Origin of the sequence: Luteibacter sahnii (genome assembly GCF_034063545.1) — a bacterium.
Lineage (GTDB): Bacteria > Pseudomonadota > Gammaproteobacteria > Xanthomonadales > Rhodanobacteraceae > Luteibacter > Luteibacter sahnii.
This window is the reverse complement of the sequence record NZ_JAQLOK010000001.1, coordinates 798,043-855,713: the sequence shown is the minus strand read 5'-3', so window position 1 is coordinate 855,713 and position 57,671 is coordinate 798,043. Positions and strand designations below refer to the sequence as shown.

The following is a 57,671-nucleotide window of genomic DNA, read 5'->3' as shown; positions in this document are numbered from 1 at the left end:
AGGCCAAGCCGCTTGAGCCAGCCGGTGGCCGCCGATTCATCCTGTCCGAGGGCGGCGGTCTGCAGGGCTTCGAGCGAGGCCTGGCGGCCCCGGGCGGTCTGCAGTTGCTGGCGCGCGTCGTTCAGCGACGACTGTACTTGCCGCTCTTCGTCGAGCACGCGCTCGTAGGCGACCTTGTGCTGGTCGAGCACGGTGCCTAGTTGTTCCACGCGCTCGCGCTGGGTTTCGTGTTCGATGTCGAGCTGTTCGGCGGCGGCATCGAGCGCGGCGACGTCGGTGGCACGCTGTTCGGTTTCGAGGGTTTCCCGGCGACGGGCCAGGTCGACCGCCTGGCGGTCGAGGTAAGCCAGCTTGGTGCGCTCCACTTCGGCGGCGCGCGTGGACTCGGACGCGCCGCGGGTATGGGTGTCCCAGCGCTGCTGCCAGTCGGCCAGGCGCGACTCGGTGGCTCGCTGGGCCTCGCCGGTGTCGTCCTGGATCTGCTGCAGGGCCTCCAGCTTCGGCTCGCCCTCGGCGAGCGCCATGCGCAACGCCTCGACCTGCTCGCGGTCGGTGTGGATGTGGCCCTGGAGCTCGTCGTGTTCCCGCTCGGTTTCGGCGCGCGCCCGGGCCAGCCGCTCGGCGAGGTCGCGGCTGTGGCGCACCTGCTGCTCGACGCGAGCGATTTCGGAACCGACCTTGTAGACCTCGGCCTGCACCTGGTTCAGGTGCTCGCTGGCGCCCTGGTGCCGCTCGCGCACGCTCTCGAGCTGGGCCTCCACCTGGCGCTGCGCCGCGGTGTGCTTTTCGATCTCCAGTTCGGCTTCACGCAGGCCGGAGCCCTCGCCCTGCCGCTGGCGGTCGAGCGTTCGGTATTCCAGGGCGCGCAGTTCGGCTTCGCGACGGGTCTGTTCTTCCTTGAAGGCCTTCCATCGCTCGGCGGCGCGGGCCTGCCGGTTGAGGTGATCGAGCTGCTTGTCGACTTCGTCGCGGACGTCACGCACGCGGTCGAGGTTTTCCCGCGTGGCCTTGATCCGGCTCTCGGTCTCCTTGCGGCGCTCCTTGTACTTGGAGATGCCGGCGGCCTCTTCCAGGTGGGTGCGCAACTCTTCGGGCGCCGCCTCGATGATCTGGCTGATCATGCCCTGCTCAATGATCGAGTAGGAGCGCGGCCCCAGGCCGGTGCCCAGGAAAAGATCGGTGATGTCGCGGCGGCGGCAGCGCGCGCCGTTGAGAAAATAGGACGACTGGCCGTCGCGGCTCACCAGGCGCTTGACCGAAATCTCGGCGAAGCTGGCGTATTCGCCCTGGATGGTGCCGTCACCGTTGTCGAAGATCAGCTCGACGGCGGCCTGGCCCACCGGCTTGCGGGCACTGGAGCCCGAAAAGATGACGTCGGTGAGCGAATCGCCGCGCAGGCGGCTGGCCGCCGACTCGCCCATCACCCAGCGGATGGCGTCGATGATGTTCGACTTGCCGCACCCGTTGGGCCCCACGACGCCGGTCATGTTGGTGGGCAGGTGCAGCGTGGTCGGGTCCACGAAGGACTTGAATCCCGCCAGCTTGATGGTGGTCAGACGCATGTTGGATTCCGTTGGGACGCGGCCGTGGGCTCGATCGGGAGCCTCCCCCTGGCAGACCGGTCACTTTGCCAAAGGGGTGTTCGAGGTGCAATACGCGAAACAACGCGAACAGGGTAATGCAACTCCTTGATTATAGGAGCCCACCTTGCGGGCACCCCTCGTCTGGCGCCTCCGCGGCGCGGATCGCGCGCACGGCGCGTCGCTGCGTGACGTTATTCGCCGGGCGCCCTGGCCTCGATGGAAAGGGCATGAATGCCGTCGGGCATCATGTCGCCCAGCGCCTCGTAGACCATCCGATGACGCTGGATGGGGTTCTTGCCGGCAAACGCCGGACTGACGATACGGGCGAAGAAATGGCCCCTGCCCTCACCCGCGTGGCCCGCGTGCTTGTGGCCCTCGTCGATCACGTCGAGCTCGACCGGCGCCAGCGCACCGGTCAGCAGGCGGCGGATGCGCTCGACCTTTTCCTCGGTCACGGCAGCGTCACCCGGAACGGGCGAACGGTGACGTCCCTATAGACGCCTGCCTCGACGTAGGGATCGGCCTCGGCCCAGGCTTTGGCCGTGGCCAGGTCGCTGAACTCGGCCACGATCATGCTGCCGTCGAAGCCGGCGTCGCCCGGATCGTCCGAGTCGATGGCCGGGAACGGGCCGGCCAGCTTCAGGCGCCCCTCGTCGAGCAGGGCTTTGAGCCGGGCCAAGTGGGCCGGGCGCGCGGCCAGGCGCTTTTCCAGCGAATGCGGATGGTCGAGGGCGACGATGGCGTAGTACATGGCGGAACTCCGAAAAGGGCGAGGCCGTTCAGGCTTCGGGGCGCATGGTCGGGAACAGCAGCACGTCGCGGATGGACGACGCGCCGGTCAGCAGCATCACCAGGCGATCGATGCCCACCCCAAGGCCTCCGGTCGGGGGCAGGCCCACCTCGAGCGCCCGGATGTAGTCGGCGTCGAAATGCATGGCTTCGTCGTCGCCGGCGTCCTTGGCATCCACCTGGGCCTGAAAACGGGCGGCCTGGTCTTCGGAATCATTGAGCTCGGAGAAGCCGTTGGCGATCTCCTTGCCGTTGATGAACAGCTCGAAGCGGTCGGTGATGCCCTTGTCGGTGTCACTCTCGCGGGCCAGCGGCGAGACTTCCACGGGATGGTCGGTGATGAAGGTCGGCTGCACCAGGGTGTGCTCGACCGTGGCTTCGAAGATTTCGAGCAACAGCTTGCCCCAGCCATACCCCGTTTTGACCGGGATGCCCAGGCGGCTCGCGTGCGCGGCCATGGCCTGGCGGTCGCGCAGTTCGCCCGGCTTGATCTCGGGATTGAGTTCGAGCACGGCGTCTTCCATGCGCCACCGGCGGAACGCCGGGCCCACGTCGATGCTCGCGCCATCCCAGTCGATGACCGTGCTGCCGACCACGTCGGCCGCCGCCGAGCGGATGAGGCCTTCCGTGAGGTCCATGATGTCGTGGTAGGTGGCGTAGGCCTGGTAGAGCTCCAGCATCGTGAACTCAGGGTTGTGCCGGGTGGACACGCCTTCGTTACGGAAGTTGCGGTTGATCTCGTAGACGCGGTCGAAGCCCCCGACCACGAGGCGCTTGAGATACAGCTCGGGCGCCACGCGCAGGAACAGCGGTATGTCGAGCGCGTTATGGTGGGTGGTGAACGGACGCGCCGTCGCGCCGCCCGGGATCACGTGCATCATGGGGGTTTCCACCTCCATGAAGCGACGCGGTTCGGCCTCGAGCCAGCGGCGCACGTGGCTGACGATCTTCGAGCGCAACGCGAACGTGCGGCGAGCCTCCTCGGTGACGATGAGATCGACGTAGCGCTGGCGATAGCGCTGCTCCACGTCGGCGATGCCGTGGTGCTTGTCGGGCAGGCCGCGCAGCGACTTGGTCAGCAGGCGGATGGACTCGACCTTGATCGACAGTTCGCCCGTCTTGGTGCGCATCAGCGTACCGGTGGCACCGACGATGTCGCCGAGGTCCCAACGCTTGAACGCGTTGTAGGCGTCCTCGCCCACCGTGCCCTGGTGCACGAAAAGCTGGATGCGGCCCGTGCCGTCCTGCATCTGCACGAAGCTCACCTTGCCCTGCCCGCGCATGAGCAGGATGCGACCGGCCACGGCCACCTGGCGCGGCGCGGCTTCGATGGCCTCGGCCGTCCAGCGATCCTTGTCGGCGAACTCGTCCTGAAGGTCGCCCGCGAAACTGTCGACCTTGAAATCGTTCGGGTAAGCGATGCCCTGCTCGCGCAGCGCTTTCAGTTTCTCGCGACGCTCGGCGATGAGGCGGTTTTCATCGAGACCGGCGGGGGTGACATTCGGCGAAACAGCGGAGGTGAGGGGCTCTTGGGTCATGGGGCTTACGGTCGGGAGGAGGGAGGTGGGAAGTGGGGGCGCGATAGTCACCGTACAGCGAGCTTGCGCTCCAGTGACTTGCGAAGTCCCCTCAGGATTCTTCCAAGTTTGTCACAGCGGGCCATGGCCGCAGCCACGTCGTCGTCATCTACATAACCCAGACGGCCCGCCAGGTCGACCTGGGTTTCCACTTCGGCGAGTGAGCCCCTTGCCATGCCAATGAATCGGACAAAGTCACGGGTAGCTCCTCGCGCATGTCCTTCGGCGAGATGGGATGGGATCGAGACAGCCGCCCGGCGTACCTGGGCGGTCAACCCAAAACGCTCGGACGGCGGCAGACTTTCGGACAGTTCATAAATTCGAACCGTCAGCACCATCGCCTCACGCCATGCTTCCAGGTCCCGGAAGCTGGTGAACGTCGCACCCCCCTTTCCCATCTCCCACCTCCGTGTGGTGTGCCAAACATACGGATGCCGCCGACATTACGCATCGACGCGCTTGGAGCCGGCTTCGAGGCCGGCCTTGAGGCTGGCTTCGACGAATTCGTCGAGGTCGCCGTCGAGCACCTTCTGGGTGTCGGAGCGCTCGATGCCGGTGCGCAGGTCCTTGATGCGCGACTGGTCGAGCACGTAGTTGCGGATCTGGCTGCCCCAGCCAATGTCGGACTTGGTGGCTTCCAGGGCATCCTTCTCGGCGTTGCGTTTCTGCACTTCGAGCTCGTAGAGCTTGGCCTTGAGCATCTTCATCGCGCGGTCGCGGTTGGCATGCTGGCTGCGCTCGGTCTGGCAGGCCACCACGGTATTCGTGGGCAGGTGCGTGATGCGCACGGCCGACTCGGTTTTGTTCACGTGCTGGCCGCCCGCGCCGGAAGAGCGGTAGACGTCGGTCTTCAGGTCGGCGGGGTTGATCTCGATTTCGATGTCGTCGTCGACTTCGGGCGACACGAACACCGAGGTGAAGCTCGTGTGGCGGCGATTGTCCGAATCGAACGGACTCTTGCGCACCAGGCGGTGCACGCCGATCTCGGTCTTCAGCCAGCCGTAGGCGTAGTCGCCTTCCACGCGGAACGTGGCCGACTTGATACCCGCCACTTCGCCGCCGGAGACTTCCATCAGCTCGGCCTTCCAGCCACGCGACTCGGCCCAGCGCAGGTACATGCGCAGGAGCATTTCGGCCCAGTCCTGGGCCTCGGTACCGCCGGCACCGGCCTGGATGTCGACGAAGGCCGCGGCGCTGTCGAGCTTGCCGGAGAACATCCGCTGGAATTCCATCTTGCCGACCGTCGACTCGGCCTTGGCGACATCCTCGGCCACCGAACGGACGGTGTCCTCGTCGCCATCGGCGGCGGCCATCTCCAGGAGCTCTTTGGAGTCGTCGAGCGAGGCGGTCATAGCGTCGATGCCGCTGACGATGTTGTCGAGTTGGGCGCGCTCGCGGCCCAGGTCCTGCGCGCGCTTGGGGTCGTCCCACACGGTGGGGCTTTCCAGCTCGCGATTGACTTCTTCTAGGCGTTCTTTCTTGACAGGGTAGTCAAAGATACCCCCTAAGCGACTCGACGCGGCCCTTGAGGTCCGCGATCTGCGCGAGGATCGGATTGGTCTCGATCATGGTTGGATGGCCTGCTGGTGCGGCGCGGGGCGCGCCGGCTAAAGCGCCCAAGTCTAGCAAATGGCGACCATGGCTTGCAGGAGCGCGCCTGCGCGCGATCGCGGGCCTACCGCGCGCAGGGGGACGCCCCTAGGCCGGCGTGAGCGCCTCGCGGTGCACGCCTCGCACGGCGCGACCGGAGGGATCGGCCGACGCGGCGAACGCCGGGTCCCAGGCCAGCGCGGCCGGACTCGAGCAGGCGATCGACTTGCCGCCCGGCACGGTGGCCGCGCAGGCCTCGCCGGGAAAGTGCCTTTCGAAGATCGTGCGATAGAAGAAGGCTTCTTTCGTGGCGGGCGTGTTGTGGGGAAACCGGGCGGCCGCCGCGGCAAACTCGCGGTCGGAGACCACCGCCTCCGCGTGCGCCTTCAGGCCGTCGATCCAGCCGTAGCCCACGCCATCGCTGAACTGCTCCTTCTGCCGCCAGAGGATCGCGTCGGGCAGCGCCCCGTCGAAGGCCTCGCGCAGGATGCCCTTCTCGATGCCCTTGCGCGCGACCATCTTGTCCTGCGCATCGAAGCCCATGGCCACCTCGAGGAATTCGGTGTCCAGGAACGGCACCCGGGCTTCCACGCCCCAGGCGGACATCGCCTTGTTGGCGCGCAGGCAGTCGTAGTAATGCAGCGCATCGAGCTTGCGCACCGTTTCGGCGTGGAATTCCCGTGCGTCAGGCGCCTTGTGGAAGTAGAGATACCCGCCGAACACCTCGTCGGAGCCCTCGCCGGAGAGCACCATCTTCACCCCCATCGCCTTGATCCGCCGCGCCAGCAGGAACATCGGCGTGGAGGCGCGGATCGTGGTCACGTCGTAGGTCTCGATGTGACGGATCACCTCGGGCAACGCGTCGAGCCCCTCCTCGAACGTATAACGGAATCCGTGGTGCACGGTACCCAGCGCCTCGGCGGCGACCTGGGCCGCCTTCAGGTCGGGCGAGCCGTCCAGCCCGATGGCGAACGAGTGCAGGCGCGGCCACCAGGCTTCGGCGCGGTCGTCGTCCTCGACGCGATGGCGGGCGAAGCGGGCGGCCACCACGGCGACCAGCGACGAATCCAGGCCGCCGGAGAGCAGGACGCCGTAGGGCACGTCGGTCATCAGTTGGCGATGTACCGCCGCCTCGAAAGCCTCCCGCAACGCCGGCGGGGCGAGAGCGCGCCCCTGGGTAGCCGCGTAGTCCCGCCATGACGGGTTCCAGTAGCGCACCGCCTCCCCGCGTTCGCTGTCGTAGACGTGCCCCGGCGGAAACGGCGCGACGTCCGCGCAGATCCCGACGAGCGCTTTCATTTCCGAGGCCACGCACAAGCGGCCCTCGCGGTCATGTCCCCAATAGAGCGGGCACACGCCCACCGGATCGCGCGCGATGAGAAAGCGACGCCGGGCCGCGTCCCACAGCGCGAAAGCGAAGATGCCGTTGAGCCGGCCAAGGAAATCCGCGCCGGCGTCGCGATACAGCGCGTTGATCACTTCGCAGTCCGAGCCGGTGGTGAAGGCATAGGGGCTGGCGGCGCGCAGTTCGCGATGATTGTAGATCTCGCCGTTGACGGCCAGGGCGAGGTCGCCTTCCGGCGAGCGCAGCGGCTGGGCGCCGCTGGCGGGGTCGACGATGGCGAGCCGCTCGTGGACGAGGATGGCGCCCTCATCCACGTAGACGCCGCTCCAGTCCGGCCCCCGGTGCCGCTGGCGCTGCGACAGCTCCATGGCCTGCACACGCAAGGCGACCAGGTCATCGCCGGGTGCCAGACCGAACATCGCGAAAATCGAACACATGGCCTTGCTCTCCTGGGGTGGGGTCGTTCGCTGGGGAAAACGCGCAAAGAAAAAGGCCCGCCGGGTGAGGGCGGGCCTTGGGTATGTCGTTGGTTTCGCCTGAAACCGCCTACACGCCGACCCTCCCGCGATCGCGGGGATTATTGGTATTGGCGTTGACGGCGGCGATGCGGATCATGGCTCGACTAGATCATGATTCATGTTGCCGTTGCAATACCCCAAGGAGTCGTCCATGCATCCGTTTCTTGCCCTGGCCCTTCTCGCCACCGCACCGCCGGCGCCCGCCTGGCTCGCCGGCGACTGGGAGCCCTACAGCAATGCGTTCATCGGCCTGGGCATGCTGCGCATCGCGCCGGGGCGGCTGAGCTGGAAAGAATGCCGCGACGTGCCGTATGAGGTGCTGTCGGTCGCCGGCGACAGCGTGACGCTCGCGCTGGCCGACGACAGTCGCTGCCTGCTCGGTGGCGCACCGCCCGCGCGCATCGACAGCGTGCGCCTGACGTTACGCCCCAATCGCTGCGACCTGGGCGTGACCCTCTACGCGACGCCGGCGGCACGCGCGAACAACGTGCCCGATGCCGAGGGCCTCTACGGCAAGCCGGCCTGCCCGTCGGGGCCCGTCTCTCACGCCGCGGCCAATCTTTCGACCACGCCACGGTAGGCCTTCGCCACGCGGTCTTGCGCCGCGTGGGCGAAGTCGCGCACGCGCCAGCGGCCGCCAACCATCACGTCGCGCACCAGCGGCGTGTTGCCGGAAAAGAGGAAACTGTCGAGCGCATCGGCCTCGCCGCGCGCCGCCAGCAGCGGTGAGCGGTCATCGAGCACGAGCAGGTCGGCGCGCGCGCCCGCGTGAAAGCCGGCGATGTCCACGCCCGAGGCGAGCGCGCCGCCGCGCAGCGCCTGCCGCCACAAGGTCTCGCCCACGCTTTCGTCGGCACGACGAGCCACCACGTTTCGATGGCGGGTTACCAGGCGCTGGCCGTACTCCAGCCAGCGCAGCTCTTCGACCGGCGACACTGAGATATGGGAATCCGAACCGATGCCGAGGGTGCCGCCGGCATCGATGAAGTCGGCCAGGGGAAACAGGCCGTCGCCGAGGTTGGCCTCGGTGGTGGGGCACAGCCCGGCCACGGCACCGCTCGCGGCCAACCGACGGGTTTCGTGCTCGCTGAGGTGGGTGGCGTGGATGAGGGTCCAGCGCGCGTCCACGTCGGCATGGTCGAGCAGCCACTCCACCGGCCGGGCGCCGCGCATCGCGAGGCAGTCCTGCACCTCGCCGATCTGTTCGGCGATGTGGATGTGGATCGGCAAGGTCGTCGCCACGCCGGTCGCCAGCAGCGACCGCATGGCGTCTTCGGGCACCGCGCGCAACGAATGCAACGCGATGCCCACGCGCAGCATGTCGTGCTGCATCGGCACCAGGCGTTCGAGCAACGCCACGTACTGGCCGACGTCGTGGCCGAAACGTCGCTGTCGCTCGGACAGGGGGCGACCGTCGAAACCGCCGGTCATGTAGAGCACCGGCAGCAGCGTCAGGCCGATACCGGCATCTTTCGCCGCCTCGACAAGGGCCAGCGACATGGCGGCCGGATCGGCATACGGCACGCCGCGCGGGCCATGGTGCAGGTAGTGGAATTCGCAGACCTGGGTGTAGCCGGCCTTGAGCATCTCGACGTAAAGCTGGGTGGCGATGGCCTTGAGGTCGTCCGGGTCGATCGCCTCGGCGAAGGCATACATCGTTTCGCGCCACGTCCAGAAGCTGTCCTCGCCCGGCCCGCGCCGCTCGGCGAGCCCGGCCATCGCACGCTGGAACGCGTGCGAATGCAGGTTCGGCATGCCCGGCAAAACGAACCGGCCGATACGCTCGCCGCCCGCGGCATCCTCGACGAAACGGCCGTCCTCGACCGCGACGCCCCGTCGGCCCACCTGCCAGGCGGCGTCCTGCCAGAGAAAGTCGGCGGCATAGGTGGCGTGGGGCATGGCGATTCCTTGGTCGGGGCTGCGCCGATGCTACCGCACCCTTCCCGACCGGTCGTCTCCGGGTATCCCCGGCGCAAGCGGCGCATAATAGGCCGATGACCGAGACCCTTCCCGCCCAGAACCCGAAGCTGACGCTTCGTCTCGCCCGCCCGGCCGACGTGCCCGCCCTTGTGGCGCTGACCGCCCGCGTCTACACCGCCGAGTGGGGCCATTCGGCCGAAATGCTCCAGGGCCAGCAGACCCACTTTCCGGAAGGACAGTTCGTGGTCGAGTACGAGGGCATGATCGTAGGATTCTGCGCTACCTTCCGTATCAACGAATCGGTCGCGCTCTCGCCGCACACGTGGATGCAGATCACGGGCGGCGGCTTCGCCTCGCGTCACGACCCCAAGGGCGACTGGCTCTACGGCATGGAGGTCGTGGTGCATCCTGATTTCCGCGGCATGCGCATCGGCCAGCGCCTCTATCAGGCGCGCAAGCGCCTGTGCACCGACCTCAAGCTGCGCGGCATCGTCTTCGGCGGCCGCATTCCCGGGCTGGGCCGCGCCATCGGGCGCTATGGCAGCGCCGAAGCCTACGTGCAAGCGGTGGTCGACGGCAGCCGGCGCGACCCGACGCTGAGCTTCCAGCTGCGCAACGGCTTCGAGGTGATCGGCCTGCTGCGCGAATACGTGCCGTCCGATCACGAATCGCTCGGCTACGCGGCACACCTGGTATGGCGCAACCCACAGCTGCTCAACCACCCTGACACGCCCCGCGTGTCGCAGAGCCATCGCCTGCCCGATTCGGTGCGCGTGGCCTCGGTGCAATACCAGCAGCGCCGCATCGCCTCGTTCGCCGAGTTCGCCACCCACGTCGAATACTTCGTCGACATCGCCGCCGATTACGACGCCGACTTCGTGGTGTTTCCCGAACTGATCACGCTGCAGTTGCTCTCGATCGAGAATGCGGAACTCTCGCCGGTCGACTCCATCCGCCGGCTTTCCGAATACACCGACGAGGTCAAGGAGCTTTTCCACCGGCTCGCGGTGCACTACAACATCAACATCGTCGGCGGCTCGCACCCTACCCGCCAGCCCAACGGCGACATCCACAATGTCTGCTACGTGTGCCTGCGCGACGGATCGGTGCACGAGCGCGAGAAGCTGCACCCGACGCCGAGCGAACGCAACGTGTGGAACATCACCGGCGGCGATACGGCGGCCACGATCCAGACCGACTGCGGCCCGATCGGCGTGATGATCTGCTACGACTCGGAGTTTCCCGAGGTGGCGCGCCACCTCACCGACCAGGGCGCGCTGATCCTTTTCGTGCCCTTCTGCACCGACGTGCGCGAAGGCTACCTGCGCGTGCGCTATTGCTCGCAGGCCCGCGCCATCGAAAACCAGTGCTACGTGGTGCTATCGGGCAACGTCGGCAACCTGCCGGGCGTGAACAACTTCGACATCCAGTACGGGCAGAGCTGCATCCTCACGCCCAGCGATTTCCCCTTCGCCCGCGACGGCATCGCGGCCGACTCCACGCCCAACATCGAGACGGTGCTGTTCGCCGACCTTCGCCTGGAAAACCTGGCCCGTGCACGCAATTCCGGCGCGGTGCAGAACCTGAAGGACCGTCGTTACGATCTCTACCAGGTGCGCTGGGCCCGCACCCCCGAAGGCAAGTAAGCGAGCCATCCGTGCACGAACTCCCCGATAACGAACCCATCCCTTCGTCGCGCAGGGGCCGCCTCCGTGCGCTTGCCCGTCACGAGTGGCTTTCCCCCACCGAATGGCGCCGGCGCATTTTGTTCTGGAGCGGCGCGGTGATCGTCGGCCTGGCCGCGGTGCTGTTCGCGCAGGCGGCCGACTTCGCCTTCGGACTGTTCAGCCGCGTCGCCTCGCACGGCTGGTGGGTGCCGCTGCTCATCACCCCGCCGGTGTTCGCCCTGCTGAGCTGGCTCACCCAGGGCGCGATGAAGGCGACGCGCGGCTCGGGCATCCCCCAGGCCATGGCCGCCCTCAACGTCGAGGATCCTGATTTCCGCCAGCGGATCCTGTCGCTGAAGATCGCCGCCGGCAAGATGGCCCTTACGCTGGCGGCGCTGCTGGGTGGTGCGTCGGTCGGCCGAGAGGGGCCCACGGTGCACGTCGGCGCGGGCCTGCTCTATTCGCTCGGGCGACGTTTCGGTTTCAGCGACCCGACCGCCGCCGGACGGTTCATCCTCGCCGGTTCGGCGGCCGGCCTCGCCGCCGCTTTCAACACACCGCTGGCCGGCGTGGTGTTCGCCATCGAAGAGATGTCCGGTGCGTTCGAACACCGCATGAGCGGCACCCTGCTCACGGCGGTGATCGTTTCCGGCGTGGTCTCGCTCGGCATCCTGGGCAACTACGCCTACTTCGGCGACATCGCCGCGTCGCTCGCCTTCGGCAAGGCATGGATCGCCGTGCTGCTGACCGGCATCGCGGGTGGATTGCTTGGCGGCCTGTTCGCGCGGATGATCCTGCCCGCGGGCACCGGACTGCGTGGCGTCGTCGGCCGCCTGCGCGCCCGCCAACCCGTCGTGTTCGCGGCGGCCTGCGGTCTCGCGCTCGTGCTGCTCAGCCTCCTGAGCGCCAACGGCCTTTTCGGCACGGGCTACGCGCAGGCGCGCGGCATCCTCGAAGGCCACGGCGGCACGGGTCCTTTCTTCGGCGTGCTGAAATTTCTCGGCAATATCGCCTCCTCGTGGGCGGGTATCCCAGGCGGCATCTTTTCGCCCGCGCTCGCTGTCGGCGCGGGCCTGGGCGACAACATCGCCCACCTGCTGCCCGGCGCCGATCCGTCCGCGGTGGTGTTGCTGGGGATGGCCGCCTATCTGTCGGGGGTAACGCAGTCGCCTCTGACCGCCACCGTGATCTCCCTCGAACTCACCGCCAACCGCCAGATGGCGCTGCCGATCATGGCCGCCTGCCTGCTGGCCCGCGCGGTATCGGCGCTGGTCTGCCGCGTGCCGGTCTACAAGGCCCTGGCCGATAACCTCGTGGCGCAATATGAGGAGGAGCGCCGCCGTCGCGACGTACCGGCCGCCCCGGTGGACGGAACCGCGGCATGACGTCCGACAGCCGCTGGGATCACCTGCTGACCGATGTCGGCCTGGCGACGCTCGCCGACAACGGCCATCCCTACGGCGCCGTCGAACACGGCGCGATCGGCTGGCGCGACGGTCGCATCACCTTCGCCGGCCCGCTCGCCGACCTGCCCGCCGCGCCCGACGCGCTGGCCCACCACGTGCGATCGCTTCCGGGCACCTGGATCACCCCCGGCCTGGTGGATTGCCACACCCACCTGGTCTTCGGCGGCGAACGCGCGCGCGAGTTCGAGCAGCGCCTGGAAGGCGTCAGCTACGAAGCGATCGCGCGTGCCGGTGGCGGCATCGTCTCGAGCGTGCGCGCCACGCGCGTGGCGAGCGAAGACGAGCTGCTCGCGCAGTCGTTGCCCCGCGCCCGCGCGCTCCTCGCCGATGGCGTCACCACGCTGGAGATCAAGTCCGGTTACGGCCTCGAACCGGACGCGGAACGACGCATGCTGCGGGTGGCCCGGCGCATCGGCACGGTGCTCGGCGTGGACGTGCGCACCAGTTTCCTGGGCCTGCACGCGCTGCCGCCGGATTACGCCGACCGTCGCGGCGACTACGTCTCGCTGGTCTGCGATGCCATGCTTCCGTCGCTCGCCGGTGAGGGCCTGGTCGATGCCGTCGATGCGTTCTGCGAAGGCATCGGATTCAGCCCGGCCGAAACCGAGCGGCTGTTCGCGAAGGCGCGCTCGCTCGGCCTACCCGTCAAATTGCACGCCGAGCAGCTCTCCGACCTCGGGGGCGCGGCGTTGGTCGCCCGCTACGATGGGCTCTCGGCCGATCACCTGGAGTGGACCAGCGACGACGGCGTGCGTGCGATGGCCGCGGCCGGCACCGTCGCCGTGCTGCTGCCGGGCGCCTACTACGCCCTGCGCGACACGCGTCCGCCACCGATCGACGCATTTCGGGCGCACGGCGTCGCCATGGCCGTGGCCACCGACCTCAACCCGGGCACGTCGCCGCTGCTGTCGCTTCGCCTGGCCATGAACATGGCCTGCACCCTGTTCCGGCTCACGCCGGAAGAAGCCCTGCGCGGCGCCACTCAGCATGCCGCCCGGGCGCTCGACCTGCACGACCGGGGCACGCTCGCCGTCGGCCAACGTGCCGACCTGGCCGTGTGGAACATCCGGCACCTGGCGGAACTGTGCTACTGGATCGGCGGCCCGCTGCTTCGCGAAACGTGGATCGCGGGCGAGCGACGCCCCGCCTGACCGGACTCGGACATTATCCGACCTCATTTTCAGAATCCTTCCATAGATGGTCAGCGCATCGGCGCCTACCATCGCGACGACCTCACACACTCGTTCGGGGTAAGGGATGACACCGGGCTACGGATGGCCGGCATCGAGGATTCGTCGTTTGAAGGCTTTGCCCCCGTTCCCGCCCATGGCGGGACGCCCGCTGTCGCGGTACACCGTCGTTCTGCTCGCGTTGCTGTCCGTGTGCGCGGGCTGTCGCGATCGAGAGGCCGAGGCCGCGCGTTACGCCCGGCAGACGCGCCAACTGCGTGACGCCACCCGCATGCTGGATGCCCTCGAATCGGCCCAGGGCACGGTGCCGGCGGCGTTGTCCGCCGCCCTCGCCACGCCGTCGCGTGGCCTGCGGCCCGATCTCGCCTCGCCCTACCCCGACGATCCATCCGCGCAGGTCCGCGACCCGCGCTGGCTGATGCTCGCCCTGCCGCCCGCGGTCCTGCTTCTGTTTCACCGGTTTCGTCGACGGAGGCGCACCACCATGCCCGACAAGGTGTCCCTCGCCAGCCTGTTCGCCGACAGCGTGCCTCCACCCGTACCCCGGCCGGCGACACGCGCGGCCGCTGCACCCGGGAAAGCCGACGTACCCGCGGAGCCGGTCGCATCCCCGGAGGCGTCCGGGCCCCCGCCGGCCGACGCGCGGCTCTTCGAAGGCCACGCGTCGATGCATCTCGTGGGCGACGCCCGGTATCCCGAACTGCATCGCGCCGGCGATGCCCCCCTGCCCTTCGACACGTGGCGCGACCGGTTGGCGACCCGCTCGATCGACGACGGCCCCGAGGCGACGCTTGCCGCATGGCTGCTGCCCGCACTGCTCGTCGTGCAGGCCCGCTCGGTGAACCGTCGCCATGCCGAAGAACTCCTCGATGAGGCGGAGGCCCTTGCCTCGACCGGCCTCGCCCGCGCGCCCGACGACGCGCGGGCTCCCTGGATCGCGCGCCTCATCCGCATCGAACTCGCACGCATCGAACGGCAAGCCGGCGCCACCCGGCTGTTCGCGCTACGCGCCCTGCAATCCCGCCGCGACACGGATCTCGCCGGCGAGGCGCCCTGCCTGCTCGACGCCTGGATCGACGTGCAGCTGGCCTGGGCCGGGTGGCTGCTCGGTGAAGGCGCGCAGGCCCGGTACGCCGAAGCGGAAGCGCTGTGCGACCGGCTCGCCGCGCTCGGTGGCGACGCGATCGCCCTCGCCCTGAAAAAGCGCGCCGCCGTCGCCCTGCGCCAGGCCGACACGCGACGGGCACCCGACCAGCTCCCTCTGCTGGAGGCGGCGCAAGCCCTGCTGGGTGATGCCTTCGCCCTGGACGACGACGCGCATACGGCGCTACTCATCGCGCGCACCGCGCACCGCCTCGCCCTTACCCTCCCGGCCGATGCCGCCGCCGACGCCTGCTCGCACGCGCTCGTGCACGCGTTCATCGCCGAACGCCATCCGGCCTGGCGGGTCGACGCCCTGGAATGCCGGCTCGCCGTGCAATTGATCTACGAAGGGTTGCCCGGTCGTCGCGCGGAAGGCGACATGGCGGCCTCGCTCGAACGCGAGCTCGTCGCCCTATCGGCGGAATCCCACGGCGCGCGCCTGGCGATGGCCGCGGCGCGCCTGCGCGAGGGCGACTTCGCTGGCGCGTGCGCGCTCTGCGACGCCGCGTGGCGCGCCGGCGCGAACGATGCCCGGCTGTTCGTCCTATGGCGTGACGCCTGCCGGGGCTGGGGTGCCACCGCCAGCGCGTCTGGTCGCGATCGCGAGGCCCTGTCGCACGCCATCCGGCAACTCGCCGTCGCCCGTTCCACCACCTGAGGCTCCCAAGGATGTCGATGCCCGCCACCCCACGCCCTTCACTGCTCGCCACCCGATACGGCGTCGCCGCCGTCGTCGGAAGCGATCCCGCCGCCCGCTCGCTCGAAATCTATGGCGAATGGGCCGAGCACGAAACCGACCTGCTCAGCGGCTTGCTGGATGAGGGAAACACCGTGCTGGAAGTCGGCGGCGACTATGCGGCGCACGCCATGTGGATGTCGCCCGCGGTCGGAGCGACCGGGCAGATCCATGTGGTCGAACCCCATCGGTTACGGTTCCAGCGTCTGTGCGCCAACCTGGCGCTCAATGGACTGGACAACGTGTTCGCCCATCCGCTGTGGCTGGGGCGCGACGCGGACGCTACGCTCGCGGCCGCGCGCGAACCCGGGTCCGTGCGCACGGCCACCCTCGACAGCCTCGCCCTGGACCGGCTCCACCTGCTCAAGGTCAACCTCCCGCATGCCCTGGTGGATGCGATCGCCAGTGGCGAAGCGACCCTACGCCGTCACCGCCCCCTGATCTACGCCCGCCTGTCCGGCCTGAACGAATCGGCGGGAGAGATTGCCGCGATCAAGGCGCTCGGCTACCGGGTATGGTCGCACCTGCCGTTTCTCTTCAATGTCGACAACCATGCCGGCGCCGAAGACAACCTCTTTCCTGGCATCGTGCACCAGAACGTCATCGCGGCCCCGCTTGAGGGCCGCTTCGACTGCACGGGACGAACCGAACTTTAGGACCGCCGGTCAGCCCGCGCGGCCGATTCACGCCGAAAGCGCGTCGGTGTCGCCTACGACGCCCGGACGATTGTGTTCCCCCGTTCAGAGCCGAAGATGGACGAGGGCGCGGATGCCCTTCAAGGAGAACGAGGATGTCGTCGAACAAAGATGCTCTCGCGGAAGCGACTCGCCAGATGCAACAGATCGCCCGCGACCTGTCTGCGCTGGCGCTCCGCCTTCAGGTGCCGGACACGCAGGGTAACGTGGACCTGCAAGGCTCGTACGTTCCCGCCCCGGGTGCCGGCGGCGGCAGCGGCGGCGGCAGCGGCGGCGGTTCGCCTGCGCCAGGGCCGGGCCCTGCGCCATCCGGCAAGTACTGTCCCAACTGCGGCACGTTCGTCAGGTTCTGACCCACGATGCACACCTGGCCGGTGCTCGTGCGGAGCACCGACCAGGTCTCATACGCACAAGGAGCGTGCCATGGACACCCGTCTGATATCGGTGTGGAAACGCGGCTTCGCATTACTGGTCGTGATCGGTCTCGCTGCCTGCGCGCCGCAGGCCAAGCTGTCGTCGGGCGACGCCGGACACGGTGGGCGATCGATATCGCCCACCGCATCGGCCACGGCCGATGACCAACTCGTCGCGTCGCGGCTTCAGGCCCGTTACGACGACACCCGCGCCACGTGCGCATCGAACCTGCCGGCGATCCTCTGCTCGGGCCTGCTGATGAGGGCGACCGTGCGAGGCAACTACGACGTCTGGAACCCCAACCCGGCCAGCGCCCTGAGAAAAGGGGTGTCATTTTCCTGGTTGCGACGCGACGTCGGCTTTTCGGACATCGTGTTCGGCTACACCAACGGCTTCATTTTCATGCCGCCCCTTTCGTCCTCCGGCTATACCGACGTCGAAGTGCTATGCGCCTATGCCTTCGATGCCGACACGTTCAACCGCACGGGCGGCGCCAACGACGGGTGCGCGGCACACACCGCGACGCCCGGCACGAACCCCTGCCAGGCGCAAGGTATCTTCAACGCGGCGCAGTGGCTGGCGCGATTCCAGTACGTGAACAACCGCTATACCCAGCAATGCGCTTTCACGCTGCGCGAAGGGACGCCCGACGCAGGGACGGTGTTCCAGGCCATCGGCGCGATACGCGCGGCGCTGCCGGCATCGTTCGACCTGCATGACGAGATCATGCTGAGCACGTGGCCGCAGAACGACCCGAACATTCCCCTGGAGGCCTTCTTCTACCTTCGCGGGCAGGGAGGACAGGCGCAGGCGAAGGCCAACCAGGCAGACTTCCAGCGAAAAACGGGGCGCCACGTGCCCGTGGTGCGAATCACCCTGCCGAGCGCGCCGGGACGATCGGCGGTCATCGACCTCGGGCCCTGAGGCACCGTTCACGATCAGGAGACGCGCCAGTCACGCATGATTGGCACGGCCGCACGCGTCGGTTAGCTTTTCGGAGCCCCCCGCCGGGATGACCGATGGGCGGCGCCCGATATCACAGGAGTTACACGACGCATGACACCGGTAAAGACCTTCGCCATCGCCGCCGCCCTCGTTCTTCACGCCACCGGCGCCATGGCCGCCGCCAGCACCAGCGACGTCATCAAGCGCCAGGCGCCCCGCGGCATCACGCCCACGTTTTACGCCTGCGTGGACAAGGCCCGGGGCACAACGGACCAGGGCGCCTGCCTCGACGCCGAGAAGAAGGCCCAAGACGCCCGCCTGAACACCGCGTACAAGGCCCTCATGGGCAAGCTCTCCGACAAGGAAAAAGAAAGCCTGAAGTCGGCGGAGAACGCCTGGCTCGACTACCGCACGAAAAGCGGCAATCTCGAGTCTGCCGTGTACGGCGACGAGCCGGTCGCTGACCTGACCGTTACTCAGAACGATATCTTCCGCCTGTGCGACCGCGCGAACGTGCTTGAGAAATATCTCACGGTCGTTAACGACCGCTAACCGGAGACCGACATGGCAGGCATCGACACGCACGACGCCAGTTCGCTGACTGGCGCGACCTACTTCGTCGTCGGTCGCGGTACCGAAGGCGGACCCTCTTCGTATCACCTCTCCATCGCCGGTGTGACCTCCGGGCGCACCGACCCCGGCTGGGGCAACGCCGGCAAGATCGTGGCCGACAGCGGCTATTCGCTGGGAACGATCCAGGTCGATCTCGGCAAGCGCGGCGAATGGCCGCTGGGTGCGATCGCTGACCGGCCGCTCAAGGCCGGCGAAACCACCTACGTCGACGGCATCATCGAGCAGTCGCGTCAGTACGCGGCGGCCCACAAGCTGCCCTACACCCAGGACACGAGCGGCCTGCGCGACGACCTCCTGTCGCACGGCAACGGCAAGGGCAACCGCTCCACGCTGCAGTTCATCGACAAGGACACCCGCGACAGCATCAACGCCTGGGCGTCGTCTGACGACGGGCAAAAGTGGATTCACAAGAACGTCGACTACCCGCAGGTCAAGAACGCCACGAGCGCGGCGATGAACCTCGTCGACACCTACGGCAAGAATATTCCTGACGATCGCCGCCTAGAGACGGTCGCCATCCTTGCCAAGACGGAAAACCAGATTCCGTCGCAGATGAAGCATTTCGAGAAGGTGCTCAAGGACGGCGGCAACTACGACGACGTGCTGGCCAAAGCCAACCAGATCAAGGAAAAGTACCCGTACTACGACGGCCCCAAGGCCGCATCGATCGCCGAACACTACAAGCAGGCGTATGCCGATCCCACGAAGGCGGCCGCGCTGGATCGCGCGCACGTGAAGGTGGGCGATCCGAACTTCAGCCCTGCCGCCTCGGCCAACGACCCTGACATCAACGCGGCGCTCAAGGCGATCGGTACGGCGCCGCAACGTTCGCACGGCGAAAGCCATGGCACGTTGCGCGAGCATTCGCATGGCGCGGCCGTGAAAACGCTGCAGGAAGACCTGGCCCGGCTGGGCTACACCGACGCGAAGGATCGCCCCCTCAAGCCGGACAACGACTTCGGGCCTTCGACCAAGGCCGCGCTTGAGAAATTCCAGGCCGACCGCGGCCTGACACCCGACGGCATCGCGGGGTCGAAAACACTCGAAGCCCTCGCGAAGACCCGCGGCTCGCTCGCGGACGAGCACAACCCGGGCCACGCGATGTACGGACAGGCACTCGGCCAGGTCCGTGCCATCGACGCCGAACGCGGCCGTCCGTCCGACCACATGACGAACAACCTCGCCGCCTCGCTGGCCACCGCCTCACACGCGGCCGGCCTCAAGCAGGTGGACCACGTCGTGATGAGCGACGACGGCAAGCGGGCTTATGCCGTGCAGGGTGAGTTGAACTCGCCCTTCAAGCGCATCGCCGAGGTCGACGTGGCCACGGCGGTGAAGACTCCCGTGGAGCAGAGCAGCGCGCAGTTCCAGAAGGCCAGCGAGCAGCAGGCGCAGGTCCAGCGCCAGCAGGACGTGCCCACGCAACAGGCGCAACCGACGCAGCCGCCGCCGCAACACACCCAGCCTGCGATGGCGCCGCCGCACTGACGACCGCATCGGCGACCGTGTGCGCTTCCGGACGGATGGACGTCCATCCGTCCGGAAGCGACGCCTAAACGCGGCCATGGCGCGGCAATAACTTGCGAATCGCGCGCTTCGAGATGTTGATCGCTCCCCTGCCCTGTTCCCCCACCGCGACGCGATGTACGCTCAGTCGACAGGGGGATATTCTTTTGGGGAGAACGGGCGTATGGCGCTCATCGACGAAGCGGGCCGCAAGGGCCTGTGGTTGGGGTTGACCGGTTGCATCGTGGCGTGTGCGGCGCCCGTGGCGCTGGGACAGGCATCACCGGGATTGACGGTCGGATCCGCAAACGTCGCCGTTGCCGATCCGGGCGTACCGAGGCCGCCGGGCAAGACGTGCACGGTCGAGTTGTTCAACGGTTTCACCTTCCGCGATTTTTCGGACCATCCGTACACCTACGCGCCACCGGTCGGGTGCGGGAAGCGCTGGTCGAAGGTCGTGCTCGAAGCCGATTTCGCGGTCACGGCCGGCCGCCAGTTCGACCGCACGGCATCGTTGTGGCTCGGTGGCGCCAACATCTACTTCGGCACCACGCAGGAGCCCTCGTCCGCCGTGGCGCCGAGCTGGCACATCGAGCGCGACGTAAGCGACTTCGCCAGCCTGCTGGCCCAGCCGCAGACCGGCCAGGCCATCCTGGGCAACGTGGTGGACAGCACCTACACCGGCATCATCAGCGGTTCGGCGCGCCTGGTCTTCTACCCGGCGAACATCCTCGCCCCGAAGGTCGAAGCACCCGACGCCGTCTTCCCGCTGTCGGACGGCACGAACGGTGGCACCGTCGCCCTCAACACGGGCAGCGACCTGCTCTCGCGCACGCTGACCCTGCCCACCAACATCGAGCGTGCCTACCTCGACGTGTTCGCCCAGGGGCAGAGCGGCGACGAGTTCTGGTATTCGTGCGTGCCCGACGCGCTGGCGAACGAGGCCGAGAGTTGCGGCGGCGGTTCCTATCGTGAGGTGCAGGTATCGATCGACGGTCAGCAAGCCGGCGTGGCACCGGTTTATCCGTGGATATTCACCGGCGGCATCGATCCCTACATGTGGCGCCCGACCCCGGGCGTGCAGACGCTCGATTTCCTGCCGTACCGCGTCGACCTGACACCGTTTGCGTCGCTGCTCAACGACGGCAAGCCGCACACCGTTGCCGTCGGCGTCACCGGTGCGAACGGCAACTTCGCCGTCACCGGCAACCTGTTCGTGCACCTGGACCGTGGCCGGAAGATGGTCACCGGCGCCCTCACCGCGAACACGCTGCAGGGCCAGCCCGCCGTGGCCACCGTGGACAATCAGCTCACCGACACCGGTGGCGTCGTCGGCGGCTCGGTCACCACCCGGGCGTCGCGCAGCTTTCGCACGGCGGGCTATGTCGACACCTCGCGCGGCCGGATCGCCACGGAGGTGAACCAGACCGTCGCGTTCCGCAATACGCAGACGTTCACCATCGACCCCACGCGCTACGAGCAAGGCATCGACCAGACCGCCACGGTCGACAGCACCACGAAGACCCGCCAAGGCCCGCTGGGCATCACGGTGACCACCGAGACGCACTTCGACTACCCGCTGCAGGCCAACTTCGCCAACACGTTCGACGGCTCGGGCAACATCGTCAGCGCGCCGAGTTCGGTCACCCAGGGCTTCTCGCGGCAGTTCAGCAAAACGCTGGGCGGCCTGGTGATCTATCGCAGCGACGTCGACAACAGCATCGACACGGCCGACACGCTGAATTTCACCAACGGCGCGGTCTCGGGCCATACCGGCCAACGCAGCACCCAGCAGTTCCGCTTCAGGGACAACCTGGGCAGTTGCTATGGGCGTGACGTCACGACGGCGTCCGGCGTGCTGGCGTCGACCGCCGACGGCGGCGGTTGTGCCCGGGCACGCAACCAGCTCCTGTGGTTCACCCACCCGGACGGCTCGCCCGATACGTCGCGCACCGAAGATCCCGGCGTCTTCTGACCCGGGGCCACCCACGAAAAAGCCCGGCCGTTCGCACGGCCGGGCTTTTTCGTTTTGCCGGAAGAGGCGCTCAGGCCTTCTTGCGCGGAGCCGCCTTCTTCGCGGCGGTCTTGGCGGCCGGCTTGGCGACGGCGGCGCCGGTCACGATGTCCACATGCGGACGCGCGTTGCCGTAGCTGGAACGGTAGATCTTGCCGCGACGGGTGCGACGATCGCCCTTGCCCATGGGAATCTCCTTGATTCGTAAAGTGGAGGAAACGGCCGGCCATCGTATCAGCGGCCACGCAAAGCGCAAGAGCGCGCGGCTCAGTGGGCGTGGGAACGGCTCTTGCCGCAACCCTCAAGCACGTCCGGACAGGCGTCCGGATCGAACTGGATGGTGGCGTGGCCGACCTTCCAGCGCTCGCTCAGCAGGCTCTTCAGCACGCGCAGCACCCGTGCCTGGTCGGCACCGGGGCGCAACTCGGCATGCAGGGTGGCCATGCGCGAGCCGGCGGTCACCTGCCATACGTGCAGGTGGTGGACGCCCGTGACGTCGGGATCGGCCGCGGCCAGGGCACCCTGGATCTCGGCCAGGTCGACGCCGTCGGGCGTGCCTTCGAGCAAGATGTGGCCGGAACGGCGCAACAGCGACCAGGCGCTGCGCAGGATCAGCAGCGACACGAGGATCGACAGCAGCGGGTCGGCCCAGCCCCAACCCAGCCAGCGTACGGCCAACGCGGCCAGCACGGCGGCGACGGAGCCAAGGAGGTCGCCCAGGACGTGCAGGCTGGCGCCGGCCACGTTGACGTCGTCGGGATCGTGGCCATGCAGCAGGCGCAACACGAACACGTTCGCCAACAGGCCCAGCACGGCGACGATGAGCATCACCCCGGAGAGGATCGGCTGCGGCGAGAACAGGCGCTGTATCGCCTCGACGGCGATGAAGGCCACCAAGGCGAACTGCGCGAGCGCATTGACGAAGCCGGCCAGCACCTCGATGCGGCCATAGCCGTAGGTACGGCGGGCATCGGCGGGGCGCCCGGCGAAGCGCGCGCCGAGGAAAGCGAGCAGCAGCGCGGCCGCGTCGACCAGCATGTGGCCCGCGTCGGCCAGCAGCGCGAGCGAACCGGACATGAGGCCGCCGCTGGCCTCGACCACCAGCATGAGCGAGGTGAGCACGAACGCGACCAGCAGCTTTCGCTCGCTGCCGCTTCCCGCGTGGGAGTGGTCGTGATCGTGGGCGTGCGCGTGGCCGTGACCGGCGTGCGAGTGAGCGTGGTGATGGGCCATGGGCGGAAGGCTAGGCAATCGGGCCGCGGTTACACAATCACGGGTGCACGCACGAGGGACCGTGGATGTGCCCCGCATGGCCGCTGCGATCGACGCGCAGGTTCACGAAGTGCGAGGCCGCCACGAGCAGCCCGCCGCAGGTCACCAGCACGCTGTGCACCAGCAGCGAGTCGCTATGCAGGAAGGTCACCCCGAGCACCAGCAGGGTCAGGCCCGGCACGGCCAGCGCCAGCGGCAACCGGCGGCGATGCCGGCGATAGCCGGCATAGAGCGCGGCCGAGGCGAGCAGGCAGGCAAATAGCACGAAGCCAGCCTCGAACCGATGGTCGGCGAGAAACGACAGCCCCACCAGGGGCAGCAGCGCGATCACGAAGGGCAGCAGCGCGCAGTGGATGGCGCAAAGGAACGACGCGGTCGCGCCGAGGCGGTCGGCGGCGTGCCACCAGCGGCGGCGCGTGCGGGATGCGGGAAGCTGATCGGTCATGGAGGCCATAGCGTGACGAGTTGCACGGGTGGAGGCAAGTAATGATACTTTATAACATTGCGAACATGAATCGATGGAGCACCCGATGCGACGAACCCTCCTTGCCCTGCCCCTCGCCGCGACGCTCGGTACGGCCCTGCCCGCGCTTGCGGACGACGCGCCACAGGACGCCACGACGGTCGCCCAGGACGGGGACGCCGCCGGCAAGGGCCGTCGGCACGCCGACAAGCTCGACGCCATCGTCGTGAACGCCGTGCCCCTGGGCCAGCGCGCCGACCAGATCGTGGCCCCGGTAGCGGTACTGGCCGGTTCGGCGCTGGATGACGCCAAGGGCGTGTCGCTGGGCGAGACGGTGTCGTCGATTCCCGGCGTGCAGACGTCGGCCCTGGGCACGGCCGTGGGCCGCCCGGTGATCCGCGGCCTCGACGGTCCCCGCGTGGCCGTGCTCGAAAACGGCCTGTCGTCGCAGGACGTCTCCAACGTGAGCCAGGACCACGCCGTCACCCTGGAGCCGTTCCTCGCCGACCAGATCGAGGTGCTGAAAGGCCCGGCCACCTTGCTCTACGGCTCGGGCGCCATCGGCGGGGTGGTGAACGTGGTGGACGGCCGGGTGCCCGAGAAGGCGCCGGAGAACGGTTTCGCCGGCCGCGCCGAAGTGCGGCACGACTCGGTGTCCGACGGCCGCACCGGCCTGGCCCGCTTCGACGCCGGCAACGATACGTTCGCGATCCATGTCGACGGCATGCATCGCGACAACAGCGATTACGACATCCCCGGAGGCACCCTGGCGAACAGCGCCGTGAAAACCACCTCCGGTGCGGTCGGCGCCTCGCTGCTGGGTTCGTGGGGCTACCTGGGCCTCTCGGTCTCCCGTTTCATGGATCTCTACGGCAGCCCGGCCGAGCCGGGCGACGCCGCCGAAGGCGAGGATCCGGTGCACATCAAGATGGCGCAGACCAACTACACGCTCAAGGGCGGTCTGGTGCAGCCGTTCGACGGCATCGCCCGGATCGAGTTCAGCCTCGGTCACGGCGCCTACCAGCACGTGGAATACGAAGGCACCACGCCAGGCACGACGTTTTCCACCGACAGCAACCAGGGCCGCGTGGTGGTCACCCACGATGCGCTCGCCGGCTGGGAAGGCGCGTTCGGCGTGCAGACCCAGCACCGCAACTTCGCCGCCGTGGGCGAAGAAACCTTCGTGCCGGCCACGACCACCCAGGGCGTTGGCGTGTTCCTCACCGAACAGCGCGAGTTCGGCCCGGTGAAGATCGACCTGGGCCTGCGTCACGACCGGCAGAGCGTGCAGCCGGACAACGGCGCGAAACGCCGCTACACCCCCAACAGCGCCTCCGCTGGCGTGGCGTGGCGCTTCGCCGAACGTTGGCACCTCTCGCTCAACCTCGACCATGCCGAGCGTGCGCCGTCCGAAGAAGAGCTCTTCGCCAACGGCCCGCACGAAGCCTCCAACACCTTCGAGATCGGCAGCGACCTGCGCAAGGAAACGTCCAACCAAGCCGAACTGGGCCTGCATTTCCACGGCGATGTGGTCGAAGGCAAGGTCGCGGTGTATCACAACCGCTACAAGAACTTCATCTACCTCGCCGACACGGGCGAGGTGGAAGACAACCTGCCGGTTCGCGTGTGGTCGCAGAACGACGCGACGTTCCGCGGTGCCGAAGCGGAAGCCACGTTCCATCTCGCGGAGGGTCCCTCGGGTCATTGGGACCTGCGGGTATTCGGCGACACCGTGCGCGCCACGCTTACCGACGGCGGTAACCTGCCGCGCATTCCCGCGGGTCGAGTCGGTTCCACCGTGAGCTGGAAAGCCGATTCGCTGCGCGCGAGCGTGGGCGCGGTGCGCTACATGAAGCAGGACAAGGTCGCCGCCTTCGAAACCGATACGGCCGGCTATACGCTGGTGAACGCGCATGTCGCATGGACCTTCGTCAACGACGAGCGCAGCCAGTGGGAAGCCTTCGTCGACGGCAACAACCTCACCAACCGGACCGCACGTCCGGCCACGTCGTTGTTCAAGGACGTCGCGCCGTTGCCGGGTCGCAACGTGTCCGTAGGCGTGCGCGCCTACTTCTGAGTTCCCGGTCCAACGACCTCCTCCTCCCTCCCGGCGGACCGGAAACACGAAGGGGTGCCACAGTGATGCGGCACCCCTTCGCTTTTTTCCACCGAGCGCGTCAGCGGCAGTTCTTGCAGATGCCGTGCACTTCGAGCGTCTGCGCCTGCGGGCGAAACCCCATCGCCTCGGCCTGGGCTTCGATCAACTGGGCCACGCGTTCGTCGCAGACCTCCTGCGCGCCCTGGCAGATGTCGCAGATGAGAAAGGGCACCTGGTGCGACTCGGCCGGGTGATGGCAGGACACGAAGGCGTTGATCGATTCGAGCTTGTGGATGAAGCCGTTTTCGAGAAGGAAATCGAGCGCGCGATACACCGTGGGCGGTGCGGCGTTGCCGTGTTTTTCGCGCAGGCGGTCGAGCAGGTCGTAGGCTTTCACCGGCTTGCCCGCGCTGGCCACCAATTCGAGTACTTCGCGGCGCAGGGGCGTCAGGCGCAGGCCGCGCTCATTCGACGCATGCTCCACCGCGGCGACGAAATCGCCCGGCGTGTCGTGATGGTGATGGCGGTGGGCGGTGTCGGTCACGGCGGGGTCCTCGTGTGCCTGCATCCTAACATGAGGACGTTTCAGCGATTTTTCGAGCCCGGCAAAGGAGGCGGGCGCACGGCGCGGCGTGGCAGGAAAGGCACCACCCAACCGAACGGGCCGAACAACAGCGTCGCGCCCAACGTGGCCGCAAGACGGCCCCGCCATGCGCCGAGCGCGACGGCAACCACGAGAAACACCCCCTGCCAGAGGATGAGCTGGCCCCACGGCACCAGCCGCATCAGGTTCACGAAGATCGTGACGAACGCGCCGGGGTCACCCGGCTCGACGCCTTGCGTGGCTTTGGCAAGGAGTTCGTCCATCGGGCCGGCCGCGCGCCGAAGGCTTTGATCAGGCCGCGACGCGGGCGAGCGCGTCGTCGATGCGGCCCAACGCCCCCTCGCGCCCGCACAGGTAGATGGTGTGTTCGATCGACGGCGACACCTGGGTGCCGGTCATAGCCACGCGCAACGGCGCGGCCACCTTGCCCATGCCCAGGTCGAGCGTCGCGGCGACGCGCTCCACCGCGCCATGCACGGCCTCGGGCGTCCACTCGGCCAGGGCCGCAAGTTCGGTCTTGGCCGTCGCGAGTGCCGCCGGTGCGCTGTCGGTGCGCAGGTGCTTGTCGACCGCCTTGTCGTCCCAGTCGACGATCGGGCCGTACCAGATCTTCGCCCGCTCGGCCATGTCCTTGAAGTTCTGCACGCGGTCGCGCAGCGCCACCACCACGTCGGCCGGTCGTGGCCCCGTCGATGCGTCGATACCGATCTTGTGAAGGTGCCAGGCCAGTTCAGGGCCGAGCGATGCCGGATCGTCAGTCTTGAGGTAGTGCTGGTTGAGCCACGACAGCTTGGTGAGGTCGAAGCGCGAGGCCGCCTTGTTGACGTCGGCGATGTCGAACAGGCCGATCATCTCCCGCTGGGAGAAGATTTCCTGGTCGCCATGCGACCAACCCAGGCGCACGAGGTAGTTGAGCAGCGCGTGCGGCAGGAAACCGTCGTCGCGATACTGCATGACGCTGACCGCACCGTGTCGCTTGGACAGCTTCTGGCCGTCCGGACCGAGGATCATCGGCAGGTGGGCGAACTCGGGAACGGGGGCGCCCAGCGCCTTGTAGATGTTGATCTGCCGCGGCGTGTTGTTGACGTGGTCGTCGCCACGGATCACCTCGGTGATACCCATGTCGATGTCGTCGACGACCACGGCGAAGTTGTAGGTGGGAAACCCGTCGGAGCGGAAGATCACCAGGTCGTCCAGCTCGTCGTTGGACCATTCGACGCGGCCCTTGACCTTGTCGTCGAACACCACCGAACCGGTCGCGGGGTTCTTGAAGCGGATGACGCGGTTCGGATCGTCGCGATACGGCTCGTTGCGGTCGCGGTAGTAACCGTTGTAGCGCGGCTTCGTGCCTGCCGCCATCGCGGCGTTGCGCATGGCCTCGATCTCGTCCTTGCTCTCGTACGCGTAATACGCCTTGCCCTCGCGCAACAGCTGCTCGGCGACCTCGCGGTAACGATCCATGCGCTGGGTCTGGTAGTAAGGGCCCTCATCGGCCACGAGCCCCAGCCACGCCATGCCGTCCAGAATCGCCTGGACGGCCTCCTGCGTCGAACGCTCGCGATCGGTGTCTTCGATGCGCAACACAAACTCGCCACCGCGACGACGGGCCTCCAGCCAGCAGTAGAGCGCCGTGCGGGCGCCGCCGATATGCAGGTAACCGGTGGGACTGGGGGCGAAACGGGTGCGAACGGTCATGGAGGCTTCGGATGAGGGAGGCGATCCGGGATTTTAGCGTATGGGAACGCGGCGGATGGGAATCGCCCCTCGTGCGCGGCCACCTCGCACGTCAGGCCGCCGTCCGCCGCATGCGCCGGACGATCGGCATGGCCGCGAGCGCCAGCACGGCGATGGCAGCGGCGACGTAGCCCAGGCCACCCTGGCCGACGTGCGTGATCGTGACGCCACCGGCCACCGCGCCCAGGCCGATGCCCGCGTTGGCCGCGGACACGTTGAGCGTGCCGGCGAGCGCCTGCGCGTGCGGCGCCGCGCGCATCACCCTGACCTGGCAGATGGGGTACAGCGCGGTATTGGCGATGCCCCACAGCACCAGCCCGCACAGCAGGCCGGGCAGTGTCTGCGCCAGCGCCATCGTCAGGACCAGGCCCACCGCGAGGACCAGGGTGAAGACGCCCGTGATGACCAGCGGCGAACGGTCTAGCCAGCTTCCGCCCAGTCCGTTGCCGATCAGTCCGACGGCGCCGAAACCCATCAGCCACCAGCCGACATGGCCGGCGGGGACACCCGCCAGGCGTTCGAGGATGTCGGCCAGGTAGGTGTACGCGGTGAAGTTGGACGTGAAGATCAACGCCGACAAGAGCACGTTGGCGACGAAGCACCCGTCCTTGAGGATCGCCGCCTGAGTGCGGAGGCTGCTGCGCGACGGCATCTCCTGCGGTGGCATGGCGAACCGCAGGATGAGGCCGGCCAGCGCCGACAGCCCGGCCAGGAGCCAGAACGCGCCGCGCCAGCCGAGGCTGCCGGAGGCGAGCGTACCGATCGGTATGCCGAACAGCATGGCTGCCGAAATGCCGAGGTAGACCGTGGACACCGCCTTGCCCGCCCGGTCCGGCCCCGCCAGCCTGGCGGCCGTATCGCTCGCCGTGCCCCAGAACACGGGCAACGCCAGGGCGGGCACGATGCGGCCGATCGCCAGGATCCACACGTTGGGCGCAAGCGCCGCGACCGCGTTGGACACGGCAAACACGCCCAGGATGGAAACGAACAGTCCACGACGCTCGCGATGCGACAACCAGGCCGTGAGCACGGGCCCGAACACCATGACCACCAGGGCGAAGGCGGTCACCAGTTGGCCGGCGGCGGCGATCGACACCCCGAGGTCGCGCGCGATCGCGGGCAAGAGCCCGATGATCAGGAACTCGGTGGTGACGATGGTGAACGCGGCGATGGCGAGAACGACGGTAGACGCCCCTCCCGTGCGCGAGCCTGACCGGGACGACCCGGCCGACGCGGTTGAGATCCTCATGCAGTACTCCGGACAACGACTGCATGCAGTCTATTGGCGAATAGAAATCCCTTTAAGGATCAATATTCGGCAACGAGTGGACTGTATTTCCACAATAAAGGATCGGGTCAGATACGCAGGCGATCGGCCAGATGCGCCAGCAGCGCGCTCACCTTCGGCAGGTTCTGTCGACGGCGCAACCAGAGCAAGTAGAGGGGAAGGCCCTCGACGGCGAACGACGGGAGGATCGGGACGAGTTCGCCCCGCGCCAGATGATCGTCGATGAGCCATGTCGACAGTTGCGCCACGCCGAGTCCACGGCCTACGGCGTCGACCAATGCCTCGGCACTGCCCACCGCAAGCCGGGGCACAGGAAACACATGCTCGGCCGGACCGCCGTCGCGGCTGACGAACCACGGCGAGAGGGTGCCGTCGGCGCGTCGATAGACCAGCGCATCCAGGTCGTGAAGCGACTCGGGCGTATCGGGCACCGCGCCTTTTCCCGCGAGGTAGGACGGCGAGCAGCAGAAGATCTTGCGCTCGTGACCCAGGTAGCGATAGCCGATCGCTGGTGGCCAGGTGTCGCTGCCACCGATGCGGACGGTCACGTCGATGGCGTCGGCCACGGGATCCACGAAGCGGTCGGTGAACGAGACCGCCGGATGCACGGCGGGGTAGCGGTCCATGAACTCGAACAGGGCCGGCATCGCCCTGAGCTTCCCGTACGATGCCGGCAGGTCGATCCGCAGGCGGCCCACGGGCATCGTGGCCTCCGCTTTTACCGCCTGCTCGGCGTCTTCCAGGTCCATCAGGACACGCAGGCACGTGCGATGGAATGCCTCGCCGGCGTTGGTGAGCGCCAGCCGGCGCGTGGTCCGCTCGAACAGTTTGACGCCCAGCCGCTGCTCGAGGCGGGCGACCGACTTGCCGACCGCCGAATTGGTGAGGTTCAACCGTTCGGAGGCCGCGGTGAAGCTCCCGGACTCAACGACGGCGACGAAGACGTCGAGCCCTTTCAGACGCTCAGAGCCGTGCATGGCGATCACCCGCGCAGGGGCGCGCGACGCAGGAGGATACGGACGGACGATTCACTATCGCAGGGGCTGGCGTGACATCGCCTCATCGTAGTGATCGCGGTGGCCGACCTCAACGACGCGGCGTGGCCGTGTCACATCCCGGTCATCCCCGCATCACCCACCCGACACGCCCCCGCGCGAGCATGCGTCAAGCCAGGCCACGAGGGGACCGACATGCGCATCGGCATCGTCACCGAGACCTACGCGCCGGACGTCAACGGGGTGTCCCTGACCGTCCAGGCGCTTGCCCGCGGACTGGTCCGCAAGGGCCATACCGTGGATCTGGTCCGCCCGATCCATCCCGACACACCGCCGCTGGCGGACGCGGGCATGGATGTCCTCGCCGTCGAGGGCGCCGCGGTGCCACGCTATGCCAGCCTGCGCTTCGGCCTGCCCTCCCGTTTTCGCCTCGAGCGCCGCTGGCGCGGCGAACGCCCGGACGCGATCTACGTGGCCACCGAAGGCCCCCTGGGCTGGAGCGCGGTCAGCGCGGCGCGGCGCCTCGGCATCCCGGTGGCGACCGGCTTCCATACACGCTTCGATTTCTACGTGGGGCACTACGGCTTCGGCGCGCTGACGCCGTTCGTACGCCGCTACCTCGCGCGCTTCCACCGCCGTGCCCAGCTCACCCTCGTGCCGACGGGGCAACTGGCCGACGAGCTCAACGATCTGGGCGTGCATGACGTGCGCGTGCTGCGCCGGGCCGTCGACACCCTGCGCTTCCACCCCGAACACCGCGACGACGACCTGCGCGCGGCGTGGGGTGCCGACGCCGACACGCCGGTCGTGCTGAGCGTGGGTCGCGTCGCCCCGGAGAAAAACCTACACGTGGTGATCGAAGCCTATCGCGCACTCGCGCGCCGCGTGCCGAAGGCGCGCTGCGTCATCGTCGGGGACGGTCCGGAACGCGCGGCGCTGGAAGCGGCGCATCCCGACGTCATCTTCGCGGGGACGCGTCGCGGCATCGAACTGGCAGCGTTCTACGCCAGCGCGGATCTTTTCGTCTTCCCCAGCCTCACCGAAACGTTCGGCAACGTGGTGCTGGAAGCCATGGCCTCCGGCGTGCCGGTGGTGGCCTACGCCGAAGCCGCGGCACGCGAGTTCATCCGCAACGGCCAGAACGGCATCCGTGTGGCCCCCGGCAACGAAGACGGACTGGTCGAGCGCGCCGCCGCCCTGGGTGCCGATGGCCGGCTGCGGCACGCCATGGGCCGCGCCGCGCGCGCCGCGGTCGAGGGGCTCTCGCCGGATTCGGTGGTCACCGAGTTCGAATCCTTCATGCAATCCCTCGCCGAGGACACCGTCCATGAGCGCACGACCGCCGTCGCGGCATAACCTCGATTCCCGCATGTGCGTGGCCGCCAACCGCTGGGGGGCGCGCCGTGCCATCGGCCTGTTCTTCGGCGTGGTCAGCCGGCTCGGCGACGGCGTGTTCTGGTATGCGCTGATGACCGTGATCGCCCTGGTGGGCGGCTGGCATGGCGTCGCCGTGGCGCTGCAGATGGCGATCACCGGCCTCACCGCGCTGATGCTCTATCGCGTGCTCAAGCGCTGGACGCGTCGTCCGCGACCGTTCCGCACCTGCCCCGGCGTCATCGCGCACGTGCCGCCGCTGGACGAGTTCAGCTTCCCGTCCGGCCACACGCTTCAGGCGGTGGCGTTCACGGTGGTGGCGGTGGCGCACTACCCGGTGCTGGCGCCGTTCCTGATCGGCTTCGCCGCGCTGATCGGCGCGTCGCGCGTGATCCTGGGCCTGCACTATCCCAGCGACGTGCTCGCGGCCACCGCCATCGGCGGCGTGCTGGGCACGTTGTCGCTGTGGGTGGAGCGCGTGCTGCTCTGACCCGACCAGCGGCCGGACGGGATCATCACCGACGGCAGGTCGCAGCGGCGATCCATCCGGAGCAACTGGTACACCACGCCCGCGAGACCGGTCATCAGTCCCGGCGACAAGGCTTCGCCCACCCGTCCGCAACGCGGACCGTGACGCTCCAGGCTGGCGACGAGCGCGGCGTCGATCGAGGCCCGGGTCATCCGCTCAGGTGCCAGGCCATCGTCCAGCGCCCTCGCCAGCAACTCCCACGCACCGAAGTCGCCGTGGCAGAGCCCGTGGTTGGCGCCGATACCGCGCGCCCACGCGTCAGCGACGGCGGCGCGCAGGCGCTCCCGACGCGGACCATGCGTCTGTCCCAGGTCGATCCATGCCAGGCCGATGCCCACCGAGCCATGGCACCACGCCGCCGCCGAGGGCTCGCCGCCGAGATCCCGCCGATCGCGCCAATGCCCTCGCTCGCCATCGAACAGGGCGTCTTCGAAGGCCATCGCGGCCCGCGCCATCGTCTCGTAGCGGTCCTCACCGGTTGCCTCGGCCAGCTTCGCCAAGGCCCAGCCGATGCCGGTCGCGCCGTGGGCGAAACCGCCCAGGCCATCGGGCCACCGCGCGTGCGTCCAGCAGGCCCGGCCGTCGACCATGCGAGCGGCGTCGCATAGCCGGTCGCCGAGCGCGCGGGCCATGCCGACGAACAACGGATCGTCCGTCGCGCGATGCAGGCGAAGCAAGGGCACGATTCCGCCCGCCGCGCCCGTCAGCACGTCGTGGATCTCGTCCGCCGCCAGGCTTTCCGGCATCAGCGAGGCGAGCCGGGTGGCCCGCGCGATGCCTTCGCCGTGCGCGACGCCGGCCTCCTCCAGCGACAGCCAGGCGCCGATCTGCGCGCCGAGGCCGATATAGGCGCCCGGCGGCGTCGGCCGCGGTCGTGCGACGCGCAGGCGACGGACGTGCGATTCGTCGTCGGCCATGCGCATCGTGGTGACGATCGCATCGCGCAGCCCCACGATGCCGTCCACGACGTCGGCGCGGCCGGCGCGTTGCTCGGCGGCATAGCCGGTCGCCACGAGCGCCAGCCCCGCGAGTCCGCCGTAAAGGTCCTGCGCGACCGGCTGCACGCTGCGCCCGGTGGGACCGAGCACCGAGGCGATCCAGGCGACGCTGCCGTCGCCACCGCGCAAAGCGCGCGTGGCGAGCAGGCGCATGATCGACGCCGCCTGGGTGCGGCGGCGCACGTCCAGGTCGTTCGTGCGCGGCGCGTGGACGCGCAGCGACACTTCCGCGGCATCCTGGCCTTCGTCGGCGTAAGCGCTCGCGAGCGCACCGTGGATGACCATCCTCTCCAGGGCCACGTCGGCGCGCCGCCAGTGGACGAGCGCTTCGTCGACGCGCTGGCACGGCGCGAGCCAGCGCGTGCCGCGCGGTCCCCGCAGGGTGCCCTGCGAGACGCGCATCCCGAAATACGGGATGTCCCCGTCGACGAGGTCCGCGATCTCGGCGGCGATCACACCGTCGTCGTCAGGCGCCAGCGCACGGACTTCGCCGGCCTTGCGCAGCAGTTCGGCGGCATGCGACCACGCCTTGCGTGGATCGTGCAGCGATACCGGATGCCACAGCATGCGGGCGAGTTCGGCGTAGGTTTCGGTGGCGCGCACGACCACGCGCACGTCGCAGCGATCGAACGCGCGAAGGCGGCCAGCGAGTTCGCCACGGGCGTCGAGCGCGCGCAACTGCATGGTCAGCGCATCGAACCCGCCCAGTACGTCGGGCCAGTACGTCGTCAGTTCGGGACGATCGCTGGGATGATTGCGGCCGGGGGCGATGTCCACCCAACGGGTGCCCAGGTGCGCCCTGTCCGTACCGGCGTCCACGATGGCCGGCACGGCCACCTTCGGCTGCTCGCCGGGCAACGCACCGATGCCGGACGTATCCACGCCACGCCAGGCGAGCGCGCCACCGCGCCCGGGCAGCAGGCCCATGTTGAGCACGCTGCCGTCCACCATCGCGGCGGCGCGGTCGTGCGCTTCGCCGAGGCCGGACGGCGCGGCGTCCACCTTCGGCGTAAACAGCGTCTCGCAGTCGATCACGACCGGATGTCGGCCGTGGGCGATGAGGTTTTCGGCATGCAGGTCGGTGCCACCGAGCAGGCGCATCGTGGCCAGCCACTCGCCGATGCCGCGATAGAACGCACGCAGCCCGTCGGCATCGTCCGCATGCCGGTGCGCCACGAACGCCGTCCAGCCGTAGCCGTCGCGTTCGATGGCGGCCGGCACACGCATCGACGTGTCGATGCCGAGCCCTTCGATGAAGCGCTTCAGTTCGACGTCGACGCCGACCGGCCGTGGCTTGTAGACCACGCGAGCGCCAGCGCAACGCAGCACGGCCACGGTCTTGCCGCCGAGGTGGCTGTCGCCGGCACCGATCTCCAGCGCGAGCAGTTCGCCCAGCGGTGCATCGCTCCATTCGCCGAGTACGGACCGATCGCGGGCGAACCGGCGAGCCAATTCATGACCTGCCTGGAACCGGCCTTCGATCAGCGCCTGCAGGCGGTCCCACAGGCCGGGGTAATGCGCATCCAGGCCGGTCCAGAAATCGCGGGTGGACGCGAGCGCGACAAATTCGTGCCAACGCGCGTGACTGTCGGTGGCGGCCAGGCGGTTTTCCTCGACCGCCGCGTGCAGCTCGAGCAGCAGCAGTCGGCAGGTGCGCCCGTGCAAGGTGGCGAGGGCGGCGTCGCGCACGCTGTCGTGGATGACCTGGCGCTCGCCCTGGGCGAGGCCGCCGATGCGCTGGAGCTGGGTTGCCAGTCGTGCCGACGCATCGGCCACGAGGCAACCCAGCGCGTCATGAAAGTCGGCGTCCCTGCCCATACTCATGCGGTTCCTGTCAGGCGCACTGGATGCGGATGGTGCGCTCGATCGAGCCCGTACACATCGCGCAGTTGGTGACGACGATCTCGGTGCCGCCCACGATGTCGGCTTCGGCGAAACCGTTGGCGAAAAGCTCACCCGCCGGATTGTCGCGACCGGCCTGATGGCGCCATTCGGCGGCGCGGCTGGTGGACCGTGAGGCATAAACCATGTCGTTGCTCATCTGGACACTCCACTTTGCTCAGTTTCTGGATGAAAAAACTGCATGTCGTCGGTGGTGCGGATGGAGCGGTACGTCGTCGGCCGCGATGTCGAAGCCGGCGACGTGGTCCGCCGACGGATTCTTTTCACGAGGTGACCGACGCCACAAGGGGGCGCGCGCGCATCAAGAGGTGGAAAACGCGGGTGGTTGTACGAATTTTCCTGTGCCGGCCGGTGGTTACGCGACATCTTACGATCCGGTCAACCTGTGCGCCGAATCGGCACCGCCCTGCGGTGGCCGGAAAAGGGTCACGCCCCGCAGAGGATGTGACGCGTATGCGCGTCCACCGATCCCGTGCACATGATGCAATCGGTCACGACGATGTCGGTGCCGCCGACGATATCGGCTTCGGCGAACGCGCTCATGAAGATGTCGCCCGCGGGATGATCCGGGCCCGCATGGCGGCGCCAGGCGGCGACGCGGGTGGCATGGGAGGACGGAGAAAGCGTTTCGACGTGCATCGGACACTCCTGGAGACGATGGACCGGCGGCGTGCCGGCCTGGCGATTCTTCGCTACTGGAGAGGGTGTCGGTGTACGCAATCGGCAGCGTGCCGTTGCGATGGTCGAAAGCCCGGGCACTGGCCGATGGCGGCCGGTGCCCGGTGGATCACGCCGCGGCGCGCGGGGCCTTCTGCAGGATGCCCAGCATCGCGCCGAGCTTTTCGCGCATCTCGCGCCGATCGACGATGACGTCGACCGCGCCATGATCGACGAGGAATTCCGACCGCTGGAAGCCTTCGGGCAGCGTTTCGCGCACGGTCTGCTCGATGACGCGGGGACCGGCGAAGCCGATCAGCGCCTTGGGCTCGGCCACGTTGATGTCGCCGAGCATGCCGAGGCTGGCCGAGACACCGCCCGTGGTGGGATGCGTCAACACCGAGATGTAGGGCACGCCGGCGTCACGCATGCGCGCGAGCGCCGCCGACGTCTTCGCCATCTGCATCAACGAGAACAGGCCTTCCTGCATGCGCGCGCCGCCCGTGGCGGCGAAGCACACGAGCGCGCTCTTCTCGGCCAGGGCCTTCTCGGCGGCGCGGGCGAACTTCTCGCCGACGACCGAACCCATCGAGCCCCCCATGTACGCGAATTCGAAGGCCACCGCGACGAGCGGACGTTCGAGCAGCGTGCCGGACATCGCGATGAGCGCGTCTTTTTCGCCGGTGGATTTCTGCGCGGCGACGACGCGGTCCTTGTATTTTTTCTGGTCCTTGAACTTCAGCGCGTCCACCGGCTCCATGCGCGCCCACAGTTCGGTGGTGCTGCCTTCGTCGAAGAACGCTGCAAGACGGGCACGGGCCCGGATCGCGTGATGGTGGCCGCACTTGGGGCAGACCATCAGCGACTTCTCGAGCTCGGGCTTGTAGAGCACGGTGCCGCAACCGGCGCACTTCTCCCACACGCCCTCGGGCACCTTGCCCTTGCCGCCGTTCGCGCTGGGGGCGCGGGTCTTCGGCGTCATGATCTTTTGCAGCCAGTTCATCGTGTCTCTCCGAATATCGTTACGAGCGCTCAGCGCGCGTCGAGCGCCGCCCGGATGGGCGCGAGAAAACCCTTCGCGCGGCCGGCGACATCGTCGGCCGAGGTCGCGCCTTCGAGGCACTGGACCAGGGCGCTACCGATGATCACGGCGTCGGCGAATTCACCGATGGCCCGGGCCGACGCCGCGTCGCGGACGCCAAAACCGACCGCCACGGGCGCCTTCGACCGCGAACGGATGCCGGCGACCCGGCCGGCGATGTCCGTCGTGCTCAGTTGGGCGGCCCCGGTGATACCGGCGAACGACACATAATACAGGAAGCCCGACGCGGCCTCGCAGAGCCGGCCCAGGCGCACCTCGTCGGTGGTCGGCGACGCCAGAAGGATCTGGTCGAGGCCCGCCTCGCGCAACGGGGCGAGCACGTGGGATTCTTCCAGCGGGCAATCGACCAGAAGCACGCCGTCGACGCCGGATTCGACCGCTTCCTCGGCGAACTCCGCGTAACCGTGCATTTCGATGGGGTTGAGGTAGCCCATGAGCACGACCGGCGTTTCGGCGTCGGTCTCGCGGAACGCAGCGACCCAGGCAAGGACGTTGGTAAGGCTGACCCCCTGCGCGATCGCCCGTTCGGATGCCCGCTGGATCACCGGACCGTCAGCCATCGGGTCGGAGAACGGCACGCCGAGTTCGATGACGTCGGCCCCCGCCGCCACCAGGGCGTGCATGAGCGGCACCACGTGGTCGGGCGAGGGATCGCCGGCGGTCACGAACGGAACCAGGCCGGTGCGGCCGGCGGCTTTGAGGGCGGCGAAGCGGCGTTCGATGCGGCCCATTAGAGTTCGATCCCTTCACGCGCGGCGATGGTGTGCACGTCTTTGTCGCCACGACCGGACAGGTTGACCAGGACGATGCCGTCCTTGGGCAGCTCGCGCGCGAGCTTGATCGCCTGCGCGATGGCGTGGCTGGATTCGAGCGCAGGCAGGATGCCCTCGGTGCGCGCCAGGAGATGGAACGCCTCCAGCGCCTCGTCGTCGGTGATACCGACATATTCAGCGCGGCCGGCATCCTTAAGGAACGCATGCTCGGGGCCCACGCCGGGGTAGTCCAGACCGGCGGATACGGAGTGGGTTTCCATGATCTGGCCGTTCGCGTCGGACAGCACATAGGTGCGGTTGCCATGCAGCACGCCGGGCTTGCCCGCCGCGAGCGACGCGGCGTGGCGGCCGGTGTCGATGCCGTCGCCGGCGGCTTCCGCGCCCACGATGCGCACGTCGCGGTCGTTGAGGAACGCGTGGAACAGGCCGATGGCGTTGGAACCGCCGCCGACGCAGGCGGTGATGACGTCGGGAAGACGACCGAACTGTTCGAGCACCTGCGCCCTCGCCTCGCGGCCGGCGATGGCGTTGAAATCGCGCACCATCTGCGGATACGGATGCGGACCGGCAACGGTGCCGATGATGTAGAAGGTGTCGCCGACGTGGGTCACCCAGTCGCGCATCGCTTCGTTGAGCGCGTCCTTGAGGGTCTTCGACCCGGACGTGACCGGCACCACCTCGGCACCCAGCAGGCGCATGCGGTAGACGTTGATCTTCTGGCGCTCGATGTCGACCGCCCCCATGTACACCACGCACTTGAGGCCCAGGCGGGCGGCCACGGTGGCACTGGCCACGCCGTGCTGGCCCGCGCCGGTCTCCGCGATGATGCGGGTCTTGCCCATGTGCCGGGCGACCAGCGCCTGGCCCACGGTGTTGTTGATCTTGTGCGCGCCGGTGTGGTTCAGGTCTTCGCGCTTGAGCACGATGCGGGCGCCGCCCACATGCCGGGACAGGCGCTCGGCGTGATAGACGGGGCTGGGCCGGCCGACGTAATACTTGAGGTCGCGGTCGAGTTCGGCGATGAAGTCGGGATCGACACGCAGTTTCGCGTAGGCGGCGGTGAGCTCGGCCAGCGGTTCCATGAGGGTCTCGGCCACATAGATGCCGCCGAAGCTGCCGAACCGCCCGTGGGCGTCGGGATAGGCGTTGAAATCCGCGATCTCGGTCATGGGTCTACCTTGTCGATGGCCGTGTCAGGCGCTGGGGGCGGCGCGCACGGCAGATATGAAGCGTTCCATCTTATCCGCATCCTTGACTCCGGGCGACGCCTCGATGCCGCTGGAGACGTCGACGCCCCAGGGCCGGGCCACCCGGATGGCCTCGGCCACGTTGCCGGCGGTGAGACCGCCGGCCAGCACCAGCGGCTGGGCGACATCCCTCGGCATCAGCGACCAGTCGAAACGTTGCCCGCTGCCGCCGGCCTCGCCCAGGCCGTGGCCGTCGAGCAGGAGGCCGAGCGCACGCGGGTAGGCCCGCAGGCGCGCCAGGGCGCCTTCGCCCTCGCCCATGGCGATGGCCTTGAGGTAGCGCACGCCAAAGGCCGCGCAGGTCTCGTCGGCCTCGGTGCCGTGGAACTGGAGCATGTCGGGGCGAAGCACCCGGATCACCTCGGCAACGTAGTCCGGTGCGTCGTCCATCAACAGAGCGACCGTGGTGACGAACGGCGGCACGGCGTCGCGCAGCGCCGCGGCGGCGGCCGGATCGACGAAGCGCCGGCTGCGCCGCGTCATGACGAAGCCGACGGCATCGGCGCCCAGGCGCGCGGCGAGTTGCACATCATCGATGCGGGTCAGCCCGCAGCACTTGATCCGGGTCACAGGGTGACCTCCTCGGGCAGGCCCCAATGGGCTTCATAACGCGGACCGAGGAAGGTGAGCCCCTCGGCCGGTGCGGTCGCGCCGGCCACCTCGCGGTCGCGCCCGGCCAGCAGTTCGGCCATCCAGCCCACCGGCTGCTCGCCGCGGCCGATGGGGATCAGCGAACCGACGATGTTGCGCACCATGTGGTGGAGGAAGGCGTTGGCTTCGATCTCGACCACCACCTGGCGGTCGTCCTGAAACACGCGGATGAAACGCACGTTGCGGCGCGCGTGCGCCGCCTGGCAGGACACCGCGCGAAACGCGGAGAAGTCATGCTCGCCGATCAGGGCCTGCGCGGCCTCGTGCATGCGCGCGGCATCGAGCGGTTTGCGTTCCCAGGCGACGAAACGCGCGTCGAGCGCCGGGCGCACGTAACGCGGCAGCAAACGGTAGCGATAGCGCCGGGCGCGCGCGGAAAACCGCGCGTGGAAGTCGTCCGCCACCGGCTGGGCCCAGGTCACGGCCATGCTGCGCGGCAGGTTGGAGCAGGCCCCGAGAACCCAGCCACGCATGTCGCGCGTCACCTCGGTGTCGAAATGCACCACCTGACAGCGGCCGTGCACGCCCGCGTCGGTACGCCCCGCCGCGGTGACCTCGACCGGCGCCGCGGCCACGATCGCCAACGCCTCTTCGAGCGCGCCCTGCACCGTCTTCGCGTGGCTCAGCCGCTGCCAGCCGAAAAAGTCGGTGCCGTCGTATTCGACGCCTAGGGCGATGCGCATGGGGGATCGGGTTCGTGGAAACGCTCAAGGGTACCACCGGACCGCTGACCGGGTCGCCGCGACCTTCCTGGCGTCACGGCCCCAAGACCGCCCGGCTAGACCGTTTCGGACCCTTCACCGCCCGATGGCAGGCGGCGCGCCGCGGCCGCATCGCGCCCCGGCGCCACGCCGAACAGGCGGGCATATTCACCGCTGAATTGCGACGCGCTTTCGTAGCCCACGCGATAGGCGGCACCTGCCACGCCCGCGTCTTCGGCCATCATCAGCCGCCGGGCCTCCAGCAGCCGCAGGTTCTTGTGGAACTGCACCGGCGACATCGATGTCAACGCCTTGAAGTGCTGGTGGAACGACGAAGGGCTCATGCCCGACGCGGCCGCCAGTTCGTCCACGCGCACGGTACGACCCAGATCGTTGCGCAATCGTCGGATGGCCTCGGCGATGCGTGCCGTGTGGCTGTCGGGAAGGGCCAGCGTGGCCATGCGATCGCCGTTTGCTCCGGTGAGCATACGGTAGGCGATCTCGCGCATGAGCAGCGGGTGCAGCACGGCGATGTCACGCGGCGAGTCGAGCAGTTTCACGAGGCGCAGCAGGGCGTCGCCGACCGCGTCGTCGATGTCCGCGACGAACATCCCCCCGCGCTGCCCCACGCGCGGACGCGGGGGATCGTCGATCTGTGCCATCACGTCCCGCATCAGGGCCACATCCAGATCGAGGTGGATGGCCAGGTAGGGCACGTCGTCGCTCGCCCGGTTGATCTGGCCGATGCCGGGCGTGTCGACGTTCACGACCAGCGCTTGGCCCGCGTCGTAGTGCAGCACCTCGCGCCCCGCGATCACCTGCTTGGCCCCTTGCACCACCAGACACAAGGCGGGACGGTAGACGATGTGATTGGGCACGCCGGCAACGGTCGAACGCATCAACAGCAACCCGTCGATGGCCGTGGCGAACACGCCATCGCCCCCGCCAAAACGCCGAATCACTCGCTCAAGCGATTGTTTTATAGCTTCATTCATGGCGCATCACGCCAGCGTCCGGTGGTGGATGCAGTATAGGCGGACCGCCCGTCTCGCCGTGGGCCGGCTGGAGGATCAGGCATGAACTTCGGTGGTTGCGCCATGTCGACCGAGGCGACCCGCGTCTAGACTGCCCCCACATTCCCACGACCTGTCGAGGTTGCACATGGACAAAATCGCCATCGTCACCGGCGGAAGCCGGGGACTCGGTCGCAACACGGCCATCGCCATCGCCCGCCGTGGCGGCGACGTGATCCTCACTTACCATACCAACCGAACCGAGGCCGATTCGGCCGTGGGCGAGATCCAGGCGCTCGGACGCCGCGCGGTGGCCCTGCCGCTGGATACCGGCGATGCCTCGTCGTTCGAGGCGTTCGCCGCGACCGTGGCGCAGGTGCTGCGCGACACCTGGAACCAAGACCGCTTCGATGCCCTCGTCAACAACGCCGGCCACGCCGCGTACGGCAAGCTCGGCGCCATCAGCGAAAGCGACGCGGACGGACTTTACCGCGTGCACCTGAAGGGACCCGTCTTCCTTACCCAGGCCCTGTTGCCGCTGATCCGCGACGGCGGTCGTATCGTGAACCTGTCTAGCGGGCTGGCGCGTTTCGCCACACCGGGGTATGCGTTCTACGGCTCATTGAAGGCCGCCATCGACACGATGACCCGCTACATGGCGGTCGAACTTGGGCCGCGCGGCATCGCGGTGAACGCGGTGGCACCCGGAGCGATCGAAACGGACTTTGGCGGTGGCGTGGTGCGTGACAACGCCCAGGTCAACACGCACATCGCGTCGGTCACCGCGATGGGGCGCGTCGGCGTGCCGGACGACATAGGTCCGATGATCGCCACGCTGCTGTCGGAGGAAAACCGCTGGGTGACGGGGCAACGCATCGAGGTATCCGGCGGCCAGAGCCTCGCCTGACGGCGATGCGGCGGCAGCCGGCACCGGACGAGGGAAGCGAAGCCTCGCACGATGGCGGTCGCCGCCTTACCGGCACGCTCCATCACGACGGTTCGCGGAGACGCTCCGCTCCCCGCGCGCCCTCGTTGAACCGAGGGGGGCGTGCGCGGGGTGCGCTCTTACCGCCAGGCGTCGGAAGCGATCGAGGCGTCGGGGGTCAGCCCCCGGCCCCGCCACCGCCGTGGATGCCTCCCTTGGTCAACGTCGCGGGATCCAGCAGGCGTTTCAGCTCCGCCTTCGACAGCCCGGTTGTTTCCAGCGCCACGTCCATGATCGGCCGCCTCTCCTTGTAAGCCTGCTTCGCCGTCGCCGCGCCTTTTTCGTAGCCGATGACGGGGTTCAGCGCCGTCACGAGGATCGGATTCCGGTCCAGCGCCTCGCGGAGTCGCTCTTCGTTCACCCGGAAACCCGCGATGGCCTTGTCCGCGAGCAGCACGCTGACGTTGGCGAGTATCTCGATCGATTGCAGCAGGTTGTACGCGATCACCGGCAACATCACGTTGAGCTGGAAATTGCCCGACTGACCGGCGATGGCGATGGTCGCGTCGTTGCCGATGACCTGCGCCGCCACCATGGCCGCGGCCTCCGGGATCACCGGATTGACCTTGCCCGGCATGATCGACGACCCCGGTTGCAGGGCCGGCAATTCGATCTCCCCCAGTCCCGCCAGCGGACCGGAGTTCATCCAGCGCAGGTCGTTGGCGATCTTCATCACGGCGACCGCGAGCGCGCGCAACTGGCCAGAGAGCTCCACCGGCGCATCCTGGGCCGCCATACCGGAAAAATAGTTGTCGGACGACTCGAACCTCACCGCCGTGAGGCGGGTCAACGCGGCGGCGACCGCCGGTCCGAACGCCGGATCGGCGTTGATGCCCGTGCCCACCGCGCTGCCGCCCTGCGGCAACCGCCGGGTGCGCTTGAGGGTATCGCCGATACGCTCTTCGGCATCGCGGATCTGCGCGGACCAGCCCGACAGCTCTTGGCCGAAGGTGATCGGCATCGCGTCCATCAGGTGCGTTCGGCCCGTCTTGACCACCTTGTTCAGCGCTTTCGCACGGCGGTCGATGGTCTTGCGCAGGTGCTTGAGCGCCGGCAGCAGCGTTTCGCGGGCGGCGAGGCTGGCGCTGACCAGGATCGCCGTGGGGATCACGTCGTTCGAGCTCTGGCCTGCGTTGACATGGTCATTGGGATGCACCGGCGTGCCCGCGGCCGCCGCGAGATGCGCGATCACCTCGTTCGCGTTCATGTTCGAACTGGTGCCGGACCCCGTCTGGAACACGTCGATCGGAAAATGCCTGTCGACCTCGCCATTGATGACCTTGCCCGCCGCCGCGACGATCGCCTTCGCCGCGCCCTTGTCGAGGTGGCCGAGCTTGAGGTTGGCCTCAGCCGCGGCCGCCTTCACCAGCCCGAGGGCGCGGATGAACTGGCGTGGCATCGTGAGCCCCGACACCGGAAAGTTGTCGACGGCCCGCTGGGTTTGCGCGCCGTAGAGCGCCTCGGCGGGTACCTTCAACTCGCCCATGCTGTCGCGTTCGGTGCGGAACTGGCTCATGCGGGAACTCCGGGAGGGGGACGATTCCTAAAGGTAAGGCCTGGCCCCGGCGATTTGTAGGAGCGCGTCCCACGCGCGACCGCCACGGACAGCCCCGGTATAATGACGGGCTGCCCCGCTCCGTCTTCAGGAACCTCCCATGCCGCACGCCACGCTGACCGCCCTTTCGCCGCTGGACGGCCGCTACGCCGCCAAGGCGAGCCCGCTGCGCCCGATCTTCAGCGAATTCGGCCTCATGCACCGCCGCGTGCACGTGGAGATCCACTGGCTGCTCGCCCTCGCCCGGCACCCTGGCATCGTCGAACTCCCGGCCTTTCCGGCCGATGCGGTGACCCGCCTCGAAACCATCGCCACGGGCTTCTCCGAAGACGACGGCGAGCGCATCAAGGCCATCGAGGCGACCACCAACCACGACGTGAAGGCGGTGGAATATTTCATCAAGGAAAAGATCGGCAACGATCCCGCCCTCGCCCAGGCGAAAGAATTCGTGCACTTCGCCTGCACCAGCGAAGACATCAACAACCTCGCCTATTCGCTGATGTTGCGCGACGCGCGCGAATCGGTGCTGCTGCCGGCGCTCGACCAGGTCATCGCCCGCCTGCGCCAGCTCGCCCACGAGCACGCGGGCCTGTCGCTGCTCTCGCGCACCCACGGCCAGACCGCCTCGCCCAGCACCATGGGCAAGGAAATCGCCAACGTCGTTGCCCGCCTCGAGCGCCAGCGCCGACAGCTCGTGGCGATCGAGATCCCGGGCAAGATCAACGGCGCCGTGGGCAACTACAACGCCCACGTCATCGCCTACCCGGACGTCGACTGGCCGACCCTCGCGTCGGCGTTCGTCGATGGCCTGGGCCTGGTGTTCAACCCATACACCACGCAGATCGAGCCGCACGACGGCATCGCCGAATTCGCCGACGTGCTACGCCGGATCAACATCATCCTCATCGACCTTTCCCGCGACATCTGGGGCTACATTTCGCTGGGCTACTTCCGCCAGGCGCTGAAGGCCGGCGAAGTCGGCTCGTCGACCATGCCGCACAAGGTCAACCCGATCGACTTCGAAAACGCCGAGGGCAACTTCGGTCTTGCCAACGCCCTGCTCGGCCACTTCGCCGAGAAGCTCCCCATCAGCCGTTGGCAGCGCGATCTCACCGACTCCACGGTGCTGCGGGCCCTGGGCACCGCGTTCGGCCACTCGCTCGTGGCGTTCGAGTCGCTGATGAAGGGGCTGGGCAAGCTCAACGTCAATGCCGAGCGCATCGCGGCCGACCTCGACGCGAGCTGGGAAGTCCTGGCCGAGGCCGTCCAGACGGTGATGCGCCGCTTCGGGCTGCCCGAGCCCTACGAGCAGCTGAAGGCCCTGACCCGCGGCCAGGGCATCACGAAGGACTCGATGCGCGCCTTCATCGACGGTCTCGACCTCCCCGCCGAGGCCAAGCGCGCGTTGGCCGAGTTGACGCCGGGGTCGTACATCGGCCTGGCCGACGTGCTGGCCCGCGCCATCTAAGGGCCGTCACGCAGCGCCCGCCACGGGCCCGGACCGGCATGGAGGCCGCAAGGATGCAGGCCTTGCCGTCGGCTCGGACGGTGAGGCCCGAGCCTTCGGTGTCCCCCCTCGCTGCTCGGACAGTCCTCCGCGTTCGACAACGAAGGCCGCTGACGCGGCCCGTGTACCTGCTTGGCCTACGGCCGCCTCCTTGTGCGGAACTCGCCTCGAGGGTGGACACCGAAGGCTCTCCCCGTATCTGAGGCGGCGTGTTGTGAGAGCCCGTACGGCGCACCGCGGCAAACCAGTGAGCTTCACCTCGCCCCGCCCAACCGCGCCGGTTGGCTCGTCGCGACGTCGGATAGCCGTTGTCGGGTTGGCGTTTCACATATCACGCAGCGCTTGCGCAGATCAGTCATCGAGCGCCTACCGCTCTCCTATCACCCGACCTCACCGCTCGGAAGAGACCTTGGTGTCCACCCTCGAGGCGAGTTCCGCACAAGAGAGCGGCCGCAGGCCAATGAAATACATGGGCCACGTCAGCGGCCTTCCCTGTCGAACGCGGAGGACTGCCCGAGCAGCGAGGGTGGACACCAAGGTCTCCCTGCGACACCGCCCAGGTGCAACGCGCTCTGGCGCTACAAGGTCACCGCAGCGCCACGGCTCGCGGGTGGTCCGAAGGACTGCCCTAGCAGCGAGGGTGTACGCCAAGCTCTCCCACGAAACGCCCAGGCGCAACGCGCTCTGGCGCTACGAGGTCACCACAGCGCCACGACTCGCGGGACCGAACCATCCACCGGGCCATAAGGTCGATCGCTGGGAAGGTCCCCGGACTTCCGTGGCGAACCAAAAAAAACGCCAGCCCGAGGGCTGGCGTTTTTTGTTCACGCGGGTGGATCAGCCGCCGTGGTCGCCGCCGAACGGGTCGTCGAGCACGATGGTGTCGTCGCGATCGGCGCCCGTCGCCACGAGCGCCAGCTTGCAGCCGGAGAGTTCTTCCACCGCGCGCAGGTAGGCGCGGGCAGCCGGGGGCAGCTTGTTCCAGTCGCGGATGCCCGCCGTGGATTCGTCCCAACCCGGGAACTCGAGGTACACCGGCTTGCACTCCGCCCAGCCGTCGGCGTCCAGCGGCGCGAGTTCACGGCGCTTGCCGCGGTATTCGTACGCAATGCAGACCTTGATGGTGTCCAGGCCGTCGAGCACGTCGAGCTTGGTGATGGCCAGGCCGTCGATGCCGTTGATCTGCACGGCGCGCTTGAGCGCGACGAGGTCGATCCAGCCGCAGCGGCGCGGACGACCCGTGCTGGCGCCGAACTCGTTGCCCTTCTTGCGCAGGAGCTCACCCATCTCGTCGTTGAGCTCGGTGGGGAACGGACCGCCACCGACGCGCGTCGCGTAGGCCTTGCAGATGCCCAGCACGTAGTCGATGTCGCGCGCGCCCACGCCGGTGCCGGCCAAGGCGCCGCCGACCGTGGTGTTCGACGAGGTGACGTACGGGTAGGTACCGTGGTCGATGTCGAGCAGGGCGCCCTGGGCACCTTCGAACAGGATGTTGCCGCCGTCGCGGCGCACGTCGTGCAGGATCGTGGCGACGTCGTCCACCATGGGCTTGAGGTATTCGCCCCAGGTCAGGGCCTCGTCGAGCACGGTCTGGTAATCGACCGGCTCGGCCTTGAGCCACTCGGTGAGCACGAAGTTGTGGTATTCGACGGCGGCCTTCACCTTCTCCGGCAACTCGTGCGGATACATCAGGTCGGCGACGCGGATGGAACGGCGTGCGACCTTGTCTTCGTAGGCCGGGCCGATGCCGCGGCCGGTGGTGCCGATGGCCTTGGCACCGGACGCCACTTCGCGCGCCTTATCGACGGCGATGTGGTACGGCATGATCAGCGGCGTGGCCGGCGAGATCTTCAGGCGCGCGCGCACGTCGACGTTCTGCGCTTCGAGCTCGGCGATCTCGCTCATCAGCGCGGCCGGCGAAAGCACCACGCCGTTGCCAATCAGGCAGAGCGCATCGTCGCGCAGGATGCCCGAGGGGATCAGGTGCAGGACGGTCTTCTTGCCCTTGATCACCAGCGTGTGCCCGGCGTTGTGGCCGCCCTGGAAGCGTGCCACGGCGCCGACGCGTTCGGTGAGCAGATCGACGATCTTGCCCTTGCCTTCGTCGCCCCATTGCGCGCCGAGGATGACTACTGACTTGCCCATGATGCTGTTGCTCTCTCTAGACGATGTGGAGATGGTTTTAGCGCGGACGACCGGGGCCGTCGTTGAGGTAACGGAGGAATTCGGAATCCGGCTTGAGCACGAACACGCCCTTGCCGTCGCCAAACGCCTTGCGGTAGGCGGCGAGGCTCCGATAGAACGAGAAGAATTCCGGATCCTGGCTGTAGGCCTGGGCGTAGATGGCGGCCGCCTGCGCGTCGCCGTCACCCTTTACCTTGGTGGCGTCGCGATTGGCGTCGGCCAGCAACACCAGCTTCTGCCGGTCGGCATCGGCACGGATCGTCTCGGCGCTCTCCTGGCCCGTGTAGCGCAGTTCGTTCGCCAGTTGCAGGCGCTCGGCGCGCATGCGCTTGTAGACCGATCCGCTGACCTCGTCGGGCAGGTCGATGCGCTTGATCCGCACGTCGACCACCGCGATGCCGAGCGTCTTGCGGGCCACGGCGTCGGTCTGCTGGCGCACGCGCTCGGTGATGTCCTTGCGGCCGCCAGCGATCAGGTCTTCGAGCGGCCGGGCGTTGAACTCGAAGCGCAGGGCGTCCTTCACGATGGGGGTGAGGCGCTGGATGGCCTGGGTTTCTTCGCCGGACGTGGCGCGGTAATACGCGGCGTTGTCGGCGATGCGCCACTTCACGTAGAAATCGACGTTGACGCTCTTCTTCTCGAGCGTGAAATACCGCTCCGGTTGCGCGTCCAGACCAAGGATGCGGTTGTCGAAACGCATCACCTGCTGCACCACCGGCAGCTTGAAGTGCAGGCCGGGCTGGTAATCGGCGCGTACGATGCGGCCAAACTGCAGCAGCAGCGCATTCTCGCCCTCCTTCACCACGAACATGCTGTTGAAGGCGAGCAGCACGACGGCGACGACGATGAGGCCGGAAAAGATCTTCACTGGGCGTTCCCCTGCGTGGCCGGCTCGGTGGTGGCGGACTGCACGACGGTGCCCACGCCGGGCACGTTACGTACGCTCGCGTTGGGGCCGCTATCCACGGGCAGCTGGATGATGTTCTTGCCGCCGCTGCCGTCGATGATCTTCGGATTGCCGGCCATGACGTCTTCGACGGTTTCGAGCCAGAGGCGACGGCGGGTGACGTCCGGCGCCGCGCGGTATTCCTTGAGGAGCAGGTTGAAGCGCTCGGCATCGCCGTTGGCGCGCGCGATACGCTCCACGCGATAGGCGTCGGCCTCGGCGGCGATACGGGCGGCTTCGCCACGGGCCACGGGGACCACCTGGCTCTCGTAGGCGCGGGCCTTGTTCTCTTCGCTCTGCTTGTCTTCGCGCGCGGCGTTGACGTCGTCGAAGGCGTCCTTGACCTCCTTGGGCGGCGCGACGTTCTGGAAGCTCACGCCGGTCACCGTGACGCCCGCGTCGTACTTGTCGAGCGTCGCCTGGAGGATGTCGCGCGTCTGCTGTTGCAGGGTTTCCTTCGCCTGCGGGGCGACGCCGGCGACCGGTGCCTGGTCGGGCGCGGGGGTGTCGGTGCCCGGGGTGGTGAGAATGTTGTCCATCACGTTGGCGCCCACCACCGAGCGCACGGCGGCCTCGGCGGCGTTCGGTATGGTGCCGTTCTCGACGTCGGCGTTGGCGTAGAGGAACTTCCGTGCGTCGGAGACCTGGTACTGCACATTGAAGTCGATCGCGATGATGTTCTCGTCCCGGGTGAGCATCGAGACGTTGTCGGAGATTGAGCGGACCTGCGTCGTCTCGACCTTGGTCACGGTCTCGATCGGGCTTGGCGCCTTGAGGTGGAAGCCGGGCGGCAGGATGCGCGAGAACTGGCCGAAGCGCAGTACCACGCCGACCTGGCGGGCGTCGATCACCGTGTAGCTCGACACGAGCAACCACGCCACGACGAAGACGCCGACGACGGCCAGCGCGCCGCCGCTACCGGCGCCGAAGCGACCGAACCGCGCCTTGAGGTTCTTCAGCGCGCCGTCGAGGTCGGGCTTGCGCCCGCCTGGCCGGTTGCGGTTCCAGGGATCCTTCTGGCCGTTACCGGGTTCGTTCCAAGCCATGGGCGACAGTCTCCTTCGGGGACCGGAGGGGTGGGCGGCTGGCAAGCCATGAAGTGGACCCGGCACGGGGTGGCGAACGCCCGGTCAAACGACCCGGCGTCGCGCCGGATCGGCACGCAAACGCCGTGAATTCTACCAGACCGGTCCGGCGATCAGAAATCGGCCGGCGCCGGTTCGATCAGGTCGCGCAACGGACCGGCGTGGACGTCGTCACCCAGCAGCGGCGCCAGTACGGCGCGCGGGGCGTCGATGCCAAGGCGCCAGCCATGTTCGTCGATGGCCTCGCTGGCGATGGCGCCGGCCGCCTTCAGACGGGCATGCAGACGCCCCGCCGTGAGAGGAAGCTCAATGTCCGCCCGGATGCGCTCGCCGCCGAGGAGTTCACCCAGAGCATCGCGCAAGCCGTCCAGGCCCTGGCCCGCCTGGGCGGACAACCAGACCCGCACGGGCTTGCCGTCGTCGCCACGGTCGACTCTCGGCGCGAGGTCGTCGATGAGGTCGATCTTGTTCATGACCGAGAGCTGCGGAACGTCGCCCGCGCCGATCTCCTCAAGCACCTCGTCGACGACACGGCGCAGCAGCTCGCGCTCCTCGTCGGCGGCGTCACTGACATGGATGAGCAGGTCGGCGTCGCGCGCTTCGGCCAGCGTGGCGCGGAACGCGGCAACCAGGTCGTGGGGCAGCTCGCGGATGAACCCGACGGTGTCGGCGATCACGGCCGGACCGCACGACAGGCCGTCGACCTTGCGCACCGTGGGGTCGAGCGTGGCGAACAACTGGTCGGCCGCATAGACGCCGCCGGTGGTCAGGGCGTTGAACAGGGTGGACTTGCCGGCGTTGGTATAGCCGACGAGGGCTACCCGCGGCACGGTGTTGCGCAGGCGGGCCCGGCGCTGCTGGTCGCGCTGCACCTGAACCTTTTCGAGCCGGCGCGTGAGCATCTTCACGCGCTCGGCGAGCAAGCGGCGGTCGGTTTCGAGCTGGGTTTCGCCGGGGCCGCGGTTGCCGATGGCGCCGCCACGCTGGGCGTCCAGGTGCGTCCAGCCACGGACCAGGCGCGTCGCCACGTGCTTGAGCTGGGCGAGTTCCACTTCGAGCTTGCCTTCGTGGGAGCGGGCGCGCTGGGCGAAGATGTCGAGAATCAGGCCGGCGCGGTCGACCACGCGGGTCTTCAGGTGCTTTTCGAGGTTGCGCTCCTGCACCGGGCTGAGCTCGTGGTCGACGAGCACGAGGTCGGCCTCGAGGGCGCGCACGGCCTCGGCGACCTCGTCAGCCTTGCCGCTGCCGATGTAAAAACGGGGATTGGGGTTTTCCACGCGTGCGGGGATGCTCGCGAGGATCTCGGCACCCGCCGAGCTCACCAGTTCGGCGAATTCCTCGCCGCGGCGAATGGCGTCGCCTTCGCCGCGCGAATGCGGCAGCACCAGCACGGCGCGATCGCCTTTCTTTTGTCTATCGAACACTTAGGGAATTGACCTCATGAGGGGTGGGACGCGCCTGCGACATGCTCGCGCCCACCCCTTCACATGGGTGCCGGCCCGGAGCCCATCAACCCTCGGCATCGCCCGACGGCGCGTCGCCGTGGTTCTCGTGGCCCCCAACGCGGACGTTGCGGCTCGGCACCACGGTGGAGATGGCGTGCTTGTACACCATCTGGCTGACCTGGTTGCGCAGCAACACCACGAACTGGTCGAACGACTCGATGGTGCCCTGCAGCTTGATGCCGTTCACCAGGTAGATGGCGACCGGCACGCGCTCGCGACGCAACGCATTCAGAAACGGATCCTGCAACGACTGCCCTTTGGACATTCTTCTTCTCTCCCCTACGCCTATCGTGCGGGTCCCGGGTAAAAAAACGCCTTTCGGCGCCCCGGCCCAAGTGTCTTGAATCTTAACTGCATTTAAATCCGGTCTGGAAGCGCCTGACGTGACGTCGTCGGCATCCGGAGGAAGAGCTCCAGCGCCGTCGCCGCCATCGGCAGTGGATCGCCCCGGTCGGGGTCGAACGTCCGCGCGTCGTACTCGCTTCGCAACCAGGTGACCTGGCGCTTGGCGAGTTGCCGGGTGGCATAGATACCACGATCGCGGAAGTCCGCGGCGCTCCCCTCACCGTCGAGGAACGCCCAGGCCTGACGGTAGCCTACGGCGCGGATCGCGGGAAGGTCTGGGTGCAGGTCGCCGCGGGCCCGCAGGCGCCGCACCTCGTCGAGCAGGCCGTCGGTGACCATCTGCTCGAAACGCATGGCGATACGGGCGTGCAGCGTCGCCCGATCGGCGGGTAACAGTGCCAGCTTGAGCACCCGCCACGGAAACGGCTCGCGCGGCTGGCTCTGCAACTCGCTGATGGGCCGCCCGGTGAGTTCCATGACCTCGAGCGCGCGCTGGATGCGCTGCGCGTCGCCGGGCCGGATGCGCTCGCCGGCCTGCGGGTCAGCCGCGGCCATGCGCGCGTGAAGCGCCGTCCAGCCCACCCGGGCCGCCTCGGCGGCCAGACGCTCGCGCACGGCCGGATCGGCTTCGGGCAAGGCGGAAAGACCGCGCTGGAGCGCCCGGAAATACAGCCCGGTGCCACCGACCAGCAGCGGCACGCGCCCCGCCCGGGTGACTCGCTGCATCGCCTCGCGGGCATCGGTCGCGAAATCGGCGGCCGAATACGGTTGGGACGGATCGCGTATGTCGATCAGCGCATGGGGATAGCGTTCGAGCGTGGCCGCGTCGGGCTTGGCCGAGCCGATATCGAGGCCCCGGTAGACCAGGGCGGAGTCGACGCTGACCAGGCCCACGGGAAAACGGTCTGCCAGCGCGCAGGCAAGCGCCGTCTTGCCCGAGGCGGTCGGGCCCATCAAGAAGATGGCGAGGGGGCGGGAGTCTTCGGACATCGACCAACGGAATGAAAACGCGGGCGCAAGGGTAACCCAGCCAGCGGTCGTCGGTGTCGCGACCGTCCCGCGACACCGGCGCGGGACGGTGCCACGGGACGTGTGGTCAATGCTTAACCACGGCAACCCAAGTACCCGTCACCGTTGGAGGCGTCGGACTTGTCCACAGGCTTGTGCAGGGCGTATCCACATGCCGTGTGGATAACCCGGCGGCTCAACGCGGCGCCACGCCCAACTCCGTCAACAGCGAGGGCGACGGGTACACCTTGTCCATCAGCCAGCGCATGTAGCGCATGTCGACGTGGATGGCGCGCTTGTAACGGGGGTCGTACATCCAGCTGGCGCTGACGGCCTCCCAGTTGCTGTCGAAGTTGAGCCCGACGAGTTCGCCCTTGGCGTTAAGCACGGGCGACCCCGAGTTGCCGCCCGTCGTATCGAGGTTGCTCAGGAAATCGACCGGCATCTCACCCGTGGATGGATCGGCGTAGCCTGCGAAGTCACCCTTGCGGATGGCGTCGAGCAGGGGTTTGGGCGCATCGAACGGGATCGTGCCGGTGTTCTTCTCGACGATGCCCTTGACCGTGGTCACCGGCGCGTAGGCCACCGCATCGCGGGCGACCAGCGGGGTGACCTTGCCGTAGCTGACCCGCAAGGTGGAATTGGCGTCGGGGTAGACCGCCCTGCCCTGTTTTTCGCGATAGGCGATCAACGCCTGGATATACGCGGGACGCAGGCGCAGCAGGTCACCCTCGCGCACCTTGCGCTCTTCTTCCATGCGCAGCAGGGCCGGCCGCAGGGTGCGCGCGGCGACGAGCAGGGCGTCGTCGCTCTTGCCGACCTCAGCGGGTGTGGCGTCGAAGAACCGCAGGCGCGCGGCTTCGTCGCCGAACGCCGTGACCGCGTAGATCCGGTCCAGCGACTTGGCCAGTTCGGCGGGCGTGAGACCGAACACCGCGTCCACTTCCGGCAGGTGCTGAGCCTTGGGGAGTTTCTGGTAGCGCAGCAGCAGCGAGGTGACCAGCGCTTTTTCGACCTTCGGATCGTAACGGCGCTGGACCTGCTTCAACTGGCTGCGGATCAGCTCCTCGTCGCGCTGCTGGTAGCCCGATTCGCGTTCGGCGTCGGGTTTTGCCCGTTCAACCGCCAGACGATCCAGGGCAAGCGCGCCACGCATCAGTTGCGTCTGCGATGCGAGCAGGCCGAGCAACAGGTCGCGGTCACGCGTATCGCGGCCCTGTGCAATCAGTGCCTTGACCGCGTCGATGTCGGGGGTGAGCGTCTTCGCCTCGGGTCGCGTCGCCAGCCAGGCGAGCATGGCGACCTCGTCCTCTCGGCGCACGGCGACGGCATCACTGCGTTGCAGGCCTTGGAGTTCGCCGCTGAAGCGCTTGATCCCGTTCTTCAGCGACTGCAACTGCGAGGCATAGCGAATGCCCGCATCCTTGTCGGCCTTGCCCTGGGTTTCGATGACGTTCTGCAGGTCGGTCAGCACGGCCACCGAGGTCGGCAGGCGCCATTGGATCTGGTCGGCGAATTCGGCCGCCGTGCGGTGGCGGTAGGTGATACCCGGATAGCCGGCCAGCATCACGAAGTCGCCTTCGGCCACGCCCTCGCTCGCCAGCTTCAGGTGCGACGGCGGACGATAGGGCGTGTTCTGTGGCGAGTAATCGGCCGGCTTGCCGTCGGGGCCGACGTAGGCGCGCAGGATGGTGAAGTCGCCCGCGTGGCGGGGCCAGACGAAATTGTCGACCTCGTCGCCGTAGTTGCCGATGGCGCGCGGCGGCGCGTAGACCAGGCGCACGTCGCGCAGTTCGAGCTGCTTCACCAGGAAGAAATCGCGCCCGTAGAACATGTTCGCCACGCTGCATCGGATGCCGGGCTCTTTCTCGCATTCGGCGACCAGCGCCTTGCTGGCGGCTTCGACGGCGTCGTAATACGCCTTGCCCGTCTTGCCCCTGGCGCCAGCAAGGATGCGTTCGGTCACCTTGTCGAAGCCGACGGTGACGCGCAGGCGGTAATCCGGGTTGGCCGGCAACTCGGCGGCGCGATCGGCGGCGACGTAGCCGTCGGTGATCAGGTCGCGGTCGGGACGGGAGTTGTACTGGATGACGCCAAAGGCCACGTGATGGTTGGTCACCACGAGGCCGTCGGCCGAGACGAACGAGCCGGTGCCACCGCCGACCCGCACCACGGCGTTCAAAGGCGCGCGGGTCAGGTCGGCGAGGTCGCCGGCCTTGCCGCGGAACCCCGCCGCCTTCAGATTCTTCTCAATGTCGGGCAACTGCGAGGGCAGCCACATGCCTTCGTCGGCCCGGGCTTCCAGCGCCAGCGCCATGGCGGCACTGAGCATCATCGTGCGGATTCGCATCGTCTTGGGTATCCCTTTCGCATCGTAAAACCTTGCGGACCATAGAGGGCGGCCCCGCCGCTGGCAATGGCGCATCGCACAAGAGCGGCGGGGCATGGGCGCCTATAATGGCGGTTTGGTCCGCTCCGCGGCCCCCTCCCCATGGAATCCCGAACCGCCATGCAGCAGACGATGAAGGCGCTGGTCAAGCGCAAGCCCGAACAGGGCATCTGGATGGAAGACGTCCCCGTCCCGACCGTCGGCCCCAACGAGGTGCTGATCAAGATCGAGAAGACCGCCATCTGCGGTACCGACCTGCATATCTACAAATGGGATGAATGGTCGCAGCGCACGATCAAGCCCGGCCTGGTCATCGGCCACGAGTTCGTCGGCCGCATCGCCGAGATCGGCCCCGGCGTGACCGGCTACAAAGTCGGCGACCGCGTGTCGGCCGAAGGTCACATCGTCTGCGGCCACTGCCGCAATTGCCGCGCCGGCCGTCAGCACCTGTGCCCCAACACCTTCGGCATCGGCGTGAACCGCGACGGCGCCTTCGCCGAATACATGGCCATGCCGGCTTCCAACCTGTGGCCGATTCCGGACCCGGTACCGTCCGAACTGGCCGCGTTCTTCGACCCCTACGGCAACGCCGCACACTGCGCCCTGGAATTCGACCTCATCGGCGAAGACGTGCTCATCACTGGCGCCGGTCCGATCGGCATCATCGCCGCCGGCATCGCCAAGCACGTGGGCGCTCGCAACGTGGTGGTGACCGACGTCAACGACTACCGCCTGAAGCTGGCCGCCGACATGGGCGCCACCCGCGTGGTGAACGTCGCCAACCAGTCGCTGAAAGACGTGGTGAAAGACCTCCACATCGAGGGCTTCGACGTGGGCCTGGAAATGAGCGGCAACCCGCGCGCCTTCGCCGACATGCTCGAGTGCATGTACCACGGCGGCAAGATCGCCATGCTCGGCATCATGCCGCGCGGCGCGGGCATCGACTGGGACAAGGTCATCTTCAAGGGCCTTACCCTGCAGGGCATCTACGGCCGCAAGATGTACGAGACCTGGTACAAGATGACCCAGATGGTGCTCACCGGCTTCCCGCTGCAGAAGGTGCTCACGCACCAGATCGCCATCGACGATTTCCAGAAGGGCTTCGACCTGATGGACGCCGGTCAGTGCGGCAAGGTGGTCTGCTCCTGGACGTGATCGTGTGAGTCGCGGCCTTCGGCGGCCGTGAACCGTGAACCGAGAGCCATGCGGTTCACGGTTCACGCCACCCCAGCCGGCCAACCCGCACGCGTTAGAATGGGCGTTCGTCCCTCTTCCGGAACCCGCCCCATGTCCTATCCCGCCCAGGAGCGCCTTGCGGCCGAACTCGAATCGATCCGCGAGCAAGGCCTGTTCAAGAGCGAGCGCGTCATCGTGTCGCCGCAGTCCGCCGAGATCGCGCTGGATGGCGGCCGCAAGGTGCTCAACTTCTGCGCCAACAACTACCTGGGGCTGGCCGACCATCCGGACGTGATCGCCGCCGCCAAGGCCGCTCTCGACACGCACGGCTTCGGCATGGCGAGCGTGCGTTTCATCTGCGGCACGCAGGATCTCCACAAGGAACTCGAGGCGAAGATCGCCGCGTTCTTCGGCACGGAGGACACCATCCTTTATGCCGCGTGCTTCGACGCCAACGGCGGCCTGTTCGAGCCGCTGCTCGGCGAGGAAGACGCCGTGATCTCCGATGCGCTGAACCATGCGTCGATCATCGACGGTATCCGCCTGTGCAAGGCCAAACGCTTCCGCTACGGCAACTGCGACATGGCCGACCTCGAAGCCCAGCTCCAGGCCGCCGACGCCGCGGGCGCCCGGACCAAGCTCATCACGACCGACGGTGCCTTCTCGATGGACGGCTTCATCGCGCCGCTCGACGAGATCACCGCACTGGCGAAGACATACAACGCCCTCGTGCACATCGACGAATGCCACTGCACCGGCTTCCTCGGCGATACCGGTCGCGGCTCGGCCGAAGTGCACGGGGTGATGGACCGCATCGATATCTTTACCGGCACCCTGGGCAAGGCCCTGGGCGGCGCGCTGGGTGGTTTTACGACGGGCCGCCGGGAGGTCATCGAGATGCTGCGCCAGCGTTCGCGGCCTTACCTGTTTTCCAACTCCCTCCCCCCGCACGTGGTGGCCGCCGGCATCAAGGTGTTCGACATGCTGGCGTCGGCAGGCGAGATGCGTGAGCGCGTAAAAGAAAACACCCGTTATTTCCGCGAAAAGATGACCGCAGCCGGGTTCGACATCCGCCCGGGGCAGCACCCGATCGTGCCGGTGATGATCTACGACGCCAAGCAGGCGCAGGCGATGGCCACCGAACTGCTCGACGAAGGCATCTACGTCACCGGATTCTTCTTTCCCGTGGTGCCCCAGGGCAAGGCCCGCATCCGCACGCAGATGAGCGCCGCGCACACCCGCGAGCATCTGGACAAGGCCATCGCGGCGTTCACCAAGGTCGGGCGCAAGCTGGGCGTGTTGAAAGGGTAATCGACGGTTCGCGCGCGAGGGGTGGGAGCCGACGGCATCGCCGATCCGGCGCCAGCCGGCCTGGGGCGAATGACGTGATGACCTCGCACGATCACGTCATGGCCTCATTCGCCCCTACCGCGCCTGAGGGTTCGCGGAGACGATCCGCTCCCACCGCGGCGCCGGAGTGCCGCCACCTCGTCCGCGGTGAGATGCCGCCACTGTCCCTTGCCCAACGTTCCCAGCGACAGATCACCGATCGCCACCCGCACCAGCCGCAGCACGTCGAAGCCCAGAGCCTGCATCAACCGGCGAATGTGCCGGTTGCGCCCTTCATCGAGCGTCACCGCCAGCCACGCCGTCTTGTCGCCACGACGCAGCACCGACGCGGCGCCCGCCCTCAACGGCTCGCCCTGGTCGACGACGCCGGTGAGCATCGCCGCCACCGTGCCATCGTCAGGGTGTCCGGCCACCTGCACGTGATAGGTCTTCGGCACGTGCGTCGAGGGCTCGGTGATTCCCGCCGCCCACACCGTATCGTTGGATATGAGCAGCAGCCCCTCG

The 57,671-nt window shown here is 68.0% G+C and carries 52 protein-coding genes (2 of these 52 only partly in view); 18 read left to right on the top strand and 34 right to left on the bottom strand.

Annotation, left to right across the window (positions count from 1 at the left end; translation table 11 throughout):
- The 7 genes from smc to asnB form a co-directional block, all read right to left on the bottom strand.
- Positions 1–1,562: the 5' end (the start) of a chromosome segregation protein SMC gene (gene smc, locus PI246_RS03975; RefSeq protein WP_320549988.1), read on the bottom strand. 1,939 nt of this gene lie to the left of the window's left edge; only the first 1,562 of its 3,501 coding nucleotides appear in the window; the start codon lies at positions 1,560–1,562; its stop codon lies beyond the left edge, outside the window.
- Positions 1,563–1,774: 212 nt separating this feature from the next.
- On the bottom strand, positions 1,775–2,038 hold the full coding sequence (locus PI246_RS03970) for a BolA family protein (RefSeq protein ID WP_320549987.1): 264 nt from the start codon (positions 2,036–2,038) through the stop codon (positions 1,775–1,777).
- Positions 2,035–2,334: a YciI family protein gene (locus tag PI246_RS03965; protein WP_320549986.1), complete on the bottom strand. Its 300-nt coding sequence runs from the start codon at positions 2,332–2,334 to the stop codon at positions 2,035–2,037. The genes PI246_RS03970 and PI246_RS03965 overlap by 4 nt, the downstream gene beginning before the upstream one ends.
- A 28-nt stretch (positions 2,335–2,362) precedes the next feature.
- Positions 2,363–3,910, bottom strand: a complete 1,548-nt coding sequence (lysS, locus tag PI246_RS03960; protein ID WP_320549985.1) for a lysine--tRNA ligase — start codon at positions 3,908–3,910, stop codon at positions 2,363–2,365.
- A 47-nt stretch (positions 3,911–3,957) separates the two neighbouring features.
- On the bottom strand, positions 3,958–4,347 hold the full coding sequence (locus PI246_RS03955; protein WP_320549984.1) for a four helix bundle protein: 390 nt from the start codon (positions 4,345–4,347) through the stop codon (positions 3,958–3,960).
- Between the two features lie 45 nt (positions 4,348–4,392).
- Positions 4,393–5,518 (bottom strand): peptide chain release factor 2 gene (gene prfB / locus PI246_RS03950; protein WP_320549983.1). Its coding sequence is split into 2 segments (ribosomal slippage): positions 4,393–5,442 and positions 5,444–5,518, totalling 1,125 coding nucleotides; the frame shifts between segments, so codons are not numbered across the junction.
- 129 nt (positions 5,519–5,647) lie between these two features.
- Complete coding sequence (gene asnB / locus PI246_RS03945) at positions 5,648–7,321, bottom strand: asparagine synthase B (RefSeq protein WP_320549982.1); 1,674 nt, start codon at positions 7,319–7,321, stop codon at positions 5,648–5,650.
- Between the two features lie 232 nt (positions 7,322–7,553).
- Here asnB and PI246_RS03940 point away from each other — a divergent pair, with 232 nt between their 5' ends.
- On the top strand, positions 7,554–7,982 hold the full coding sequence (locus tag PI246_RS03940) for a hypothetical protein (RefSeq protein WP_320549981.1): 429 nt from the start codon (positions 7,554–7,556) through the stop codon (positions 7,980–7,982).
- Here PI246_RS03940 and PI246_RS03935 read toward each other — a convergent pair.
- Entirely contained in the window at positions 7,946–9,301 is a 1,356-nt protein-coding gene (locus PI246_RS03935) for a formimidoylglutamate deiminase (protein WP_320549980.1), read from the bottom strand. The two genes, PI246_RS03940 and PI246_RS03935, sit on opposite strands and share 37 nt — an antisense overlap.
- 95 nt (positions 9,302–9,396) lie before the next feature.
- Between PI246_RS03935 and PI246_RS03930 the strand changes: the two genes are divergently transcribed.
- The 10 genes from PI246_RS03930 (at position 9,397) to PI246_RS03885 (ending at position 21,692) form a co-directional block, all read left to right on the top strand.
- Positions 9,397–10,968 carry a GNAT family N-acetyltransferase gene (locus PI246_RS03930; RefSeq protein WP_320549979.1) on the top strand — a complete coding sequence of 524 codons (1,572 nt, stop codon included), beginning with the start codon at positions 9,397–9,399 and terminating at the stop codon, positions 10,966–10,968.
- An 11-nt stretch (positions 10,969–10,979) separates the two neighbouring features.
- Complete coding sequence (locus PI246_RS03925; protein WP_320549978.1) at positions 10,980–12,374, top strand: chloride channel protein; 1,395 nt, start codon at positions 10,980–10,982, stop codon at positions 12,372–12,374.
- On the top strand, positions 12,371–13,606 hold the full coding sequence (gene hutI / locus PI246_RS03920; RefSeq protein WP_320549977.1) for an imidazolonepropionase: 1,236 nt from the start codon (positions 12,371–12,373) through the stop codon (positions 13,604–13,606). The genes PI246_RS03925 and hutI overlap by 4 nt, the downstream gene beginning before the upstream one ends.
- A 148-nt stretch (positions 13,607–13,754) precedes the next feature.
- Positions 13,755–15,446, top strand: a complete 1,692-nt coding sequence (locus tag PI246_RS03915) for a hypothetical protein (RefSeq protein WP_320549976.1) — start codon at positions 13,755–13,757, stop codon at positions 15,444–15,446.
- A gap of 17 nt (positions 15,447–15,463) precedes the next feature.
- Positions 15,464–16,180, top strand: a complete 717-nt coding sequence (locus PI246_RS03910) for a class I SAM-dependent methyltransferase (protein ID WP_320549975.1) — start codon at positions 15,464–15,466, stop codon at positions 16,178–16,180.
- A 134-nt stretch (positions 16,181–16,314) separates the two neighbouring features.
- Positions 16,315–16,572: a hypothetical protein gene (locus tag PI246_RS03905; protein WP_320549974.1), complete on the top strand. Its 258-nt coding sequence runs from the start codon at positions 16,315–16,317 to the stop codon at positions 16,570–16,572.
- Between the two features lie 70 nt (positions 16,573–16,642).
- Positions 16,643–17,557 carry a hypothetical protein gene (locus PI246_RS03900; RefSeq protein ID WP_320549973.1) on the top strand — a complete coding sequence of 305 codons (915 nt, stop codon included), beginning with the start codon at positions 16,643–16,645 and terminating at the stop codon, positions 17,555–17,557.
- A gap of 132 nt (positions 17,558–17,689) precedes the next feature.
- The gene (locus PI246_RS03895; protein WP_320549972.1) at positions 17,690–18,130 is read left to right on the top strand and encodes a lysozyme inhibitor LprI family protein; all 441 of its coding nucleotides are present in this window, start codon (positions 17,690–17,692) and stop codon (positions 18,128–18,130) included.
- A 12-nt stretch (positions 18,131–18,142) separates the two neighbouring features.
- Positions 18,143–19,699, top strand: a complete 1,557-nt coding sequence (locus PI246_RS03890) for a peptidoglycan-binding domain-containing protein (protein ID WP_320549971.1) — start codon at positions 18,143–18,145, stop codon at positions 19,697–19,699.
- A 202-nt stretch (positions 19,700–19,901) separates the two neighbouring features.
- Positions 19,902–21,692, top strand: a complete 1,791-nt coding sequence (locus tag PI246_RS03885) for a peptide-N4-asparagine amidase (RefSeq protein ID WP_320549970.1) — start codon at positions 19,902–19,904, stop codon at positions 21,690–21,692.
- Between the two features lie 70 nt (positions 21,693–21,762).
- Here PI246_RS03885 and PI246_RS03880 read toward each other — a convergent pair whose 3' ends face one another.
- From PI246_RS03880 to PI246_RS03870, 3 genes are all read right to left on the bottom strand, one after another.
- Entirely contained in the window at positions 21,763–21,918 is a 156-nt protein-coding gene (locus PI246_RS03880) for a 30S ribosomal protein THX (RefSeq protein ID WP_320549969.1), read from the bottom strand.
- Positions 21,919–21,998: 80 nt separating this feature from the next.
- Positions 21,999–22,964, bottom strand: coding sequence for a cation diffusion facilitator family transporter (locus PI246_RS03875; RefSeq protein ID WP_320549968.1), 966 nt, complete (start codon positions 22,962–22,964; stop codon positions 21,999–22,001).
- A 37-nt stretch (positions 22,965–23,001) separates the two neighbouring features.
- Positions 23,002–23,448 carry a MerC domain-containing protein gene (locus PI246_RS03870; protein WP_320549967.1) on the bottom strand — a complete coding sequence of 149 codons (447 nt, stop codon included), beginning with the start codon at positions 23,446–23,448 and terminating at the stop codon, positions 23,002–23,004.
- An 85-nt stretch (positions 23,449–23,533) separates the two neighbouring features.
- Here PI246_RS03870 and PI246_RS03865 point away from each other — a divergent pair, with 85 nt between their 5' ends.
- Positions 23,534–25,543, top strand: coding sequence for a TonB-dependent receptor domain-containing protein (locus PI246_RS03865; RefSeq protein WP_320549966.1), 2,010 nt, complete (start codon positions 23,534–23,536; stop codon positions 25,541–25,543).
- Positions 25,544–25,643: 100 nt separating this feature from the next.
- Here the strand turns inward: PI246_RS03865 and PI246_RS03860 are convergent, their stop codons facing one another.
- The 5 genes from PI246_RS03860 to PI246_RS03840 all read right to left on the bottom strand — a co-directional run bounded on the left by PI246_RS03860 (position 25,644) and on the right by PI246_RS03840 (position 30,167).
- Complete coding sequence (locus tag PI246_RS03860; RefSeq protein ID WP_320549965.1) at positions 25,644–26,132, bottom strand: transcriptional repressor; 489 nt, start codon at positions 26,130–26,132, stop codon at positions 25,644–25,646.
- 17 nt (positions 26,133–26,149) lie between these two features.
- A complete protein-coding gene (locus PI246_RS03855) occupies positions 26,150–26,431 on the bottom strand; it encodes a hypothetical protein (RefSeq protein ID WP_320549964.1) in 282 nt (93 codons plus the stop codon).
- A 28-nt stretch (positions 26,432–26,459) separates the two neighbouring features.
- Positions 26,460–27,863: a glutamate--tRNA ligase gene (gene gltX, locus PI246_RS03850; protein WP_320549963.1), complete on the bottom strand. Its 1,404-nt coding sequence runs from the start codon at positions 27,861–27,863 to the stop codon at positions 26,460–26,462.
- A gap of 91 nt (positions 27,864–27,954) precedes the next feature.
- Complete coding sequence (locus PI246_RS03845) at positions 27,955–29,151, bottom strand: MFS transporter (RefSeq protein WP_320549962.1); 1,197 nt, start codon at positions 29,149–29,151, stop codon at positions 27,955–27,957.
- A 107-nt stretch (positions 29,152–29,258) separates the two neighbouring features.
- Positions 29,259–30,167 (bottom strand): LysR family transcriptional regulator, encoded by a 909-nt coding sequence (locus PI246_RS03840; RefSeq protein WP_320549961.1) that lies wholly within the window; start codon positions 30,165–30,167, stop codon positions 29,259–29,261.
- 213 nt (positions 30,168–30,380) lie between these two features.
- Here PI246_RS03840 and PI246_RS03835 point away from each other — a divergent pair, with 213 nt between their 5' ends.
- Together PI246_RS03835 and PI246_RS03830 are read left to right on the top strand one after the other, a co-directional pair.
- Positions 30,381–31,541, top strand: a complete 1,161-nt coding sequence (locus tag PI246_RS03835) for a glycosyltransferase family 4 protein (protein WP_320549960.1) — start codon at positions 30,381–30,383, stop codon at positions 31,539–31,541.
- Complete coding sequence (locus tag PI246_RS03830) at positions 31,513–32,049, top strand: phosphatase PAP2 family protein (protein ID WP_320549959.1); 537 nt, start codon at positions 31,513–31,515, stop codon at positions 32,047–32,049. Before PI246_RS03835 ends, PI246_RS03830 begins: the two co-directional genes overlap by 29 nt.
- Here PI246_RS03830 and PI246_RS03825 read toward each other — a convergent pair.
- From PI246_RS03825 to PI246_RS03785, 9 genes are all read right to left on the bottom strand, one after another.
- Entirely contained in the window at positions 31,965–34,910 is a 2,946-nt protein-coding gene (locus PI246_RS03825; protein WP_320549958.1) for a type 2 lanthipeptide synthetase LanM family protein, read from the bottom strand. The two genes, PI246_RS03830 and PI246_RS03825, sit on opposite strands and share 85 nt — an antisense overlap.
- A 10-nt stretch (positions 34,911–34,920) precedes the next feature.
- A complete protein-coding gene (locus PI246_RS03820; protein WP_320549957.1) occupies positions 34,921–35,127 on the bottom strand; it encodes a DUF6229 family protein in 207 nt (68 codons plus the stop codon).
- Between the two features lie 287 nt (positions 35,128–35,414).
- Positions 35,415–35,627, bottom strand: coding sequence for a DUF6229 family protein (locus tag PI246_RS03815; RefSeq protein ID WP_320549956.1), 213 nt, complete (start codon positions 35,625–35,627; stop codon positions 35,415–35,417).
- Positions 35,628–35,775: 148 nt separating this feature from the next.
- Entirely contained in the window at positions 35,776–36,648 is an 873-nt protein-coding gene (gene accD / locus PI246_RS03810) for an acetyl-CoA carboxylase, carboxyltransferase subunit beta (RefSeq protein ID WP_320549955.1), read from the bottom strand.
- A 29-nt stretch (positions 36,649–36,677) separates the two neighbouring features.
- The gene (trpA, locus tag PI246_RS03805) at positions 36,678–37,478 is read right to left on the bottom strand and encodes a tryptophan synthase subunit alpha (protein ID WP_320549954.1); all 801 of its coding nucleotides are present in this window, start codon (positions 37,476–37,478) and stop codon (positions 36,678–36,680) included.
- Positions 37,478–38,689: a tryptophan synthase subunit beta gene (trpB, locus tag PI246_RS03800; protein WP_320549953.1), complete on the bottom strand. Its 1,212-nt coding sequence runs from the start codon at positions 38,687–38,689 to the stop codon at positions 37,478–37,480. The genes trpA and trpB overlap by 1 nt, the downstream gene beginning before the upstream one ends.
- Before the next feature lie 24 nt (positions 38,690–38,713).
- A complete protein-coding gene (locus PI246_RS03795) occupies positions 38,714–39,337 on the bottom strand; it encodes a phosphoribosylanthranilate isomerase (protein WP_320549952.1) in 624 nt (207 codons plus the stop codon).
- Complete coding sequence (gene truA / locus PI246_RS03790) at positions 39,334–40,101, bottom strand: tRNA pseudouridine(38-40) synthase TruA (RefSeq protein WP_320549951.1); 768 nt, start codon at positions 40,099–40,101, stop codon at positions 39,334–39,336. The genes PI246_RS03795 and truA overlap by 4 nt, the downstream gene beginning before the upstream one ends.
- 95 nt (positions 40,102–40,196) lie before the next feature.
- A complete protein-coding gene (locus PI246_RS03785; protein WP_320549950.1) occupies positions 40,197–41,114 on the bottom strand; it encodes an AraC family transcriptional regulator in 918 nt (305 codons plus the stop codon).
- A 166-nt stretch (positions 41,115–41,280) separates the two neighbouring features.
- Here PI246_RS03785 and PI246_RS03780 point away from each other — a divergent pair, with 166 nt between their 5' ends.
- On the top strand, positions 41,281–42,039 hold the full coding sequence (locus PI246_RS03780; RefSeq protein ID WP_320549949.1) for an SDR family NAD(P)-dependent oxidoreductase: 759 nt from the start codon (positions 41,281–41,283) through the stop codon (positions 42,037–42,039).
- A gap of 196 nt (positions 42,040–42,235) precedes the next feature.
- Here the strand turns inward: PI246_RS03780 and PI246_RS03775 are convergent, their stop codons facing one another.
- Positions 42,236–43,633, bottom strand: a complete 1,398-nt coding sequence (locus PI246_RS03775; protein ID WP_320549948.1) for a class II fumarate hydratase — start codon at positions 43,631–43,633, stop codon at positions 42,236–42,238.
- 139 nt (positions 43,634–43,772) lie between these two features.
- Between PI246_RS03775 and purB the strand changes: the two genes are divergently transcribed.
- Complete coding sequence (gene purB / locus PI246_RS03770; protein WP_320549947.1) at positions 43,773–45,140, top strand: adenylosuccinate lyase; 1,368 nt, start codon at positions 43,773–43,775, stop codon at positions 45,138–45,140.
- Between the two features lie 876 nt (positions 45,141–46,016).
- Here the strand turns inward: purB and PI246_RS03765 are convergent.
- From PI246_RS03765 to PI246_RS03735, 7 genes are all read right to left on the bottom strand, one after another.
- Positions 46,017–47,324 (bottom strand): adenylosuccinate synthase, encoded by a 1,308-nt coding sequence (locus PI246_RS03765; RefSeq protein WP_320549946.1) that lies wholly within the window; start codon positions 47,322–47,324, stop codon positions 46,017–46,019.
- A gap of 37 nt (positions 47,325–47,361) precedes the next feature.
- Positions 47,362–48,174, bottom strand: coding sequence for a protease modulator HflC (gene hflC, locus PI246_RS03760; protein ID WP_407069777.1), 813 nt, complete (start codon positions 48,172–48,174; stop codon positions 47,362–47,364).
- A 53-nt stretch (positions 48,175–48,227) separates the two neighbouring features.
- The gene (hflK, locus tag PI246_RS03755; protein WP_320549944.1) at positions 48,228–49,355 is read right to left on the bottom strand and encodes an FtsH protease activity modulator HflK; all 1,128 of its coding nucleotides are present in this window, start codon (positions 49,353–49,355) and stop codon (positions 48,228–48,230) included.
- Positions 49,356–49,507: 152 nt separating this feature from the next.
- Positions 49,508–50,818, bottom strand: a complete 1,311-nt coding sequence (gene hflX, locus PI246_RS03750) for a ribosome rescue GTPase HflX (RefSeq protein WP_320549943.1) — start codon at positions 50,816–50,818, stop codon at positions 49,508–49,510.
- Between the two features lie 85 nt (positions 50,819–50,903).
- Positions 50,904–51,164 (bottom strand): RNA chaperone Hfq, encoded by a 261-nt coding sequence (gene hfq, locus PI246_RS03745; RefSeq protein WP_320549942.1) that lies wholly within the window; start codon positions 51,162–51,164, stop codon positions 50,904–50,906.
- A 92-nt stretch (positions 51,165–51,256) separates the two neighbouring features.
- Complete coding sequence (gene miaA / locus PI246_RS03740) at positions 51,257–52,234, bottom strand: tRNA (adenosine(37)-N6)-dimethylallyltransferase MiaA (protein ID WP_320549941.1); 978 nt, start codon at positions 52,232–52,234, stop codon at positions 51,257–51,259.
- 214 nt (positions 52,235–52,448) lie between these two features.
- Complete coding sequence (locus PI246_RS03735; protein WP_320549940.1) at positions 52,449–54,602, bottom strand: S46 family peptidase; 2,154 nt, start codon at positions 54,600–54,602, stop codon at positions 52,449–52,451.
- Between the two features lie 159 nt (positions 54,603–54,761).
- Here PI246_RS03735 and tdh point away from each other — a divergent pair, with 159 nt between their 5' ends.
- Positions 54,762–55,796, top strand: coding sequence for an L-threonine 3-dehydrogenase (gene tdh / locus PI246_RS03730; RefSeq protein WP_320550244.1), 1,035 nt, complete (start codon positions 54,762–54,764; stop codon positions 55,794–55,796).
- 132 nt (positions 55,797–55,928) lie between these two features.
- Complete coding sequence (gene kbl / locus PI246_RS03725; protein WP_320549939.1) at positions 55,929–57,128, top strand: glycine C-acetyltransferase; 1,200 nt, start codon at positions 55,929–55,931, stop codon at positions 57,126–57,128.
- Positions 57,129–57,232: 104 nt separating this feature from the next.
- Here the strand turns inward: kbl and PI246_RS03720 are convergent, their stop codons facing one another.
- Positions 57,233–57,671, bottom strand: partial view of a pseudouridine synthase gene (locus PI246_RS03720; RefSeq protein ID WP_320549938.1) — the 3' portion only. 350 nt of this gene lie beyond the right edge of the window; 439 of the gene's 789 nt are visible here — the last part of the coding sequence; its start codon lies beyond the right edge, outside the window; the stop codon is at positions 57,233–57,235.

Coding starts and splice junctions, on each gene's coding strand:
- PI246_RS03905 (WP_320549974.1), top strand. CDS start 16,315: ATGTCGTCGAACAAAGATGCTCTCGCGGAAGCGACTCGCCAGATGCAA.
- PI246_RS03900 (WP_320549973.1), top strand. CDS start 16,643: ATGGACACCCGTCTGATATCGGTGTGGAAACGCGGCTTCGCATTACTG.
- PI246_RS03840 (WP_320549961.1), bottom strand. CDS start 30,167: ATGCACGGCTCTGAGCGTCTGAAAGGGCTCGACGTCTTCGTCGCCGTC.
- PI246_RS03865 (WP_320549966.1), top strand. CDS start 23,534: ATGCGACGAACCCTCCTTGCCCTGCCCCTCGCCGCGACGCTCGGTACG.
- truA (WP_320549951.1), bottom strand. CDS start 40,101: ATGCGCATCGCCCTAGGCGTCGAATACGACGGCACCGACTTTTTCGGC.
- PI246_RS03935 (WP_320549980.1), bottom strand. CDS start 9,301: ATGCCCCACGCCACCTATGCCGCCGACTTTCTCTGGCAGGACGCCGCC.
- trpB (WP_320549953.1), bottom strand. CDS start 38,689: ATGACCGAGATCGCGGATTTCAACGCCTATCCCGACGCCCACGGGCGG.
- PI246_RS03870 (WP_320549967.1), bottom strand. CDS start 23,448: ATGACCGATCAGCTTCCCGCATCCCGCACGCGCCGCCGCTGGTGGCAC.
- PI246_RS03735 (WP_320549940.1), bottom strand. CDS start 54,602: ATGCGAATCCGCACGATGATGCTCAGTGCCGCCATGGCGCTGGCGCTG.
- PI246_RS03940 (WP_320549981.1), top strand. CDS start 7,554: ATGCATCCGTTTCTTGCCCTGGCCCTTCTCGCCACCGCACCGCCGGCG.
- hutI (WP_320549977.1), top strand. CDS start 12,371: ATGACGTCCGACAGCCGCTGGGATCACCTGCTGACCGATGTCGGCCTG.
- PI246_RS03930 (WP_320549979.1), top strand. CDS start 9,397: ATGACCGAGACCCTTCCCGCCCAGAACCCGAAGCTGACGCTTCGTCTC.
- PI246_RS03835 (WP_320549960.1), top strand. CDS start 30,381: ATGCGCATCGGCATCGTCACCGAGACCTACGCGCCGGACGTCAACGGG.
- PI246_RS03775 (WP_320549948.1), bottom strand. CDS start 43,633: ATGAGCCAGTTCCGCACCGAACGCGACAGCATGGGCGAGTTGAAGGTA.
- lysS (WP_320549985.1), bottom strand. CDS start 3,910: ATGACCCAAGAGCCCCTCACCTCCGCTGTTTCGCCGAATGTCACCCCC.
- PI246_RS03885 (WP_320549970.1), top strand. CDS start 19,902: ATGGCGCTCATCGACGAAGCGGGCCGCAAGGGCCTGTGGTTGGGGTTG.
- PI246_RS03825 (WP_320549958.1), bottom strand. CDS start 34,910: ATGAGTATGGGCAGGGACGCCGACTTTCATGACGCGCTGGGTTGCCTC.
- PI246_RS03895 (WP_320549972.1), top strand. CDS start 17,690: ATGACACCGGTAAAGACCTTCGCCATCGCCGCCGCCCTCGTTCTTCAC.
- gltX (WP_320549963.1), bottom strand. CDS start 27,863: ATGACCGTTCGCACCCGTTTCGCCCCCAGTCCCACCGGTTACCTGCAT.
- trpA (WP_320549954.1), bottom strand. CDS start 37,478: ATGGGCCGCATCGAACGCCGCTTCGCCGCCCTCAAAGCCGCCGGCCGC.
- PI246_RS03875 (WP_320549968.1), bottom strand. CDS start 22,964: ATGGCCCATCACCACGCTCACTCGCACGCCGGTCACGGCCACGCGCAC.
- hflC (WP_407069777.1), bottom strand. CDS start 48,174: ATGTTCGTGGTGAAGGAGGGCGAGAATGCGCTGCTGCTGCAGTTTGGC.
- PI246_RS03910 (WP_320549975.1), top strand. CDS start 15,464: ATGCCCGCCACCCCACGCCCTTCACTGCTCGCCACCCGATACGGCGTC.
- PI246_RS03765 (WP_320549946.1), bottom strand. CDS start 47,324: ATGGGCAAGTCAGTAGTCATCCTCGGCGCGCAATGGGGCGACGAAGGC.
- PI246_RS03780 (WP_320549949.1), top strand. CDS start 41,281: ATGGACAAAATCGCCATCGTCACCGGCGGAAGCCGGGGACTCGGTCGC.
- PI246_RS03890 (WP_320549971.1), top strand. CDS start 18,143: ATGGCAGGCATCGACACGCACGACGCCAGTTCGCTGACTGGCGCGACC.
- PI246_RS03830 (WP_320549959.1), top strand. CDS start 31,513: ATGAGCGCACGACCGCCGTCGCGGCATAACCTCGATTCCCGCATGTGC.
- miaA (WP_320549941.1), bottom strand. CDS start 52,234: ATGTCCGAAGACTCCCGCCCCCTCGCCATCTTCTTGATGGGCCCGACC.
- PI246_RS03860 (WP_320549965.1), bottom strand. CDS start 26,132: ATGCAGGCACACGAGGACCCCGCCGTGACCGACACCGCCCACCGCCAT.
- PI246_RS03815 (WP_320549956.1), bottom strand. CDS start 35,627: ATGCACGTCGAAACGCTTTCTCCGTCCTCCCATGCCACCCGCGTCGCC.
- PI246_RS03820 (WP_320549957.1), bottom strand. CDS start 35,127: ATGAGCAACGACATGGTTTATGCCTCACGGTCCACCAGCCGCGCCGCC.
- asnB (WP_320549982.1), bottom strand. CDS start 7,321: ATGTGTTCGATTTTCGCGATGTTCGGTCTGGCACCCGGCGATGACCTG.
- PI246_RS03785 (WP_320549950.1), bottom strand. CDS start 41,114: ATGAATGAAGCTATAAAACAATCGCTTGAGCGAGTGATTCGGCGTTTT.
- hfq (WP_320549942.1), bottom strand. CDS start 51,164: ATGTCCAAAGGGCAGTCGTTGCAGGATCCGTTTCTGAATGCGTTGCGT.
- PI246_RS03845 (WP_320549962.1), bottom strand. CDS start 29,151: ATGAGGATCTCAACCGCGTCGGCCGGGTCGTCCCGGTCAGGCTCGCGC.
- PI246_RS03880 (WP_320549969.1), bottom strand. CDS start 21,918: ATGGGCAAGGGCGATCGTCGCACCCGTCGCGGCAAGATCTACCGTTCC.
- tdh (WP_320550244.1), top strand. CDS start 54,762: ATGCAGCAGACGATGAAGGCGCTGGTCAAGCGCAAGCCCGAACAGGGC.
- PI246_RS03855 (WP_320549964.1), bottom strand. CDS start 26,431: ATGGACGAACTCCTTGCCAAAGCCACGCAAGGCGTCGAGCCGGGTGAC.
- PI246_RS03955 (WP_320549984.1), bottom strand. CDS start 4,347: ATGGGAAAGGGGGGTGCGACGTTCACCAGCTTCCGGGACCTGGAAGCA.
- PI246_RS03965 (WP_320549986.1), bottom strand. CDS start 2,334: ATGTACTACGCCATCGTCGCCCTCGACCATCCGCATTCGCTGGAAAAG.
- purB (WP_320549947.1), top strand. CDS start 43,773: ATGCCGCACGCCACGCTGACCGCCCTTTCGCCGCTGGACGGCCGCTAC.
- kbl (WP_320549939.1), top strand. CDS start 55,929: ATGTCCTATCCCGCCCAGGAGCGCCTTGCGGCCGAACTCGAATCGATC.
- hflK (WP_320549944.1), bottom strand. CDS start 49,355: ATGGCTTGGAACGAACCCGGTAACGGCCAGAAGGATCCCTGGAACCGC.
- accD (WP_320549955.1), bottom strand. CDS start 36,648: ATGAACTGGCTGCAAAAGATCATGACGCCGAAGACCCGCGCCCCCAGC.